Origin of the sequence: Mesorhizobium sp. M0047 (assembly GCF_040323315.1) — a bacterium.
In the GTDB taxonomy this organism is placed as follows: Bacteria; Pseudomonadota; Alphaproteobacteria; order Rhizobiales; family Rhizobiaceae; genus Mesorhizobium.
The window spans coordinates 108,906-165,022 of the sequence record NZ_JAMYUW010000013.1 but is presented as its reverse complement, the minus strand read 5'-3'; the positions used below and the strand labels follow the sequence as shown (position 1 = coordinate 165,022).

Below are 56,117 nucleotides of genomic sequence, written 5' to 3'. Positions count from 1 at the left end.
GATGCGGCTGCGACATTCAGGCTGTCGAAACCTTCCGACATGGTGATCCGCACGGTGTGCAAGCGCGCGAGCAGGCTTTCCGGCAAGCCTTCGCCCTCAGTGCCAAGATAGAGCGCCAGGCGTTCGCTCCGTTGCGCATCGCGGATGTCGGTCTGTCCGCGCGGCGTCAGTGCGAATTGTTCGAAGTTCTGCCTGGCGAGCATTGCCGTGAAGCCGGCGGCGTCGGTGAACGATGCGAAAGGGATCTTGAGCGCGGCGCCGACCGAAACGCGGATCGCCTTGCGGTAGAGCGGATTGCAGCATGTCTCATCCAGCAGTATGGCGTCGGCACCAAACGCGGCGGCGTTGCGGAAGATCGAACCTATATTGTCATGATTGGCGATGCCGACGAGCACCACGACAAGCGCCCCGGCCGGCAGGGCATCCACAAGGGCCTCGGCAGACTGGGGCGTCCCCTTGCGGCCTATGGCCAGGATGCCCCGATGCATGTGAAATCCGGCGATTGCGTCCATCACCGTGCCGGTGGCGACATAGACCGGAAGGTCGGCCGGCGCCTTGCGCAGGATGTCGCCGAGGCCGGCCAGCCGGTTCTCCAGAACCAGAACCGATTCGGCGCCAAAACGTCCGGCCGAGAGCAGCAGGTCCAGCACCACCTTGCCTTCGGCGACGAAGCGGCCCTGCCGGCCGGCGAGATCGCGCTCGCGGATGTCGAGATAGGCAGCGACCCGCGGATCTTGCGGGTCGTCGATGCGAATGGGATCCATGCGTTCCTCGCGACCATCGAATCGGCCGGAAATCCAGACCGATTTCGCTACGCTAGCCTTTGGTTTGGAAAGCACAATTCGAGACGGTCAGCCAGCTCCATGCGCCCGGATGGGCGCAGGTTGCTCTGAAATCGCCGACGAGGTCAGCGGCTACAGCACGGTCAGGTTCCCGCACGGCGCAAACGGTGCGCCATCTGGGACAAGTCATCCTTGCCGCTGCCGAAAATGCCGTCCAGCATGACAAGCAGTTCGCGCACGGCGTCGGATTTGCAGGAATAATAAATCATCTGGCGGTCACGGCGGGTGTCGACGAGGTCGAGCGCGCGCAACTTGGCCAGGTGCTGGGATAGTGCCGATTGACTGAGCATCACCTTCTCGGCGATGGCGCCGACCGACATTTCACCGTCGGCAAGATAGCTCATGATCAACAGCCGCTTCTCATTGCCCATCAGCATGAGAAATTCGGCCGCAGATTCCGCGTTGACGATTAGCTTTGTCGAGACCATTGATGCCCCATGCTTCTTGTTCATCCCGACGCCATGGGGGCGATGGCGTCTGATTCCATAAACTCACTTGTGAACCGGCGCTGGCGATTCAGCGTCACCAACAAAAGGTAGAGCATTTCAGTTAAATCTCAAGTGTTGCTTTTAATCAAGCAAAATTAGGGCCAGTCCCGGTATCGGCCGAGGCCCGGCCAACCTTGGCCATTTCGACCAGAACGTGTCGTAGTTCGCGCGCTGCGGCCAATGGTTGTGGGAAGAAGACCCGGCAAACATGATCGCCCGACATCAGATCCATACCATCGGCATCGAAACCGGTGATGGTCCAGCCGTTGCCGGATGCTGTCGCGAAATGCCGGGCATACACGGCGATCGCGTCAAGATGGTCGGCGTTCATGTGATCGATCGCGGATTGCTCGCTCGCCGCCAGTTCCTCGACGATCGGCCCGCTGGTGAGCAGATCCGACTGGTCGAGATGATAGGCCTTGCCGAAACCTCCGTTGAGGCTGGCGCGTTGCGGCTCGAGGCGAAAGATCGAAAAGTCGCCAAGACCGGCATAAAGTTTCGCCTTGGGATTGCGGTTGAGATTACGGCGCTCAGCGCGGGCGTGTTGGCTTGATCCGTGCTCGAGCCGTGCCGCCTTGCAGACCAGTGTCAGGCGCGGGTGCGCCAGCGGGTCGCCCTTGCCGGGTTCGCCAAGCAAAAGGGAGCAGCGCGGATCGGCAAGCATGGCGCCGGTGTGCGCCGAGAGCATCGACACTAGGATCAGCGGCGCGCCATCGATGTCGGTGGCCACACCGACCCGACTGGCCAGCGGCGAGCCGGTTTGCGGTTCGATCACCGCCAGCGCGCCAAAGCGGGCGTTGCGCAGAAGCGTCTTCGCCAACCGGATCGCTTCGGCGTCCGTCTCGCAGATCACGCCCTTCTTCGGCTCGTCCATGGCATCACCGCAATAAGTGGATTCTCTTTCTCCAATTATCTGTCGAACAAACCGGATTTGACAAGGTCGTCGATCTCGTTTTTCGAAAACCCGAAACGTGCCAGCACCGTCGACGGGGCGAGATCGCTGTCGGCAGGCTTGGTCGCCGGTGTCGGCTGTGAGCCGGAAAAACGCGGCGCCGGGGCAGGGCGCTCAAGTGTGCCCGCGATCACAAAGGCGTTGCGCGCCCGATTGTGTGGGTGCTGCTTGGCCTCGTGCAGCGACAGGACAGGGGCAACGCAGGCGTCGGTTTGGGCAAACAGCAGGTCCCAGTCGTCGCGCGATTTCTGCCGTACCCGATCGGCGATGGCCGCGCGCATCGGCGGCCACAGTGTCTTGTCGTACTGACCGGACACAAAGTGGTCGTCGAGAGGCAGCAGTCTGGCGAATTCGGCGAAGAATTGCGGCTCGAGGCAACCGACAGCGATATGGCGTCCGTCTGATGTCTCATAGGTGTCGTAGAAGGGTGCGCCGGAATCGAGCAGGTTCGCGCCGCGATTTTCGCTCCACAACCCGGCCGCGGTGAAAGCGTGCAAGGGCGCCGCCAGCATCGAGGCGCCTTCGACCATCGCGGCGTCGACGACCTCGCCCCTGCCCGTGCGCGAGCGTTGGAACAGGGAAGCCAGCAAACCGGAAACCAGCATCATGGCACCACCGCCATAGTCGGCGACCAGGTTGAGCGGCGGGACGGGGCGGCTGTCGGCGTGGCCGATCGCGTGCAGCACGCCGCAATAGGCGAGATAGGTGATGTCGTGGCCGGCGCGGCCGGCGAGCGGGCCGTCCTGGCCGAAGCCGGTCATGCGGCCGTAAATCAGCCCCGGGTTGCGCGCCAGCATCGCTTCCGGGCCGAGGCCAAGCCGTTCCATGACACCGGGGCGAAATCCTTCGAGCACCACGTCCGCCTTTTCGGCAAGACGTAGCATCAGATCGGCGCCATCCCGGCGCTTCAGGTCGAGACGCAGTCGCGGCCATGGCGATCGATGTTGTACTCATCCGGGAGCGACAGGGGCGGTTGGCTGATCCCCGCCCGTTCGATGCGCAGCACTTCGGCGCCCATCTCCGACAGCATCAGGCCAGCCAGCGGCACGGGCCCCAGCCCGGCCATCTCGATCACCTTCAGCCCGACAAGCGGGCCGGTCTTGCCGGCAGCGGACGGGCCGGTGCTCATGTCCGTCTATTTCGGCGCCATGCGGATGGCGCCGTCGAGACGGATGGTCTCGCCGTTCAGCATCTGGTTTTCGATGATGTGCAGGGCGAGGGCGGCATATTCGGATGGTTCGCCCAGGCGCGACGGAAAGGGCACGGCGGCGCCCAGCGAATCCTGCACCTCTTGCGGCATGCCGGCCATCATCGGCGTCTTGAAGATGCCGGGCGCGATGGTGCAGACGCGGATGCCGGAACGGGCAAGATCGCGCGCCACCGGCAGCGTCATGCCGACGACGCCGCCCTTGGAGGCTGCATAGGCTGCCTGGCCGATCTGGCCATCATAGGCAGCGACAGAGGCGGTGTTGACGATGACGCCGCGCTCGCCGCCTTGCAGCGACTCGAGCTTTGACGCGCGCTCGGCGACGAGGCGGATCATGTTGAACGTGCCGATCAGATTGACCTCGATCACCTTGCGATACTGATCGAGGGGATGGGGACCATCCTTGCCGATCGTCTTCACGCCGATGGCGATGCCGGCGCAATTGACCAGGATCCGCGGCTCGCCAAGTCGATCGGCGACGTCGACGAATGCGGCGGTCCCACTGTCGGCGCTGCTGACATCGCACTGCACGGCAATGCCACCGATCTCGGCCGCGACCATCGTAGCGCGGTCGATACCGACGTCGAAGATGGCGACGCGGGCGCCCTTGGCAGCCAGCGCGCGCGCCGTTGCCTCGCCAAGGCCGGAGCCGCCACCGGTAACGATCGCGATCTGGCCGTTCGGGTCCATGGCGTCATCCTTTTTATCTCAGGAACAGTGGGACGGATCAGGCGCCAGATCGATGGGTAAGGTCAAGCCATCGCCGCGAGCGCGGCAATCCTGGCCTGATCGGCGTGGCAGACCTCGCCCGAGAGCCTGGCGACCGCGCCCGGCACGATCTCGTGCGACAGCAACCGGTCAAGATCGACAGGGCGCGGCATCGAAATCTGGCCTCGCGGGATCCGTTTGAAGCCGAGCGGCCCATAGTAGGGCTCGTCCCCTACCAGCATGACCGCGGGCGCACCGGTCTTCGCGGCGGCCTCCAGCGCGATCGCCACCAGCCGGCGGCCGATGCCGAGATTCTTGAAGGCCGGCCGCACAGCAAGCGGCCCGAGCATCAGCGCGCGACCGGCGCCGGCGGCGATGCGGGTCATGCGCACCGAGGCGACGACAATGTCGCCGTCGACGGCGACAAAGGACAACGAGCGTTCGTGCCCTCCGGCTTCGCGGATCTTGTAGGCGGCCAGCACAAAGCGGCCGGGCCCGAAGGCTTCGTCGTTGATGGCTTCGATCTGGGGGTTGTGCGCCGGGGTTTCCGGCAGGTATTTCACGTCGGCAAGGCTCATGGTCTTTGCGATCCGGTAGAATGAGGAAAGGTTTGCTGCAAACGGCAGCATGCGCCAGTCAGCGCTTCATCAAGCGCGGGCGCCCTTTCGTCGTCGGTCAAACCGGATTAAAGCAAAGTCGAACATGCGGATTGTCCGCTAGCACCAATTTCCCGCCGCTGCAATCGGCCGTTTCTGTCCGCAGTTTCGGCCAAGTGACGGTCTGTTCAGCACCTGACATCTTAGACGGGGCAACCCTGTGCCTACATGCAATGGCGAGAGACAAGGAGATTTGCATGGGATTGCTGGTCGAAGGCAAGTGGCAGGATCGTCGGTATACGACGGACAACGGCGGCAGGTTCGTGCGGACGCAATCGCAATGGCGCGACTGGATCACCGTTGACGGGGCGCCGGCCGAAGGCCGAACGCGCGGCTTCAAGGCCGAGCCCGGCCGCTATCATCTCTATGTCTCGCTTGCCTGTCCGTGGGCGCACCGGACGTTGATTTTTCGCGCATTGAAGAAGCTGCAAGACGTAATATCGGTGTCGGTGGTGCATCATTTCATGGGCGCCAATGGATGGACGTTCCTGGCACAGGACGGCGCCACTGGCGACACGCTTTACGGCCTCGACTTCCTGCACCAGATCTATACCAAGGCCGATCCCGTCTATTCAGGCCGGGTGACGGTGCCGGTGTTGTGGGACAAGAGGGAGCAGACCATCGTCTCCAACGAATCTTCCGAAATCATCCGGATGCTGAATTCAGCCTTCGACGAATGGGGTGATGCCGGCCTCGATTTCTATCCGCACGCGCTGCGCGGCGAAATCGACAAGGTCAATGCACTGGTCTATCCCGCAGTCAACAACGGGGTCTATCGCGCCGGCTTCGCCACCACACAGGCAGCCTATGAGGAAGCATTCGGAGAGCTGTTCTCTGCGCTCGATGCGCTGGAAGACCGGCTGTCGAAGCAACGCTATCTCGTCGGCGATCGCCTCACGGAAGCTGATTGGCGGCTATTCACCACGCTGGTGCGCTTCGACCCGGTCTATGTCGGCCATTTCAAATGCAATCTGCGTCGCATAGCCGACTACCCAAGCCTGTCGAATTATCTGCGCGATCTTTACCAGGTCCCTGGTGTCGCCGAGACCGTGAACCTGCACCACATCAAGGCGCACTATTACGGCAGCCACGAAACGATCAATCCGACGCGGATCGTGCCGGTCGGGCCGAAACTGGATTATGGTGCACGGCATGACCGGGCGCGGTTCAGCAAGGCGGCGGCCTGATCTACCAGTGGGGCGAGGGCTGCTCGCCGCCAAAAACCTCGGCGATCCGGCGCAGCGTTGCAGGTGTCGTTCCTTGCGGCAGGCGATCGAGCGGGAAGAAGCCGGCTTCGGCGATCTCGTGGTCCGGAAGTTTGGGTGCCGTCTGGCTGAAGCGTTCGATGACGTAGAAGCCGACATGGTCGCGCCGGCTGGCGTGGCGGTTGAAATGCATCGATTTGAACACCGGCGGGGCGGTCAGCGCGATGTTGCCCTCCTCGGCCAGTTCACGTGCAAGCGCCTCGGCAAGCGTCTCGCCTACTTCGACACCGCCGCCGGGAAGCTGCCAGCCCGGAACATACGTGTGGCGAATGAGGAAGACGGAATTGGACGCGGTGTCGTGGATCAGGCCGCGCACCCCAAGCGTCATCGGGCGCCGCAGCACGAAATAGAGATGGAACAGCCTGGCCCTCAGACCCGCCCAGCCAGTCTGGCGAAAGGCCTTCTCGGGATCACTCCTCATCACCAGCCAAACCGCAGGTGGAAAGCGGGGCGCGCCTCGCATATGAAGGAGAAATGTTCAGGCTCGCGCATATTTCCGATGTCCATCTGGGGCCGCTCCCCGATGTATCCTATCGTGATCTCGCGTCCAAGCGCGTGCTTGGCTATGTCAACTGGCAGCGCAACCGCCGCCGCCACATGCATGACGCCGTCATCGACACGATCGTCGCCGACATCAAGGCGAACACGCCTGACCACCTCGCCGTCACTGGCGACCTGGTCAATCTGGCGCTCGACGGCGAAATCGAGATGGCCAGGCATTGGCTGGAGACGCTGGGGCCGCCGCCTGACGTTTCGGTCGTTCCGGGTAACCACGACGCCTATGTACCGGGCGCCTTCGACAAGGTCTGCCGATCCTGGGCGGCGTGGATGAGTGGCGACGGCATCAACACGCCCGTCGACCGCAACGCGTTTCCCTATCTGCGGGTGCGCGGCGACGTCGCGCTGATCGGCGTCTCGACGGCGCGCGCCACAGCACCCTTCATGGCCAACGGCTTCTTCATGGAAGGCCAGGCGGAGCGGCTCCGCAAGCTGCTGGATGCCACGGGCCGACAGGGGCTGTTTCGCGCCATCATGATCCACCATCCGCCGGTGCGTGGCGCGGTCCCGCAGCACAAGCGGCTGTTCGGCATCGCCCGCTTTCACAAGATCATTCGGCGCCATGGCGCCGAACTTGTCCTGCACGGCCATTCGCATCTGCCGTCGCTGTTCTTCATCGGCGGTCGAGGCGTCAGGATCCCGGCGGTCGGCGTTGCTGCCGCAGGCCAGGCACCGGGCGGCAAGCCCCCGGCGGCGCAGTACAATCTGTTCGACATCGACGGCGAAAAGGGCAATTGGCGGATCCGGCTGACGCGGCGCGGCCTGACCGGGCCGTCCATACCACCATCCGATCTGCAGACGCTTGAGCTTGGGGCGGAGCCCGGAGCCGTTATGGCCGCAAGCTGACAATCATGCTGACGAGACGGTCCCACAACAAGACGACCGACACCACCAGGCCGACCAGGGCACCGGCGGCGATCAGGCCAAGCCCGGACAGAAAGGTCGACCAGCCGTTGCCGCTCGTCGCTGCGCGCAGCGGCGGTTCGGCTTCCGCTACATCGGCCCGTTTCATGCCGGCGACAGCCGGCTCGACCCCGCCTTCCATCATCCTCTGACGCTCGACGATGCGCTCGGCGACATAGCGCGTCACGGAATCGGCAACCGCTTTCATCTCGGTCGATTCGGCAAGCACCATCCGGCCGATGCGGGTGTCCTTGAGGAAGCGATAGGTGCGGCGGTCGCGTCCCATGGCAACATGGCTGACGGCGTCGATCCACAGGCGCGGCTGCAGGCCGGACGACACGACAAAGTCGAAACTGTCCATGTCGGCCGGAACATCGGCAAAAACCGGCGCCAGCTCGGCTGCAAGCAGGTCAAGGCGCATGCGATGCGCCTCGCGCATATCGACGACGACGTCATCGCGGTCGGCGAAGGCATTTTTCACGTCGCGGATGGCATCGGATAGTTTATTCGACTGATCGATGGTCTTCTCGCCTGCTTCCTTCATCGGCGTTTGCCTCGCGGGTTTGGTTAACACGGGGTTAACACAGCCGCCGGCAAAATGCACTGGCGAGATGGACGGCATTGAGGCGCGGACGAAGCCTATCGTGCGCGAAAAAGATCAGCTGGCCGCTGCGGCGAATTTCTGGCGACGCGACGCGGCGTGGCGGTTGGTGTTGCGGCGAATAATCTCGGCGACGAGGTCGGGGGCTTCCTCGGCCAGCATATGGCCGGCCTCCAGCACATGGTGCACATGAAAATGCGCCGGCAGATCATCCGCCTGGGCAAAGGGCAGCACCGCGTCGTCCGTTCCCCAAGCTACCATCACCGGCATCTTCAGCCCGCCGAGGCGATCATGCGGGATAACGCCTTGCCGATCGTCCTTGGTCATGGCAGATGCGATCTCGATGAGTTTTTCCAGCTGGCCGGCTCGCCTACGCATTTCCCAGAGAGTGTCGACGATGTGATCGAGCGGCCGGGCTGATGGTCCCGACATGGCGACGAGGCAGGCCCGGATCTCGGACCGATCCGCTGCACCGGCATAGCGACGCAACAGTGGTCCGTTGATCTCCGGGCCAATGCCGCCCGGCGCCAGAAGCGTCAGCGAGGCGACTTTTTCGGGCTCGGCCTGCGCCATCAGCGCTGCCACCGCACCGCCCATCGAGTGGCCCACGAGATGAAAGCGCCTCAGGCGACGTTGCGAGAGATCGGCGAGTACGGCTCTTGCAGCCACCTTGGCTGGACCAGCCGAGGGAAAATCAAGCGACAGCCCATGCCCCGGCAGATCATAGGCCAGCGTGCGGGTGGCAGGCATCAGGGAGGAAATCACCTCGCGCCAGACATCGTGGCAACCGCCGAAACCATGCAGCAGGACAATGGCCTTCGAGCCCGCACCCTGTTCGGCGACAAAAAGCGATGCGGTCATGAATGCTGATTTTTTTGCTGTTGCCAGGATGCGGACCACCAATTGTGACTGGATTGCTCCTAGTCAACACGAAGCCAGTAAAATTTTCGCGATTTGTACGGTCGCGGACAGACTTCGGCGACCAACCGGCAGCGGCGATTGGAGCACGGGAAATCCACTATTAGGACGTGGCGCGCCCGGCCTGCGGTGTCGATTGGTGTCAGCTTGGGTTGCCAAGCCCGGCAGCCCGCAGCGCCTGGACCAGCCGGTCGGTCAGGTCAGCCGGATATTTCCGCTCGACGAAGGTCGCGCGCGGATCGGCGGCAAATTTTGGGAACTCGGTGGTCAGTTGATTCAGCAGAGTGCTCACCAGATGGTCCTGTCCGGCGGCCTTGGCGCCGATCAGCCGCGCCGCCAGATAGTGCGATTTCGTTGCCGTCGTTCTCAATGCCATGCTGGCCGCGATGGCTTTGTTCATGTCGCCGAGCATGAACTCGCCAACGAACACCCCGTAGTCCCACCATGTCGAGTGCCCGCTGAAGGTCTCTGCCGCATGGTCAAGGATCGGCGTCCCCTCCGCGTATCGGCCGGCGAAGATCAGTCCGTAGCCGTAAGCGGCGGCCATGCCGAGATCATATGGATTGAGTTCATAGGCCTTGCGCATCCAGCGGATCGCTTCGTCCGTATTGCCGAGGCGCGAACTGACATAGCCGTAGGAGCGATGCGCATAGGGGCTGGTCGGTCCCATCTGCACGCCGCGATGGGCAAACTCCACCGCCTTCTCGATCGTCGCATTGGGCGGATAGGCATAGTGATCGGAGACCGCCTCGAGATGAAGGGAGGCCAGTTCCGAATAGACGAGGGACGATTTCGTGCCGCCATTGGCCAGCTTCTCGAGGCAGCGATAGGCAGTCTCATGCGTCCTGGCGTTCTGGTCGAGATAATATTTGTCGTTGAGCAGCAGACATTGCGTCAGGCCATTTGGCGTACTGGTCTGCTCGATATAGTTGTAGATCGTGCCCGAGGCGGGAAGCGCTGAACTGAGCATGTCTGCGATACGGTCTTCGATCGCCGCAGGAGCGCTGTCGGCAGCGGTCAGATTGCGCGAAAGAAGCACTCGTCCGGACGCCACGCTTTGCAGTTCGATTGTGATGTCGCCGGTGCCAGCACCGGGCAGGATATCGAATATGAAGCTTGTGGCATCGTCGTCCGAATCGGCGATGGCATCGCGCCCGATGAAGTCGATCGTATCGAAGCCGCTCAGGCCCGCACGCAGCGATGCGGCGACACGGTTGGCGTACGCGCCTTCAGCCTTGAGGCCGATATAGACCTGCGGCAGGGCATCAGCCATTGCCGACGCGATGCTTCCGGTTGTGCCGGCGGTCTCGATCGTTGCCGACATGTCGCCGCCTGCCAGCAAGGCACTGCTGCCCTGACGAAGGATCAGTATGCCCAGCATGGCGATGACCAGGACGATCGCCATCCAGAAGAAGCGGAGATGGCGTACCACCAAGGGCGTTGGTGATGGCGTCTCGGAAGCCAGCAATGCCGCATCCGGCACGCTGGCGTCGTCGGGCCGGTCGGCGGATGCAGCGCCGTCCTGCTTCAGATCCGGCAGCCTTATGGCGTTCAATTCATAGGCAGGAACATAGCCGCCGCGCGGAATGGCGATGCGGACAGGCTCGGCAACGCCCTCATTGGCAAAATAGTGCTGCAGAAGCTCGCGCAGTCTACCTGCCTGCACCCGCACGACGGCATCGGTGGACGGATCGAAATCGCCATCCTTGCCGAAAACATCCATGGCGATGGAGAAGCCTTTGAGCCTGTCGGCTTCTCCGGCTTGTTCACGTTCGACAAGATAACGAAGCAGCTTGCGCGCACGTTCGGATCGTCCGAACGTTTGGCTGGCAAGCAGTCGCTCAAGTGTCTCGCGCACTGCGGGGGCGGCAGGCGTGGCATGCTGCAAGTGTCGATCCTCTCGAAGTCGGCACAGGTTGAGGCGCGATCATATAGGTCCCGCACCGCCACACAAGTATACAACCATTATGTGATCACGTACCCCACCGGATAATTGTTCGGTGGTTAATGTCCCGAAAGATCGGAACCGATCACCAGCTTGCGGCGGTCCCGATCTGCTCTGGTCGTGCGTCAGCCGGCTTTTTTGCCAATGATGCGGTTGGCGGCGGACATCACCGCTTCCAGCGAGGCGGCGACGATGTTGGTGTTGATGCCAGCGCCGAACAGCTTACCGTCAGGATATTCCATCTCGACATAGGAAATGGCCGACGCGTTCGAACCGCGCTGCAACGAGTGCTCGGAATAGTCGAGCACCGACATCTCGACGCCGAGATGGCGCGACAGCGCATCGACGAAGCCGTCGATCGGACCTGTGCCGGTGCCCGATATCGTCACTTCCTTGCCATTGTCGAGGATGACAGCCTCGACAACGCGCCGGCCCTTGATTTCGGTGCTGGGATAGGTGTGGTGATCGAGGAATTTCAACCGCGCGCCGGGTTGATCGACATAGGTCTCGAGAAAGCGCTCGTAGATGCGCCTTACCGGCACTTCCTTGCCCTCGGCATCGGTGATCGCCTGGATTTCCTGGCTGAATTCGATCTGCAGATTGCGCGGCAGGTTGAGGCCGTAATCGGCCTGCAGCACATAGGCGATGCCGCCCTTGCCGGACTGCGAGTTGATGCGGATGATGGCTTCATAGCTGCGTCCGACATCGGCCGGATCGATCGGCAGATAGGGCACTTCCCACAGGCTCGTGTTGGCCTTCTTCAACGCCTTCATGCCCTTGTTGATGGCATCCTGGTGCGACCCGGAAAAGGCGGTGTAGACGAGTTCCCCGACATAGGGATGGCGCTCGGGGATCTTCAACTGGTTCGAATATTCGTAGACATCCTTCATCCGGTTGATGTCGGAACAGTCGATCCCGGGATCGACGCCTTGCGTGTACATGTTGAGCGCCAGCGTGACGATGTCGACATTGCCGGTGCGCTCGCCATTGCCGAACAGCGTCCCCTCGACGCGGTCGGCGCCGGCCATCAGGCCGAGTTCGGTGGTGGCGATGCCGGTGCCGCGGTCATTGTGCGGATGCAGCGAGACCAGCAGGTTCTCCCGGTTGTCGAGGTTGCGGCACATCCATTCGATGCGGTCGGCATAGATGTTGGGTGTCGACATCTCGACCGTCGACGGCAGGTTGACGATCAGCTTGTTGTCCGGCGTCGGCCTGACGATCTCGGTGACGGCGTTGCAGATCTCCAGCGCCACTTCGAGTTCGGTGCCGGTAAAACTCTCCGGCGAATATTCGAAGCGAAAGCCGCCGCCGGCCTTAGCCGCCATATCGGTGATCATCTTGGCCGCATCGGTGGCGATGCGCTTGATGCCGCCAACATCCTTTTCGAAGACGACGCGGCGCTGCAATTCGCTGGTCGAATTGTAGAAATGGACGATCGGGTTGGAAGCACCCTTGAGCGCCTCGAAGGTGCGGGTGATCAGTTCGGGCCGGCACTGCACCAGCACCTGCAGCGAGACGTCGGCGGGTACGTTGCCTTGCTCGATGCACCAGCGGGCGAAGTCGAAATCGGTCTGCGAGGCCGACGGGAAACCGATCTCGATCTCCTTGAAGCCCATGTCGAGCAGCAGGCCGAACATGCGCGCCTTGCGCTCGTGGCCCATGGGGTCGATCAGCGCCTGGTTGCCGTCGCGCAGGTCGACCGAGCACCAGATCGGCGCCTTGTCGATGACCTTCGAGGGCCAGGTGCGGTCGGTGAGGCCGACGGTCGGATAGGGCTGGTATTTGCGGGCCGCGTCAGGCATGCCCCTCGTCTGGATGCTTCCTTCCACACCCTTGCCAGCTACCGCGGCGTCGGAGCGGACCTCTTCTCGTGCGTTCATCGTCGTTTCTCCCGGCGGCTCATGGATCCACCCTCAGGTGGATTGATGGCGAGCGGCGCCTTTACCAGAATTTCGTTCGCTTGATGTGATTGCCAAGGAGCATGCGCTTGCGCGGCGGTTCGACCGCCGGGCGCTCCTTCAGCGAACCCGGCGATCGCCGATAAGGCCAAGAAGAAGCAGGGTCGAAGCCAGCGCGCGCACGGCCTCGCCGGAAAAACCGGTCGGACGGGAAGCGTTGATGGCGCGCGTGTTCATGGCTGATCTCATATAGGAGCGGCTTGTGGGAGGCAAGTGGGGCCGCATGGGGGTAGGCTCCGAACTCAAGTTGACAAAAGACCTGACGACAGCCAGTTCGGCGGTGTCGGCAGCTTTTGTGCCGGTAGCAGGATAGGAATTTTTTCTTGATTTCGTGACCTCAGCTATGGTACATATTTGCGTATGGTGCTGATTTGCGCCAGTGACCCGCCGCGCAGGCGGGTTTTTCGTTTCCGTCAGCCTACGCGCCGGCGAAGGCGCCGAAGGAACCCGTTAACCCGAGTTCGTTGCCCTGGCATGGCGGGGGGAATCTCTAACGCACGTGCTCTTCCCCAGGCGCGGCAAATGCGCCAGACTTGGGCGTCGACGGGGTTGCGATGTCCTGTCGCTGGGAGGGGTCATCCATGAATTTCGTGTTCTTCTCGCCGCATTTTCCCGCCAATGGCGCGGATTTCTGCGACCGTTTGAAGAAGGCTGGAGCAAGGGTGCTGGGCATCGGCGACGCACCCTATGAGGCACTCGACGCCAAGCTGAAGGCGGCGCTTTCGGAATATTACCGTGTCGCCGACATGGAAGACTACGATCCGGTGTTCCGGGCGATGGGCCATTTCATCCACAAATGGGGCCGCATCGACCGTTTCGAATCGCTCAACGAGCACTGGCTGGAGCTGGAAGCCAACATCCGCACCGACTTCAACATCTATGGCACCAAGCTCGATTTCGTGAAGAATCTGAAGCGCAAGAGCCGCATGCGTGCCTTCTTCCGCAAGAGCGGTGTCGACACGATAGCGCAGCGCAAATGCTCCGACCGCGCTGGGGCCATGACCTTCATCCGCCGCGTCGGCTATCCGGTGGTGGTCAAGCCGGACAGCGGCTCGGGCGCCTCGAACACCTTCAAGATCTCCAACGCCAGGGAGCTCGACCAGTTCTTCAGGGTCAAGCCCGAGGACGTGACGTTCGTCATGGAGCAGTTCATCGAGGGGCTGGTGGTGACCTTCGACGGGCTGGTCAATCGCGACGGCGAGGTGGTGCTGGCGGCGAGCCATCGTTACGACCAGAGCGTCATGGAGGTGGTCAACAAGGATCGCCACATGAGCTACGTTTGCTTTCCCAGGATCAGCCCGGCAGTCGAGGAGGCCGGCCGCAAGATCCTGAAAGCGTTCGACGTGCGCGAGCGCTTCTTCCACATCGAGTTGTTCGAGACCAAGGACGACCGGGTCATCGCGCTGGAGGTCAACATGCGCCCGCCCGGCGCCTGGATGACCGATGCCATCAACTACACCTTCGACATCGACGTCTATGCGGCATGGGCCGAGATGGTGGTCAGGGATGCCGCCGGCGGGCCCTATGAGGGCAAGTATTTCACCGCCTACGCCAGCCGCAAGCGACGCCTCAGCTATTTGCACAGCCATGAGGACGTGTTAGCCGCCCATGGCGACAAGATCGTCCACCATCAGGCCATCGAAGAGGTTTTCAGCCGCGCCATGGGAAATTACGCCTACCAGATGCGCTCGAAGGACGAAGCGGCGCTGCGCAAGGCGGTCGCCTACATCCACGCGGAAAAGGTGTGAGGCGATGGACATCTCCTATCACAAGAGTTTCTCGGACAAGCTCGGCCGCGACATGGAATACAAGCGCTACGGCCACGCCGGCCGGCCGGTGGTGGTGTTCCCGACCTCGCAGGGGCGCTTCTATCAGTTCGAGGATTCCGGCGGGGTGGCAGCACTGGCCGAGTTCATCGACACCGGCCGCATCCAGCTGTTCACGGTAGATGGGGTCGATTCGGAATCCTTCTTCGATAATCATGCGGACGCCGCGCATCGTATCGCTCGCCACGAGGCCTATTTTCGCTATATACGCGAGGAGGCGCTGCCGGAATTCCTGTCGACTGCCGAGCAAGCCAATGGCGGGCGCAAGCTGAAGCCGTTGTTCTCGGGCTGCTCGATGGGCGGCTACCACTCGTCGAACTTCGTCTTCCGCTTTCCCGAGCTTGCCAGTGGCGTCATCGCGCTGTCGGGCGTCTATTCGGCCCGCGACTTTTTCGACAACGTGCTTGAAGGCGACATCTTCTACAATTCGCCGCTCGACTATCTGCCCGGCATCGTCGACCCCAAGCTGCTTGCCCGCCTGAAGACGCTGCGGCTGATCTTCTGCTGCGGGCAGGGTGCCTGGGAAGAGCGGATGCTGGTCGAAACACGCAAGCTGGAACAGATCCTGCGCGACAAGTCCATTCCTGCCTGGGTCGATTATTGGGGCGGCGATGTCAGCCACGATTGGCCATGGTGGCACAAGCAACTGGTCTATTTCTTCGGCCGCTGGCTGGATGAAGACCTGATGCACAGGCTGGATTGAGGTGCGTTGCTCGGCCTGACTCTGGACCCACCTCGCTGCGCAGTCGGATGAGCACATCCGACCTGGCCGTGGCCGGTTCCGGATGCTTTGGCCAGGTTGCAGCGGCGGCAAGCGGCTCCTAGACGTTCCAGAAAAATATGACTCCTATAATCATGTTTTGGTGGAAATACCGGAGCGGCTGTGGCATGGCGGTTGCGGCGAGGCGCCGCGGTGTCTTGTCCCTATCGTTTCGAAGGACTTGGGTGATGGACCAACTGAGCGCGCAGACCCGTATCAGCGATGAGGCAACCAGGTCGGCGATAGAGCGGCTGCGTGCCGAGCACGGCGAATTCGAGATCGAAACCGGCGTTGCCCATCGGTGGGAGCTTCGCCTGCATTACGGCTCGTTGAGCGCCACGCTCGAGGATGACGGCATGCTGATCCGTGTCGCGGCGACAGACGAAACCTGCCTGTCCTACATGAAGATGACGGTTGCCGGCCATGTCGCCGAACATCTTGGCACGGCCAGCAGACTGCGCTGGCAAGGCGACGGCGTAGACGCCGGCAAGCCGGTCTTCTTCCGTGAGATCACGGTGTTGGCGTCGACGCGGATCTCGGCGCATATGCAGCGCCTGCGCTTCGCCGGCAAGGATCTCGTCCGGTTTACCCATGGCGGCCTGCACATGCGGCTGCTGCTGCCGCCGCATGGGCGGCGGCCGGTCTGGCCGACGATGGGTGCCGACGGGCTGCTTGTCTGGCCCTCGGGCGACGATGCCCTGACCGTACGGGTCTACACGATCCGGGCGGTGGATGCGGCAAACGGCTGGCTCGATGTCGATTTCGTGCTGCACCCTGGCCAGGACACGCCCGCCGCCACTTTTGCGCAAAACGCACAGGCGGGGGACGTCATCGGCATGATCGGACCCGGCGGCGGCGATGCCCCAGTAGCGCAGACGATGCTTCTTCTCGGCGACGACACCGCACTGCCCGCCATCGGCAGGATCCTCGAGCATCTGGCGCCGTCAACCCGCGCCGAAGCACTGGTCGAAGTCGATGGCCCGGATGACCGGATCGCGCTGGCGCAAGGCGACAATATCGACATCACCTGGCTTTACCGGCATGGCCGCGAGGCCGGCACCGCGGGCCTGTTGCCGGCCGCCTTGCTGGAGCGTAGTCACATGGCGCTTGCCGACGGCCTTTATGTCTGGGCCGGATGCGAATTCGGCGATTTCCGGGAGATACGCAAGATCGTGCGCAAGCAATGGAGCCTGTCGCGCGACCAGCACCTGGTCACGGCCTACTGGCGCCGGGACGTTCGCGGCGTGGGCGACGACGAATAACCGTCGATCTCCTGTCGACGTTCGCTATCGTGCGAAACGGCGGTTAGTCATGGCGGGCCAGAAACGCTTCGGTGACAGCCATGCAATCCTGCCTTTCCTCGACATGCGGCATGTGGCTTGAGAGTGGGAAGACATGGCCTTCGACCGTGGGAATATGGTCGAGGAAGGGCTGGACACAGGCTGGCGTGGCTTCATCGAAATGGCCGCGAAAGGCCAGTGTCGGCGCTTCGATCAGCGGCAGGCGATCGATAACAGTCCAGTCGCGCATGGTGCCGACAACGTGGAATTCATTGGGGCCGTTCATCGTGCGGTAGACGGTGGGATCGGCATCGATGGCGGCAAAGGTGCGCGCCACCCCCGCCGGCCAAGGCACGACGCGGCAGACGTGCCGGTCGTAGAATGCGCGGGTCGCCGCGAGGTAGTCGGGATGGTCCGTCGTCCCGTCCGCTTCGTGGCGATCGAGCGCCTGTCGCACCGTTGCCGGCAGCTCCGCACGCAGTTGCCTCGCGCCTTCGACCCACAGCTTCATCGAGGCGAGCGAGTTGGCGAGCACCAGTGCCTTGAGGCCCGCAGGCCGGCGCACCGCATGCTCGGCACCGAGCATGCCGCCCCAGGATTGCCCGAGCAGGGCGTAACGCTGCTGGATGCCGAGATGGGCAAGCAGCGCATCCAGTTCGCCAAGGAAGAATTCGACCGTCCAGAAGTCGCCGCCCTTGTGCGGCAGATGGGTGGATCGTCCGTTGCCGATCTGGTCGTAGTGGACCACCGCGCGGCCGAAGCCGGCAATGTCCTTGAAGCTGTCGACATAGTCGTGGGTGCAACCGGGACCACCATGAGCAACGACCAGCGGCAGCCTGCCCGACGCCAGGTCTCCCGTCACGCGGTACCAGGTCCTGTATGGCCCGTAGGCGCTGAACCCTTCCGATATTGCAAGCTTGTCCATCGTGTCCTCTGCCTGGCTGGCTCGGCGGCGGCCGCTCATCAGCGGTCTCCGGCGGGTGCTCGTGGCAAAGGGTATAGAGGCGGACCGGCAAGCGACCAGCTAGCAATAACGTTAGTTTTGATGCTGCCGGCGGGATAGGTCCTGGCCCTGGCTGATCGGCCCGAGCAACCGGTAGTGTGCCGCCAGGGCGATGGCGTGGAAGCGGTTGCGGGCGCCGAGTTTGCGGCTGGCGGCGTTGAGATGCAGCGTCGCGGTCGGCACGCTGCGGCAGATTTCATTGGCGATCTGCTTGGCCGTCAATCCGCAAGCCGCGAGGCTCAGACACTGGCGTTCCCGTGATGTCAGGTGGAAATACTGGCTTGTCCTGGTGCGCTGATCGAACCCGGCATAGACGCAATCGTGGAACAGGTGACCGAGGTCGCCTATGCCGGGCAGCATCCCTTGTGCCTCGGCTTCGAAATTCGGCTCCGGATCAAGGCGGATGGCGGTGAAGGTGGCGAGATCGCCGCCGTCGAAGCGGATCGGTACCGTCACGCCGCATGTCATCTTGGTGTCCAAGAGATAGCCTATCACCGGGTCATGCTTGCGCTGCAGGATGCGTCGCATGACCGGGCTCTGCGACCCTTTGTGCGACCACAGAAATGGTCGCGACACCGCGAGTGCAGCCTCCTGCACCGGATCGAGTTGATAGTAGCCACCCTTGCACCACAGGTCCTGCATGTCGGGCGGCACGTTGGCGAGGGCCATGAGCGAAGGCGTGATCAACTCGCCGTCATGGCTGACCGGGACCGGCGTGTAGTCGTAGATCAGCGAGGTGAAACCGGCGGGCGCAAGCACGCGCATCGCCGCCGCCATGGCGGCGTCGATTCCCATGCCTGTGTGAAATTCGCTCTCGAAATCGCCGGATACGCCTTGCATGAGCAAAAGCTTACCCGCTAGCCAATGTTTGTCAAACGGGCATGTTCGAAAAATGCTCAACAAATGAGCACAGCACGATCACGGCTTGTTGCTCGCGACGCATCTGGACGGCCAAAACTATCTTAATTCACAGCTATCCCGGCGGGTTTCGTGCGCCATACGCTGTGTACAATGGATCGCGGTCCGGCGTGTGCCACCTGGCGCACATCGTGGTTTGCAATCACCCACTTCCCCAGAGGAGCAAGACGATGCGGTCCCGGAATGTTTTTAGCGCAATGATGGCCGGTGTCGGCCTGGCTGGCCTGATGCTGATGGCACCCGTGACAGGCGCGGCCGCGCAAGAAGGCAAGGCTGGCGGGACGCTGAAGCTTCTCGCCAACGCCGCTGCCGGCACGATCGATCCGCACATCAACTACACGCTGCAATATTTCCAGATCAACTATGTCCTCTATGATGGGCTGGTGACCTTCCGCAAGACCGGCGACAAGACCGGGTTCGAGGTGGTGGCGGACCTGGCCGAGAGCTTGCCCAAGCCGGAAGACGGCGGCAAGAAATATGTCTTCAAGCTGCGCAAGGGCATCAAGTTCGCCGACGGATCGGACCTGACGACGGCCGATGTCGTGGCGTCGTTCCAGCGCATGTTCAAGATCAGCGGCCCGACGACGGGCACGCTCTACAATGGCATTGTCGGCGCCGACACATGCCTCAAGACGCCGGCGACCTGCACGCTCGAGGGCGGGGTCGTCGCCGATGAGGCGGCGAGCACCGTCACCTTCAATCTGGTGGCGCCCGATCCGGACTTCCTGCAGAAGATCTCGATCCCGCACGCCGCGATCCTGCCCGCCGAGGCGCCCCTCAAGGATTCGGGGACCGCGCCCATTCCGGGCACCGGGCCCTACATGATCGCCAGCTACGATCCCAACAGCCTGCTCAAGATGGTGCGCAATCCGCATTTCAAGGAATGGAGCAAGGAGGCGCAGCCTGCCGGCTATCCCGACGAGATAGACTATGGCTTCGGTCTCACCGACGAGGCGGCGGTCACCGCCGTGGAAAACGGCCAGGCTGATTGGATGTTCGATCCACCGCCGGCGGACCGGTTGGCGGAACTGGGCACGAAATATGCCAAGCAGGTTTCCGTGCATCCTCTGACGGCGATGTGGTATGCGCCGATGAACACCAATCTCGCGCCGTTCAACGACATCCGCGTGCGGCAGGCGGTCAACTACGCCATCGACCGGGCGGCCATCGTCAAGCTGTTCGGCGGCAGCAATCTGGCGCAGCCTTCCTGCCAGATCCTGCCGCCGGATTTCCCGTCCTACGCGCCTTATTGCCCGTTCACGGCCAATCCCGGCGAAAAGTGGTCGGCGCCTGACCTGGAGAAAGCCAAAGCGCTGGTCGCCGCCTCCGGAACAGCCGGCCAGGAGGTGACGATCATCACCGAGGACACCGAAGTGTCGAAGTCGATCGGCGTGTACCTGCAGGATGTGCTGAACGGGCTGGGCTACAAGACCTCGATCAAGCCGATCTCGCAGAACATCCAGTTCACCTACATCCAGAACACCAACAACAAAGTGCAGATTTCCATCTCGCAGTGGTTCCAGGACTATCCCGCGCCTTCGGACTTCCTGCAGGTGCTGTTCAGCTGCGCCTCGTTCACACCTGGCTCGGACGCCTCGGTCAACATTTCCGGCTTCTGCGACAAGTCGATCGACAAGAAGATGGGCGAGGCTCAGACCGCCACGATCGCCGATCCTGCCAAGGGCGCGCAACTGTGGACCGCCGTCGACAAAGCAGTCACCGACGCCGCGCCCGTGGCCGTGCTGTTCACGCCGAAGCGTGTCGACCTGATCTCGCCGCGGCTGAAGAATTTTGTCTTCAGCCCGCAATTCTACTGGATCATGAGCCAGTCGTGGGTCGAGTGATCAGGGGTTGAGTGAACAGGCCCAATTCGATCCGCGGCGGAACGATGCGCAATCCTCCGCCGCGGTTGCTTTTCCCGCCGATCTGAAATTCATACCCATCATGGACAATTCGATTGGCGGGCAAGTGCTGGTTCGGATCCGCCGGGGCGCCGAGGGGCCATGGCGGACGGCGTGGCGCAAGCTCGGGGCCGACCGGGCTGCCATCATGGCGTTCGGCGTCCTGGTGCTGATCGCTGCCGCTTCGCTGGCAGCCCCTCTCTATGCCCGCTATGTGGCGCAGACCGATCCTTTCGCCACCAACCTCAATGGCGAGATCGTCATAGACGGCCAGACCAGGCAGGTGCTGGAGCCTTCGACCGAAGGCCTTGGCCTGGGGTTCACGCCGCTTGGCCCGACCTGGGATTTCGGACCCTATATGCTGGGCGCCGACAATCAGGGCCGCGACGTTGCCGCACGCCTGCTTTACGGCGGTCGCAATTCGTTGCTGATCGCTGGCGCCGCGGCGTTGATATGCCTTGGCCTGGCGACATTGCTCGGCGTCATCTCCGGCTTTTTCGGCGGTCTGGTCGACATCTTGCTGTCGCGCATTCTCGATGTGCTGTGGGCGTTTCCGATCTTCCTGCTGGCGATTTCGCTGTCGATCGTCCTGATCACCCAAAGCATCACCATTGGCCCGATCGAAATCAGCTCCGGCAGTCTCTGGCTGCCGATCTTCATCATCGGCATCGTCTACGTACCTTACGTCGCCAGGCCCATTCGCGGTCATGTCCTGTCGTTGATGCAGGCCGAGTTCGTCACGGCCGCGATCGGCATTGGTGCGTCGCCTTGGCGTATCCTGCTCTATGATATCCTCCCCAATGTGATCACCCGGGTCATCGTCTTCGTGCCGCTCATCCTGGCGCTGAACATGATGACCGAATCCTCGCTGTCCTTCCTGTCCATCGGCGTGCAGCCTCCCGATGCGAGTTGGGGCACCATCATCCAGGACGGGCAGGGGCTTCTCTATTCACGCCCGATCGTCGCCCTGGCGCCGGGGTTGGCGATCGTCATCACGGTGCTGGCACTGAACATATTGGGCGACGGCGTGCGCGACGCGCTCGACCCGAAGTCGTCGATCAGGGTCGTCTGATGCTGACGGCGCTCATTTCCAGGCTCGGCCAGATGGTGCTGGTGATGTTCGGCATCAGCGTCGTCGCCTTCTTGATCTTTTTCGCCACCCCCGGCGCTGACCCGTCGGCGCGCATCGCCGGGCGCAATGCATCACAGGAAACGCTGGCCCAGGTGCGGCACGATTTCGGCCTCGACCGGCCGCTGCCTGTGCAATACGCGCTGATGATGAAGCGGCTCTTCATCAGCCGCGACCTCACCTCCTTCGTCAATCGCGGCCAGAAGGTCGTTCCAACGGTGCTCGAGGCGATCCCGATCACTCTGTCGCTGGTGCTTGGCGCTGCCGTCTTCTGGCTTCTCGGCGGGCTGATCGTCGGCGTTGTCGCCGGCGCGACGCGCGGTACGTGGCTCGACCGGACGCTGATGATCCTCAGCCTGATCGGCGTGTCGATACCGGTCTTCTGGCTCGGCGAAGTCGCCAATCTGGTCACGCAGAGCCGCTGGCATGACAGCTGGCTGTTCTCATGGGTGCCGCCGCTCGGCTATATCCCTTTCACCGAGGATCCCTGGGGCTGGTTCAAGGCACTTGTCATTCCCTGGTTCACGCTCGCCACGCTCTATATCGGACTTTACGGCCGCGTGCTGCGGGCCTCGATCATCGAGACCATGCAGGAGGATTTCATCCGCACCGCGCGCGCCAAGGGCATCGGCGAGCGGCGGGTGCTGCTGCATCACGGCCTAAGAACCTCGCTCGTCGCCTTCGTCACCATGTTCGGGCTGGATTTTGGCGCCTTGGTCGGCGGCGGCGCCTTGCTGACGGAGGTGGTGTTCGGCCTGCAAGGGGTCGGCAAGCTCACCTACGGCGCCTTGCAGACGCTCGATCTGCCGATGATCCTGGCGACGGTCATCTACGCCTCGTTCTTCGTCGTGATGGCGAATTTCATCGTCGACGTTGCCTTTGTCTTCATCGATCCGAGGGTTAGAGATGCCCATTGACAAGATGCCCCCCGACAGGCCGCTGCTGGTCGTTGAGAATCTGTGCGTCTCGTTCCGCACCGAGGGCGGTGTGGTGCCTGCCGTCAGCGGCGTCTCGTTCTCGCTCGCGCAGCGCGAGATCCTCGGCGTCGTCGGTGAAAGCGGTTCGGGCAAGAGCCAGACCTTGCTCGCCATTCTGGGCTTGATCAGCAGTCCCAACGCCGTCGTCACCGGGTCGGTGCGTTTTCTCGGCCAGGAGTTGCTGGGTCTAAAGCGCCGAGCCCTCGATGCCATTCGCGGCCGGCAGATCGGGATGATCTTCCAGGATCCGATGACGGCGCTGACGCCAGTACATACGATCGGCGACCAGATCATCGAGCAGATCCGCGCGCATGAGCGGCTGTCGCGCGCTACTGCGCGCAAGAGGGCGGTGGACTTGCTCGACGCGGTTGGATTGCCGAGCCCCGACAACGCGGTCGACCGCTATCCTCACCAGTTGTCCGGCGGCATGCGCCAGCGCGCCGTTATCGCCATGGCGCTGTCGTGCAATCCGGCACTGCTGATCGCCGATGAGCCGACAACGGCGCTTGACGTGACGGTGCAGGCGCAAATCCTGGAGCTGATCGGTCGATTGCGTAATGAGTTCGGATCCGCCGTCATCCTGGTCACCCATGACCTCGGCGTGGTCGCCGAAGTCGCCGACCGCGTGCTGGTGATGTATGCCGGGCGCGTTGTCGAGGAGGGCAGCAAGGGGCAGCTCTTCCGCGAGCCGCTTCACCCCTACGCGTGGGGGCTTTTCGGCTCGATCCCGCCGATGCAAGGTCCGCGTCCCGCACGACTGACGGCCATTCCCGGCAGCCCGCCGAAACTGAGCCAGATGCCGCAGGGCTGCGCTTTCGGGCCGCGGTGCACATTCCGCCATGAAGCCTGTGCCACCCAGCCTGCGCTTGCTGGAGCAGGCGGGCACCGGTCGGCTTGCTTTCTTCCGCGGGACGGCCGCCAGGATCTGCGGCCGACGCCGGCTGGCAGAGCCGTGCCGGCATGAGCGAAACCAGGCCGAAACCGCTGGTGCGGACCAGCGATCTGTCGAAACACTATCCGGTCGGGCGCTCGCCCTTTCAACGGCGGGTCGTCCATGCGGTGAAGCAGATCTCGCTCGATATCTTCCCGGGCGAGACGCTTGGCATCGTCGGCGAATCCGGCTGCGGAAAATCGACGCTGGGGCGCTGCCTCGTCCGGCTCACGGAAATCACCTCCGGGTCACTGGAATTCGAAGGCCGCGATATCACCAAAGCCTCGCAACGGCAGCTTCGGCCGATACGCCGCCAGATGCAGATGGTGTTTCAGGATCCCGCCGCTTCGCTCAACCCGCGCCGCCGCGTCGGCGACCTGCTGGCGGACCCGTTCCGCGTGCATGAAAGACTGTCGCGATCGGAAATGGCGGATCGCGTCGAGGAATTGCTGGTCCGCGTCGAACTGCTTCCCGAGCATGCCCAGCGCTTTCCGCATGAATTCTCCGGCGGACAGCGCCAGCGGATCGGCATCGCCCGCGCGCTGGCGCTGCGGCCGCGGCTGATCGTTGCCGACGAACCGGTGTCGGCGTTGGACGTGTCGATCCAGGCGCAGATCATCAACCTGCTTTGCGACCTGCGCGACGAGTTCAATCTGACCTATGTGTTCATCGCCCACGATCTCTCGGTGGTCAGGCAGTTCTCATCGCGGGTGGCGGTGATGTATATGGGTTCGATCGTCGAAACGGGCCCTGTCGACGCTGTCTTTTCAATGCCACGGCATCACTACACGATAGCGCTTCGCTCGGCAGTGCCGGTACCCGACGTCGACAACCGGCCAGGCCAGCGGATCATGCTCAAGGGCGATCTGCCGAGCCCGCTCGACCCGCCGTCAGGCTGCCGCTTCCACACGCGTTGCGTGGCGGCGACTTCGGTCTGCCGCCACGAGCGTCCGGTACTTTCGCTCGTCGACAAGAATCACTTCGTCGCCTGCCACCATCCGAGGGCGGGCTAATCTAGGCTCTCGTCAGAAGCGGTAGCGCAGGCTGGCGAACAGTGAGCGGCCTTCGTCGCGGTAGCAATAGCCGGCCGAGCAGATGGTCTTCTGGCTGTCGAACAGGTTCTTGGCGTTGACCTGCAGCTTGACGCCTTCCAACTTCGGATTGCGATAGCCGAAATCATAGGAGAGCGAGGCGTCGACGAAGGCGCGGGCGCTGTTCTTGAACGTGTTGGTGTCGTCGCCATAGCTCGAGCCGGCGACGCGCACGCCCGTGCCCAGCCCCAGCCCTTCCAGCGTGCCATTCTCGAACTGATAGTGGCCCCACAGCGACAGGATGTGGTTCGGCGTCGCTGATAGCTCCTTGCCATCGGTTCCTTCGGCGCCCTGCTCGATCCTGACGCGAAGATACGTATAGGAAGCGATGAAGCTGAAGCCGTTGTCGAGCGAGGCATTGGCTTCCAGTTCAACGCCACGCGAGTTCAGGTCGAGCTGGCGCTGCTTGTTGATGCCGGTCGAGGCGTCGAAGACGACGCCGTCCTTCTGGTCGATGTCGAACAGCGCGGCGCTGACGGTCGCATTGTAGTTCGGGATATCGTATTTGACGCCGATCTCCTTCTGCGTGGCAATCGTCGGGCGGGCGACGCGGCCGACAGGGCTGGTAACGTCGTCATAGACGAAGCCGATGTTGGGCGAGAACGAGGTCGAATAATTGACATAGGGCGTGATGCCCCATTCGGTCTGGTAGGACAGGCCGAGACGGCCGGAAAAGGCGCTGTCCTTCTGCTTCGACGTGCTGTAGTCGGCCGCTGTGGAGGTCGTGTCTACCCAGTCGTAGCGGCCGCTGGTGAACAGGGTGAAGTCATTCCACTCCATCTGGTCGTGCAGATAGACGCCGAGCTGGTTCATCTGCTGTCCGCCGGAGTGGGGAACCGGCATCGCCTTGATATCGTCGACCGAGACATAGGACAGACCGCTGCCGGCATCGTAGTCCGACCAGGCATAGTCGACGCCGCCGACGGCGGTGTGCCTGACCGCGCCGGTGTCGAACTCGAACTGCGCCATGTTGTCGACGACGAAGTTCTTCATGGTCTCGGTGTAGTGGCCCCAGTAGCGCTTCAGGTCGGCGCCGTCCGGATAGTGGCCGCTGTACTCGATGTCGCTGTCGACGGCGTTGTAGCGCAGGTTCTGGCGCACCGTCAGCACATCGCTGAAACGGTGCTCGAACTCGTAGCCGATGCGGCCCTGGGTCTGGTCGAAATCGTTCCAGGCCGGATCGCCCTCATAGACGTCGGACAGCACGCCATAGCCTGAATTGTAGAAGGCGGCCGTGCCACCGGCGACCGATTTCGAATATTCGCCAAGAATGGTGAGCTTGGTGTCCTCGTCCGGCTTGAAAGTGACGGCCGGCGCCAGATAGATCTTGTCGTCGGGATAGCCCGACAATTCGGTATCGCTTTTGCGGCCGAGGCTGGTGAAGCGATAGAGGATTGTGCCGTCTTCGTTCACGGGCCCGGAGGCGTCAAGGGCTGCCTGAAACCGGTTGTGCTCGCCGGCGAGCAGTTCGATCTCTCGATAGGGCTCATCCTTGGGGCGCTTGGTGACGACGTTGACGATGCCGCCGGGACCGCTGACGCCGTAGAGCGACGATGCCGGGCCTTTCAGGATGGTGACGCCCTCGATGCCGTAGGGCTCGGTCTTGAACCAGGCCGAGGGGCCGTTGTACTGGCGCAGCCCATCGCGGAACATACCGTTGTAGAAGGCCTGGAAGCCGCGCAGGAAAAACGCGTCGTAGCGGGTGTCGAAACCGAAGCTGTTGGGATTGGCGCTGGCGGTGTAGCCGAGCGTTTCGTTCAGCGTGCGCGGCTTCTGGTCCTCGATCTGCTTCTGCGTCACCACCGAAATGGCCTGCGGAATCCTGGCGAGCGGTGTGTCGGTCTTGGTGCCGATGCGGTCCTTCTTAGCGACATAGCCATCCTGCTTCAGGATTTCATTACTCTGCGCGGTGACCTCGATGTTGCCGAGCATGGTGGACGTTTCGCTGTCCTGCGCATGTGCAGCGCCGGACTGGCCGAGCATTGCCGCGCTGCCCAGCAATGAGATCCACAGGCGCCATGTCGTCAGCCTTGTTCGCATCAACTCGTCTCCACCGTCTCATGCTTGATTGCGTCCCCGCGTTCTCAAATATGAGTATAGGAGTCAAGTATTTTTCTCCGCAGCGGCCCAGGCTGACATGGGCTGTTGCAGGGCGGCACCGCTGACGGATGCGACCGATCGGTTTTGAGTTTCTGGGGCGGCGGCTTTACCGTCTGTCCTGGTCAGCCGGTCTTGGCGTCGGCCAGCCCGAAGCCGCCGACAGGATGGGTTTCGACCTGGAATTCAAAGCCGGCGATGAACGGCCGGGCCTTGGCGATCGTCGCCTGGACTTCCGGAAGCTGCAGCGATGCCTTGTGACTTTCGGCGTCGATCCACACTTCGGTGACCCAGATAGCATCGGCATCCGCGGGGTCGCGGGCGATGATGTAGTTGAGGCAACCCGGCAGGGCGCCGGTGCTGGCGCGCAGGAGGTCGATGACCGCGTCACGCTGGCCGCGCGCCGCCCGCATCTTGCCGATCAGTCCGTACATTCCGTTGTCTCCGTTTGAGGTTGTCGACAAGAACATGCAGATAGCCAGTATGCCGATAGCCGCTCAAGGCATCAACTGGCCGCCATTCACCTCGATCACCTGGCCGGTGATGTAGCCGCTCAAAAGATCGGAAGAGAGGAACAGATAGGCGCCGACGCAATCCTCAGCCGTGCCGGCACGCCCCTGCGGAATGGTGGCGATCATGCCTTTCATCTGGTCGTCGGTCGAATAGCGCTCGTGGAACGGCGTCAGAATGGTGCCGGGCGCCACCGCGTTGACGCGGATGCCGAAGCCGATCAGCTCCTTGGCCATGCCGCGCGTCACATTGGAGACGAATGCCTTGGCCGAGCCGTAAAGTCCGGCGCCGCCGCCCGCTCCATTGCGCGCGGCGATCGACGAGGTGTTGACGATGAAGCCGCCCTGTTTCTTCAGCCACGGGATCGCCCTGCGCGAGGCGGTCAATACCGAACGCGCATTGAGGTCCATCACCGCGTCGTAATGCGCTTCGGTCTGCTCTGCGTAGGGCACGCGGCCAAGCATGCCGCCGGCATTGTTGACCAGCCCGTCGAGGCGGCCGAAATACTGCGCGCTCTCCTCGACGACGTGTTCGACATCGGCGGCAACGGAGAAATCGCCCTGGACGAGAAACACCTCGCCGCCCTTGTCGGCGATCGTCAACCCGAGCCTTTCGGCGGCGTCGCGGCTCGAATTGTAGTGCAGCGCCACCTTGCATTTCTGCGCTGCATAAGCCAGCGCGAGCGCCGCGCCGATGCCGGTCGACGCACCGGTGACCAGCACCGCCTTGCCGGCGAGATCGGGTATGCTGAGTGTGGTGGCTGGCACGGTTCTTCCTCCGGGATGTCTGCCTGCCCTTCGTAGGCCCTTGCCACCCCGGTGTTCAAGCCTCACGGGCGCAGATAGGCGTAACCCTGGCCTTGCAATTCGGCGAGTTTGACGACGCCACCCTTGTCGGCGGCATGGAACCCGGCGAGCAGGTCGGCGAGCGAAATATCCATGCCTTGCATGGTGTTGGCGCAGGCATGGGGTTCCAGCCCCTGTTGCACCAGGCCGGCGAAGCGCCCGGAGATCGCGGCCGATATGCCTTTCGACTTGAAGGCTGCCAAGGCAGGGCCATGCACGACCAGCACGATGTCGACATTGCCGCCGGTGCCATCATAGTGGTTCTTGATGTTGCCGAGCACGAAATTGACCTTGTCGGTGTCGCTCAAGTGGTAGGCGACCTTCTGCCTTGTGGGCTCGGTGGTGGCTGCCTGCACCGCCCGCAGACCAAGAACCGTTCCAGTTCCGGCAAGAATCGCGCGGAACATATCGCGCCGGCGCATGGCATCCTCCCCCGCTTGGCGGCTCACCGCGAATTGCGCGACTCCAGCCGCAATACTAGCATAAATTGACGTTGCGTCCTGTCGATGCGGAGGAGAGATCACATGGCGTTCAGGACAGGAGAATGGAAGACAGTCGCCGGCGCCGGGTTTGGCGCGGCGCTGCTTGGCGTGCTTGCCGGATCGGCCTCCGCTGACGATGCGCTCAAGCTCACCGAACTCAGTCCCAACCACACTGATGCCTGTTTCGGCCGCGTCTATGATACGGCGCATCTAAAGGCGCACCCGAAGCAGAAGGTGGCGCGGATCTTCTTCTACTACGGCCATGATCCGGTCAGCCGGCCGAATGAAGAGCCGACCGTGAATTCCGACACATCCTACAATGCCTTCATCGCCACCACCGTGCGCGGCGCCAAGGCGCCGGAATGGGCCGGCGGCTGGTGCAATCATGTGTCGGAGGACGGCAAGACAGACCCCATCCATTGCGGTATGGAGTGCGACCGGACGCTTGCATCGCTGAAGGTCGACGACAAGGGCCGGCTGCTCCTCTCGGATCTGCAGCCCGACATCTATCTCGATGCCGATTCGGAAGAGGAGTTGGGCGCAGCGGAATATGACAGGCAGGCGCTGGGTTCTGAGGACGACAATTTCCGCCTCGACCCAATGCCGGCCGCGACCTGCAAGGCGGAGTTCGCACGCATCGATCCAGTCGACCCCGCGCTTGGGCCGCCTCTGCGCGAACGGCTGAAGCCGGACCAGGCGTTCTGCTATGGGCGCGACTACGATGCAGCGCATCTCGGCTCGCATCCCGATCAACTGACGCAGTCGATCCGGGTTTTCCGCGGCCCGGTAGAACTGGCGTCCTTCGCCTCGGGCAGTGACGCCGCCAACTGGCCAGACGGTGCCGACATTGCCGTTACCGTCACCACGCGGCAGAAATCGGCGGAGGTGACGCAGACCTATTCCTGCCAGGGCGAGGCCGACCAGTGGCGCTGTGCGGCAAGTTCGAAGATGAGCGACTTCTCCTGCGACATCGCGCAGAAGGAGATTTTCCTCAAGCGCGGCGCCGACGGCACCATGATGCTGGCCAATCCCAACAGCGCACTCGCGATCGTCGATCTGTGCTCGAAGGCCGCCGACGGCAAGACCAAGTCGGACGACAAGGTCTATAGGCTGCAGCCGATGCCGCAATCGGCCTGCGCGCCTTGAGTTCGGACTTGTCTACGTCGTCATGAAGGGATATATCTTTGCTATATCTCATTCGAGGATAGCATGATGGACAAGGCAAAAGTGTTCTGGTCGGGCCGGTCACAAGCTGTGCGTCTGCCCAAGGAGTTCCGTTTCGAAACAGATGAGGTTTCGATTCGCCGTCACGGGCAAACCGTCATCCTGGAACCGCTTGCGCAGGATTGGGCGTGGCTCGACCAAGTGATCGGACCGCTTGATAATGATTTCGCCGAGGCAGCGCTGGAACGTCAGGACGGCCAGGATCGACCCGCCTTGGATGACGTCTTCAAGTGATCTACCTGCTCGACACCAATGCCATTATCGCGGTTATCAAGGGCGATGAGGGTCTGCTGACATTACTCAAACAGCGCACGCCGCAGGACTTTGCCCTCTCGGCGATAGTGGTGCACGAATTGTACTATGGTGCTGAAAAGAGCCAGCGAAGGCCCGAAAATTTGGCACGCATAGAAGCTCTGCAGTTCCCCGTCCTCGAATTTGACCGGGAAGACGCGAGACATGCCGGCGAGATTCGGGCAACGCTTGCGACGTTGGGAACTCCGATCGGTCCCTACGATGCGTTGATCGGCGGGCAGGCGCGCGCTCGAAACCTCACACTGATGACCCGCAATGTCCGGGAATTCGAGCGTATCAAAGATCTCTCAATCGAGACCTGGTGAACCGCCTCACGCGAACGGCACCGCCGTCGTGCCCTTGGGCAGCTTGGCTTCGTCGTCGGGCTCGACGTGGATGGTGACCCGCACGGAGGGGATTTCGGCCTTCAGGGCGTCCTCGATGCGGTCGCAGATGACATGGCTGGCGCCGACCGACATGTCGGCATCGACGACCAGATGGAATTCGATGAAGGTGGCGCGGCCGGCGATGCGGGTCTTGAGGTCATGCACCTCGATCGCACCCTTGCAATTGGCCGAGATGACGTCGCGGATGCGCATGTGCTCTTGCGTGTCTACGGCGCGATCCATCAGGCCGTTCATCGACGAGCCAATGACATGCCAGCCCTGCCACAGGATGTTCAGCGCCACGAGGACGGCAAGTGCTGGATCGAGAATCTGCCAGCCGGTCAGGACCGCACCGACCAGGCCGCCGAAGACACCGATCGAGGTGACCACGTCGGTCATGATATGGTTGCCGTCGGCGACCAGCGCCGGTGACTTCTCCGCCCTGCCGGCGCGGATCAGCGTCCACGCCCAGAAGGCATTGATAACGGTAGCGACGCCGTTGACGGAAAGACCTTCCCAGGGCTGTTCGAGCGGTGCCGGGGTCTGCCAGGAGCGCCAGACCTCGTTGAGGATCAAAAGTGCGGCGAGAACGATCAGCACGCCTTCCAGCACCGCCGAGAAATACTCCGCCTTGTGGTGGCCGAAGGGATGGTCCTGGTCGGCCGGCCTGTAGCTGACCTGGATCGCCCAGAAAGCGGCGATCGACGCAATGACGTTGACGATCGATTCCAGCGCGTCCGAATAGAGCGCGACCGAGCCGGTGACGTACCAGGCGACGAGCTTCAAGCCGAGCACGATTGCCGCAATGATGATCGACCAGAACGCAAGGTTGGCGACCTTGCGCTTCGCGGCCGCCTTGGCCGCGATCGCCATTGTGTCCTCGGTTTCGGCCATGATTGTCAGGCGGCCTTTTCCTTGGCCTTGCGCGGCAGGTGGGCGACTATGTTCTCGATGATGCGCATCCCGGCATTGTGGCCGAGCGTCATGATCGATTCCGGGTGGAACTGCACCGCCGCGATCGGTTCCTTGCGGTGTTCGAAGGCCATGATGACGCCATCTTCGGTTTCCGCCGTGACGATGAAATCGTCGGGCAGCCGCACCGGGTCGGCAAAGATCGAGTGATAGCGGCCGACGGTGACTTCCTTGGGCAGGCCGGAGAAGATGATGCCGGGCTTGGAGACGCGGATGCGCGACGGCTTGCCGTGCATCGGTATGTGCAGTTGCCGCAGTTCGCCGCCATAGGCCTCGGCCAGGGCTTGCAGGCCGAGGCAGACGCCGAAGATCGGCAGGTCGCGGGTGCGGGCTCGTCTGATGGTTGCGGCGCAATCGAAGTCCTTCGGCGTGCCCGGTCCTGGCGACAGCACGACGAGGTCGGGCTTCAGCCGGTCGAACACTTCCTCCGGCACCGGCGTGCGCACGGTCGAGACATTGGCTCCGGTCTGGCGGAAATAATTGGCCAGCGTGTGGACGAACGAGTCCTCGTGGTCGACAAGCAGGATGTTGACGCCGTCGCCAACGCGCGCGGTCGTGCGCTCGGTGCTGGCGGAATTGCCTGTCTTGGCGTCGCGAATGGCGGAGAGCATGGCGGATGCCTTCAGTTCGGTTTCGGCCTCTTCTTCCTCGGGAACGCTGTCGAAGAGTAATGTGGCGCCGGCGCGCACTTCGGCAATGCCGTCCTTGATGCGGATGGTGCGAAGCGTGAGGCCGGTGTTCATGTCGCCGTTGAAATTGACCATGCCGATCGCGCCACCATACCAGGCGCGCGGGCTCTTTTCGTTCTGTTCGATGAAGCGCATGGCCCACAGTTTCGGCGCGCCGGTGACGGTGACCGCCCAGGCATGCGACAGAAACGCGTCGAAGGCATCCATGCCTTCGCGCAGCCGACCTTCGATGTGATCGACGGTGTGGATCAGGCGCGAATACATCTCGATCTGGCGGCGGCCGATAACGCGCACCGAACCCGGCTCGCAGACCCGCGACTTGTCGTTGCGGTCGACGTCCGAGCACATGGTCAGTTCGGATTCGTCCTTCTTGGAGTTCAGCAGTTTCAGGATCTGCTCGGAGTCGGAGATGGCATCGTCGCCGCGCTTGATGGTGCCCGAGATCGGGCAGGTCTCGACACGGCGGCCGTTGACGCGCACGAACATTTCGGGCGAGGCGCCGATCAGATATTCGCCTTCGCCCAGATTGATGAAGAAGGAATAGGGCGAGGGGTTGATCGACTTCAGTTTGCGCGAAATCTCGGATGGCTGCGTCTCGCAGCGCTCGTAGAACATCTGTCCGGGGACGACCTCGAACAGGTCGCCGCGCTTGAAACTGTCCATCGCCTTGCGCACCAGATTGGCGTATTCGCCGGGCTCATGGTCGCCGCGCGGCGGGATGCGGTCGGGGCTCTTGAACGGCTCGGCGATTTCGTCGCGCGGCAATCCTTCCGTCGAAAACCCGTCGCCGGCATAGTCGTAGCGGTCGGTCCAGGCCTTAGCCGAATAATGGTCGACGACCAGGATCTCATCGGGCAGGAACAGCACCAGGTCGCGTTGATTTTGCTTGCGCTCGAGCTTGTAGTCGACCGGGTCGAACTGGAAGGCGAGGTCGTAGCCGAAAGCACCGTAGAGACCGAGATTGGCGTCTTCCTCGGTCTTGAACAAGGCAGTGATGGCGCGCAGGACGGTGAACACCGAAGGAACGCGGCTGCGCTCCTCCTCGGTGAAGACGCGGCCGGGCTTGGCGACGTCGAGGCGGATGAGCTTTTTCGATGTCTCGGTGATGGTGACGTCGGCGAGCCCACCCAGCGCGTTGCCGATGACCGGTAACAGCGCTTCGCCACGGCGGTTCAGCGCCTCAATGCGCATGGCGCGGCCGCGTGCCGAGATGACCAGCGGCGGATCGATGATGGCGGTGTCCCAGCGCGTGTAGCGACCGGGATATTCGTAGTTCGAGGAAAACACGGCGCCGCGGCGCGAATTCAGGCCGTCGACGTAAGCGTCGATCGCGCCCGCATAGGGCCGGTCGTGGCGCTCGCGGGTGATGGTCACGCCACCCGCGGTCACGAAACTTTCCGCCCCGTTATCCAGAACCTTCATCGTCATTGCCGTCTCCATCAGCTTATTTGGGGCAACGGACCCGGGAATGGCTTGGAAAAAACAAATGGCCGCCCGGACTTTCCGTTGCGGCCACCCTCTCTTTTCACGCGCACGTGTTCGAACAGGCCGCAGTCAGCAGGCCCACCACCAAATGGTCTTGGTCGAACGCATGTTCATGGCGAAATCCATAGCTGCGAAAGGGAGGTTACGCAACAGGTTTGAAAAGCCTGTCCGGTGGCCGCAGCTTCTGCATCTCATGGCACATCGCCAGAGCCGACAGCGCGGCCTAGATTGTTCATCCAACAGCAGGAACATGGGAAACACCGATGACCAAGCAAATCGAGCGCGCGCGCACGTTCCATTCCCTCCACCTCAAGGGAAACCCAATCGTCCTCTACAATGCATGGGATCCGGGCTCGGCCAAGATCGTCGAGAAAGCAGGCGCCAAGGCGATCGCCACCGGAAGCTGGCCGGTGGCGGCCGCGTTCGGATACGCCGATGGCGAGAAGATCCCGCTGGAGCTGGCACTCGACAACATCAGGCGCATCGTCGGGTCGGTCGACTTGCCGGTGACCATGGACCTTGAAGGCGGTTATGGCGTCGACCCGGACATCGTCGCCCGCACCGTGACGCTTGCCTTGCAGGCCGGTGCCGTCGGTTTCAATTTCGAGGATCAGATTGTCGGCGGCACTGGCCTGCATGATATGGCCGTGCAGGTGAAACGCATCGAAGCCGCGGCGGCTGCCGTCAAGGCCTCCGGCATCCCGGCCTTCCTCAACGCCCGAACCGACATCTTCCTCAAGGCCAAGCCGGATGCGCACGACAAGGCGCTGCTCGATCAGGCGATCGAACGGGCGCGGGCCTATGAAAAGGCCGGAGCGAGCGGCTTTTTCGCGCCGGGTCTTGGCGATGAGGGCCTCATCGAGGCACTCTGCAAGGCAATCGCGTTGCCGGTCAACATCATCGCGCTGGCGCATGTGCCGCAGCGTCAGCGGCTGGCCGAACTCGGCGTCGCCCGCATCAGTCACGGGCCGGTGCCCTACCGGCAGATGGCAGAATGGCTGGAGGCGAAGGCGCGGCAGGCCATTTCTGGCTAATAGTCCTGCATAGGGTAGCCAGTTGGGCAAGGGCGGAAGCCCGCGCCTCTGTCATCCACGGGCGAAGCGGACGCGCAGACCCCTGGAGCTGCTCCGCAGCCCAAGGGATCCATGCCGCGACCTTCGCCGTTGGGTACCACGGAGCAGAATTCTCAATCGATGCGGGCTTAGATGTAACGGCATGGCAACTGTGTTCATGCGAATGCTTTTTTGTCTCGGATGATAGCGTTGAGGACGACGAGGAGCTTCCTTGCGACGGCAATGATGGCCAGCTTCTTTGACCCTGATCGGGCTGCGATGGCGCTGTAGAAAGCTCGGAAGCGCTCACAGGCTCGGATGGCGCCCAGCGCTGCCATGTAAAGGGCACGACGCACGCGCGATCGGCCACCCTGGATCTGGCTCCTGCGATTGAGCTTGCCGCTCTTGTTGTCGAAAGGGGCAAGGCCGGCGAGTGCCGCGATTGACTTGGGTGAACGCAGGCCGAGCTCGGGCAGGTGCGCCAGCAGAGAGAATGCGGTGACCTTGGAGACGCCGGGTACGGAGATCATCAGCGCGTTGTCGCGGGCAGTATCCTCGGCTTGACGAATGGCCTCGGCGATCTGCCCCTCGATCCCCTTGATGCGTGTGTTGAAGTTGGCGATCAGCTCTTCGAGTTCGGCGATGACGATCTCGTCGAAGGCCTCGGTGCGAAGCTTCTTCAACTTTGCCCTGATATCGACCAGTTGGTCACGGTGGCGGGCAAGCGATTGAAGGTGTTCACCTTCTTCGCGCGGTGCCGGCTCGGCTTCGGGGTGATAGCGACGGCCGTAGCCGCTCAGCATCCTGGCGTCGAGACGATCGGTCTTGGCGCGCCGTCTCGTCGACTTCGCATAGTGGTGAGTGTGTGCCGGATTGTGCCGCGAGAAGGCGACGCCTGCCTTGGCCAGCGCATGGCGCAGCAGCCGGTCATGAACGCCCGTCGCCTCCATGACCACAAAATCTCGGCCGGGGTGAAGACCTGCCACATAGGCAGCGATCACATCGGCTTGGTTGTCGATGCGCTGGCAATGCCCGCTTGTCTCATCAAAAAAATCGAGCCACTGCTTTGAGATATCGCAGCCGACATAGTTCTGCATTATCATGTCCATGCCTCTTCCTGTGGTGCGGGGTCTGCAGCTAACAGCCCCGTGCAACTGTTCAGGTTGATGGTCACCGGTGGGAAGGGATCGAGCCATGCCACGGCCTGTCCTCGAAAGGACGACCAGGATCCTCTCGGTCTCCTTCCCACCTCAACCATAGCATGGCAACAACACACAGGATTCTAGGGTCTGCGCCGCGTCGCTTCGCTCCTTGCTCCGCCCTAGAATGACGAAGTTTTCTCAGTCCTCCAGCGTCCCTGATCGGGCATCGGCGCTCTTCCTGTCGCCGACCAGTTTCAGAAGATCTTCGCCGGCGCGGATGATGCGGCGCGAGCGGCGGGTCAGGATGACGCCGTCTTGCGGTGCGAAGACCTCCGTGCGGCCATCGGCTTCGCCTGGTGCATGGACGATGGTGGCGAGGCGCGCGCCTTTGGCGACACGGTCGCCGGGCTTCACGTCATAGAGCACGGCACCGGCTCGGGGCGCCGGCATCATGTCGATGTTCTCCAGCGGCGCGACGACCCCTTTGAACGAGCCAGGCGCGGGCAGCGTGGCATCGGCGATCACGCCGCGCGCCACCAGCAGCCGGTATAGCCCTTCGGCGTCGGAGGCGGCCAAGGAGCCGTCGACATCGAGGATGCCGCGATATTCGACCGTGGTGGCGACGCGGCGGTCGAGCTTGGCCACATCATCGGGAACGTTTTGGTAGGGCATGATCGAGGCGCCTTCGAAGGTGCCATCGGTGTCCTCGCTCCACAGCACGACCGCATCGACGCCCATGGCGGCCGCACAATCGGCCATTGCCGGCCACAGGCTGGTGTGGACGTAGAGATAGGCGAGGCCTTCGTCGTCGCAGTGCAGGTCGAGCACGATGTCATGGCCAAGCGACAGTTGCACCAGCCGGGTCTTCAGCCGCTGGTCGGCCGTGCCAAGTGCGGTGTCGTGCAAGAGGGCTATGTCTGGCGCGGCGAGCAGCGGAAAGCCGCGGTTGAAATTGGTGCGCGTGCCCAGATGGAAGCGGCCTTGATGCTCGCCGAAATGATACTGCGCCCGGCCGATCGGGTTGGCCCAGGGCACGATGGTGAGGTTGCCCTTGATGCGACCCTCGGCCTCCGCCTTGTTGAGCGTCGGCATCAGCGCGTCGATGGCGACGACGCCCGGCAATTCACCGGCATGGAGAGCTGCCTGCAGATAGGCCGAAGGGGCAGCCTTGTCCGCGCCCGCAAAGCGGAACAGCGGGAATTCGTAGGAAACGCCCTCGCTCTCGCCAGCGATGCGTTCGATCGATTTTTGCATGACTTCCTCCATCAAGAGCATGAGACATGCCTTTTTGAGGGTGCCGATGTCGATTGGTCCAGCCGGCCGCGCTATGGGCGCAAGAGGTAACTCTGCGGAGCCTCAGCGACGGTGACCGCCAGCAGGGCAAGTGTTGCGCCATGGCCGAAGGCGGTGAAGACGCGTGCGGCCACATCCAGCAATTCAGAAAAAGAAGGGCCTTATGGGTTGCCGCAGGCGCTCTCAAACCAGCGGCTTCAACTCCTGGGCAATGGTCGGCAGCAATTCCGAGACATTGGGATGGATGTGCACGGCGCGCGCGAGCGTGTCGACGGGCGCCTTGGCGTACATCAGGTCAAGCACGCAATGCACCGCCTCGTCGCCGCCGGGGCCGAGCACCGAGCAGCCGAGGATTTCCCTGGTGTCTGCATCGACCAGGATCTTCATGAAGCCTTGCGTCTCGCCCTTTTCAACAGCGCGACCGACGCGGGTCATCGGCCGCTGGCCGATCAGTGCGCGGCGGCCGGATTTCTTCACCGCGGCCTCGCTCATCCCGCAGCGGCCGAGCGGCGGGTCGATGTAGAGCGCATAAGCTTCGATGCGGTCGCTGACCTTGCGCGGATCGTTGTCGAGCAGGTTGGCGGCGACGATCTCGTAGTCGTTGTAGGAGGTGTGGGTGAAGGCACCCTTGCCGTTGCAGTCGCCCATCGCCCAGATACCGGGCACGCTGGTGCGCAGCTGGTCGTCGACAATGACGAAGCCGCGCCGGTCGACCTCGACGCCTGCTCTATCGAGGCCGAGGTCGTCGGTGTTGGGCGTCCTACCCAGAGCCAGCAGCACATGCGATCCGACCGCCGGCGGTTTGCCGGCCGAGAAGGTCACCGCGATGTCCTTGCCCTGCTTGGCGAAGCTGATGTCGTCGGCACCGACATGGACTGTAATGTCTTCGTTTTCGAGGATCGACAGGATGGCGGCCGAGACATCCTCGTCCTCGCGGCCGGTCAGGCGGGGGCTCTTCTCGATGACGGTGACTTCGCTGCCGAAGCGGCGGAACATCTGCGCGAATTCGAGCGAGACATAGCTGCCGCCGACGACGACGAGATGGCGCGGCAGCACGTCGAGATCCATCATCGACGAATTGGTCAGATAGTCGATGTCGTGAATGCCGGGCAAATCCGGCACCGAGGCGCGGCCGCCGGTGTTGAGGAAGATTTTTTCGGCGGTCAGAAGCTCGTTGCCGACGCGCACCGTGTTGGAGGATTCGAAACGCGCATGGCCACGGTAGAGCGTGCAGCCCTTCATTCCGCCTATCCAACTCTCCAGATTGCTGCGGGCGTCGATCGTCACCTTGTCCTTGCGCGCCTTGATCCTGGCATAGTCGACGCCGACGGGGCCGCCGAGCGTGACGCCATAGTCGGCCGCACGCCGCGCCAGCTGCGCGGCATAGGCACTGGCGACCATGGTCTTGGTCGGCATGCAGCCGGTGTTGACGCAGGTGCCGCCGACCAGCTTGCGCTCGATCAGCGCCACGCTCATGCCGGCTTCCGTCAGTTGGCCCGCCAATGGCGGCCCGGCCTGTCCGGCGCCGATGACGATAGCGTCGAACGTCTTGGCCGTCATGCCACCGCCGCCACGATCAGGAGGCCGCCGATGATCGCCACCGCATCCTCGATGAAGGCGGCGGGCGGATCCTTGCCGAAGGCGGCGGCGAGCCGGCCGCGCGCCTCGGCGCCGCCCAGCGTGCCGATGACCGCGCCGATGGCGCCGGCGATCAGGCCGCCGATGGTGGCGCCGCCTGTCGCGCCGATGACCGCGCCGGTGAAGGCACCCATGATGATGCGGGCGCCGAATTGCTGCGGTACCTTGCGGCTTGGCGTCGACGGCAATTGGTCGGTGACCATCTCGACGATGGCCAGGATGGTGAAAATGCCGACGGCCGCCCATTGGCTCATGAAGCTCGCCCAGGTGCCGGCAACCGGCAGCCAGCCGAGCCAGGCGCCCCAGGCGACGGCGGCTGGCGCGGTCATGGCGCGAAGACCGGCAATGACGCCGATCAGGAGTGCGAGAATATAGAGCATTGTTGATCCCCTCGATCTCTCCGGCAAGAGCAGGCTAGCATAGGTCCGGCATTTGGCCAGCGCATGACTTCGAAAATTGGAATGGTTTTTGCGCCCGGTGTTGCAGAGGCATTGGCACTTTCCTGTCCATTGCAATTGTGCTTTGGCAAAGACGTCAACTGGAGACACCGTCATGGCTGAAAGCGAGCGCGCAAAGATGGCGGCCGGCCAATGGTACACGTGCCTCGACGACGAACTCGAGGCGTTGCGGGCGACAACGCGCGACGCGGTGTTCGAGCACAATTGCCTGCCGCCGCGGCAGCGCGGCAATCTCGGGCCAAGCCTGAAGGCGTTGCTCGGCAAGGCCGGTGAGGGCGCCCGCATCGAGGCGCCGTTCCACTGCGCCTATGGCTTCAACATCTTTCTCGGCGACGGCGTCTTTCTCAATGCCGGCTGCACCATCCTCGACACGGCAAGCGTACGCATCGGCAGGGGAACGCTACTCGGCCCCCATGTGCAAATCTACTGCGCCGAGCATCACAAAGAGGCCAGTGGGCGGCAAGCGGGACTGGAGATCGCCAGGCCGGTCGAGATCGGTGCCAATGCCTGGATCGGTGGCGGTGCCATCATTCTTGGCGGCGTCAGCATCGGCGAGGGCGCCATCGTCGGCGCCGGTGCGGTGGTGACGCGCGACGTGCCCGACAATACCACCGTGGTCGGCAATCCGGCACGGGCGGTCAGGCGCAGCTGATGCTATGCCTTGGGAAACCGGATCGTCGCTTCAAATCCGTCTTGTCGGCCTGATGCGGGTGAATTCAGCGCCAGTGACGCATCGATCTGTTGCAGGATCCGGTTGACGATCGCCAGGCCGAGGCCCGATCCCTCGGCACCTGTTGCGCCGCGTTCGAACCGCCTGATCAGGCCAGCAGGCGCGGAAACCACCGGGCCTTGGCTGACCACGCTGAGTCGGGCGTCCTCGTCTATGTGCACGACCACCGCTCCGCCTTCGGTGCCATGCCGCAAGGCATTCTCGATGAGGTTGCGCAGGACGATGGCCAGTGCATCCGTGTCGATCGCGGCCATCGCCTTGCCTTTGTCAGGCGTTTCGAGGCGAAGGCGGCCCTTGTTTTCGCTGCGCTGTTCGAAGTCTTCCACCACCAGTGCAGCGACCGCGGCGAGGTCGGCGGGGTTGCCGGCAACGGCCACTCCGGCGTCAGCGCGCGCCAACTGCATCAGCTTTTCAGACAGGCTGGCAAGCTCGCCCAACGCCACCTTGATCTGACGCGGGCGTTTTCTTGCCGCCTCGTCCGGAGCTTCAGCAATCAGCCGCTCCGTCTGTGCCAGCGCGCCGGCAATCGGCGTGCGCAATTCATGCGCGGCGTTTGCTGTGAATTCCTTTTCTGCATCAAGCGCCATGTGCAGGCGCCGCATCAGGCTGTTGACCGACTTGGCGATAGCGGCGAGTTCTGAGGGCAAGTCCTCGGTTCGGATCGGAGCGAGATTGTCGCCATGACGGGCGCTGATCTCGCCGCGCAGTGTTTCGATAGGCCTCAGGAAACGCGCCAGGGTCAGCCATGCGAAAAGTGCGCTCAAGGGGATCAGGATGACCATTGGTATCAGGAAGCCGGTGGCGGCTTCGAGGGTTTCCTCGTTGCGTCGTGCATCCAGCTCGGCGACCTGGATGAGAACCGTGCCGCTGACCGTGGGCTCTGTATAGATGCGCCATCCCGATGCCTCCGAGAAACCCTGAACAAGCTCGGCCGTGAGCGGCTCTGCCGGAGCGTTGTAAGAATGAATGAGAACGTGACCGGTGGCGTCGCGCACCTGGAAAATGAGACGCCCGCCGTCATCGTCTGAGACGGCCTCCGCCAGCCTGCGGGGCGATTGCGACGCCTCGCGTCCGAAAAGATCGTCGATCACCAGCGGCAGCAGCCGGCGCGCCGCTTCCTGCATCGAGCTGTCCATGGCTTCGTTGATTTCACGATGCAGCGTGATGCTTCCCGTGCCCGCGGCGACCAGGCCGAAGGCGACCGTGACCAGGATCAGCGAGGCGACGAGGCGACCGGCAAGGCTGCTGAGCGGTCTCATGGGGATGCCAGGCGGTAGCCAAGCCCTCTTACCGTGGTGACGGCGTCGCGCCCGATCTTCTTGCGCAAGCGACTGACATAGACTTCGACAGTGTTGCTTTCGATCTCCGCGCCGAAGGCATAGAGCGCGTCCTCGATCTGGTTCTTGCCGACAGTCATGCCGGGCCGGCGCAAGAATTGCTCCAGCACCGCCCATTCGCGCGATGTCAGCATGGCCTCCGTGCCTTCGACGACGACGCGGCGGGCGGCCTGGTCGATCTCGACGGACCCGAAACGGATCAAGGGATTGGGGTTTCCCGCATAGCGGCGCCAGACGGCGGCGAGGCGCGCGGACAATTCGCCAAGATCAAACGGCTTGACCAGATAGTCGTCCGCTCCGGAGTTCAGCCCCTCTATACGATCGGAGAGCTGGTCGCGGGCGGTCAGGATGATGACTGGCGTGTCGTTGCTTTCGCGGCGCAGCAGCTTCAGGAATTGGAGTCCCTTGCCATCCGGCAGATGAAGATCGAGGAGAACAAGTTCATAGGAGACGACGCGAAGGTGATCGCCGGCTTCACCAAGCGACCTGCTCCAATCCACCGCGTGGCCGTCGGCGGCAACGTGATCGCGCACCGCTTCGCCCAGTACAGGGTCGTCCTCGATCAGCAGAACGCGCACTTCGCCTCCGTGTTCAGCAACCCGCCCGTCTATGCGGGATGAGGCTGACAGGAAGCTGAATGAAAGCCAACTGCGGCTTTTTGGGCGACGCCGGGCGTGTTCAGGCAGCTGTCAGGTTTCACGGTCAGGGTCCGTGACATCGGAATTGGCCGATGGAGAAAAGAAGATGAAGACCTTGACCTTGACCGCGCTGGTGATGGCTCTTGCCGGGCCGGCCTTTGCCGCCGACAAGTGTGATGTGCCGACCGACCAGTGGCAGCCGCGCGAGGCGCTGCAAAAGAAGCTTGAAAGCGAAGGCTGGAAGGTTCGCAGCATCAAGACGGAAAACGGCTGCTATGAAGCCAAGGCGCTCGACGCCAAGGGCAAGAAGCTGGAAGCCGTCTTCAATCCCAAGACGCTCGAGTCGGTCGGCGCCGATTCCGACGACGGCTGACCGCCATGAACGCCACCTTTTCGACACGAGAAGCCTCGGTCGATTCGACACGAGAAAACCTGATCAGGGTGTGGAGCCCCTATGTCCGCCTCTTTCACTGGTCCTTGGTCCTGTGCGTTGCGGTGGCTTGGCTTTCCTCCGGAGAGATCATGAAGGTGCATGAACTGGCCGGCTATGGCGCTGGGGTTCTGATTGCCTCAAGGCTGATCGCCGGGCTTGCGGGTTCGGGGTATACGCGCTTTCGTCAATTCGTGCGCGGACCGCAAACCGTCAGCCTGTATCTCGCCGACGTGGCAAAGGGCCGCGAGAGGCGTCATCTCGGCCATAATCCGGCTGGAGGCGCCATGGTGCTGGCACTTCTGGCTTGCGTAGCGGGAATTGCACTTACCGGCTGGATGCAGACCACCGACGCCTGGTGGGGCGTGGCCTGGGTGGAGGACACGCACAAGATCCTGGGCAATGGAATTCTCGTGCTGGTCGGACTTCATGTCGGCGGCGTGCTGCTGGCCAGCGTTCGTCATCATGAGAATCTGGTTCGCGCCATGCTCACCGGCCGCAAGCGTGCGCCTTCGCCGCAAGACGTTGCCTGAGTTAGAAACCGGCAAAATTCCGAGGGCGCCGCGCGATGCGGCGCCCTCGGCGTTCTGTCTCAGAAGGACAGCGCCATACGTTCGTCCCTCTGATCGGCCCGCCTGGAAAATTCGCGCCGGTATTGCGCCGGTGATGTCCTGAGCCGAGCGGCGAAATGCTGGCGCAGCGAGGTGGCGCTGCCGAAGCCGGCCTCGAACGCCACGATATCCATCGGTTTCTCCGTGGCTTCCAGCAGCCGCTGCGCCAGTTCGACCCGCTGGCCGGTCAGCCATTCGCCGAAACTGGTGCCGATCGATTTCTGGAAGCGGCGGGTGAAGGTGCGCCGGGTCAGGCCGGCGGCCTCGGCGACGCTGTCCAGACTATGCGCCTCGCCGAGCGTTGCACGAACCGCGTCGAGGGCTTGGGCGAAACGGTCGGCATCAGCGCTCCTCGCCACCGGATGCTCGATGAATTGCGCCTGCCCGCCCTGCCGATGCGGGGAAAGCACAATCTGGCGGGCCAGCCGCAGTGCCGCTTCCGCGCCATAGCGGCCACGCACGATGTGGAGACAGCAGTCGAGGCCGGCGGCGACGCCGGCCGACGTAACGACATCGCCATTGTCGACATAGAGCACCGTGGCGTCGACGGCGACATCGGGGTGGAGTGTTTGCAACTGTTCGCAATAGGCCCAGTGCGTGGCGGCACGGCGGCCCGACAATAGCCCGGCTGCGGCTATGGCAAAGGTTCCCAGGCACAGTCCGACAATCAAGGCGCCGCGCCGGTGTGCCTTGCGCAGCGCCTCCATCAGCAACGGCGCCGGCGGCTCGCCGAGACGATGCCAGCTTGGGATGATGACAATGTCGGCAGCGTCAAAACCTTCGAGCCCATGCGGGGCGGCGGCGGTCAAGCCGGCCTCGGTGTGGATTGGGCCGGCCTTGACCGCGCAGATGCGGAAGTCGAAGTGCGGTAGCCCAAGTGCCGTCCTGTCCTCGCCGAAGACCAGGCACGGCACGGAGAGATGGAAGGGGCTGATGCCGTCGAAGGCGAGGACGGCAACGATCGGGTCGGTCATGGATGCCTCCAGCGAGTGAGTGTATATTGTCCCAATTCTTTCGAATGATGTCAATCGGGACACTTTCGATGGCTTGGCAGCCTGCCTATTTTCGGACGATCGCATTCAAGCCGGAAAGGAAAACACAATGTCTGACCCAGCCAACACCACGCCACGCCGGGCGCTGATCGTCATCGATGTCCAGAACGACTATGACGGCGGCAATCTTGCCATCCAGCATCCGCCATTCCGCGACAGCGTGGTCAACGTCGCCCGGGCCATGGATGCCGCCGCAGCCGCCGGCATCAAGGTGGTAGTCGTCAAGCAGATGGCGCCGCAGACATCGCCGATCTTCGCCAAGGGCAGCCATGGCGGCGAACTTCATCCCGAAATCGCCAGGCGCAAGCGCGACCATTATGTCGAAAAGAACCTGCCCTCGGCCTTCACCGGAACCGACCTCGAGGACTGGCTGCGTGCCAACGCTATCGATACGATCACGGTGGTCGGCTACATGACGCATAATTGCGACCTGTCGACCATCATCCACGCCGTCCATATGGGCTTCGCCGTCGAGTTCCTGTCCGACGCCACCGGCTCTGTGCCTTACGCCAACAGCGCCGGCTACGCCTCGGCCGAAGAGATCCACCGCGTGGTCACGATCATCCTGCAGTCGCGCTTCGCCGCCGTGCTCAAGACCTCCGAATGGGTCGAGTGCCTGAAGACCGGCGCGCTGCCGGAGCGTGACACGATCGTCGGCTCCAACCAGCGGGCGCTGTCGCGCAACGCCGCATAAGCATCAGCGAAAAATGCAAAGGGCGCCGCATCGCTGCGGCGCCCTTTTTTGTCGAGACCAGGTCTCAGAACAGGCCTTCGATCTGGCCCATTTCGTTCAGGAAGATTTTCTCCGAGGACGGCGCCCTGGGTAGTCCTGGCATGGTCATGACCTCGCCGCAGATGATGACGACGAAGCCGGCACCTGCCGAGAGCCTGACCTCGCGCACCGGCACGGTGTGGCCGGTCGGCGCGCCGCGCAGGTTCGGGTCGGTCGAGAACGAATACTGAGTCTTGGCCATGCAGACCGGCAGGTGGCCATAGCCGGCGTCTTCCCAGGCTTTGAGCTGGTCGCGCACCGACTTGTCGGCAATCGCCTCCGAGCCGCGATAGATGCGCTGCACGATGGTGTTGATCTTCTCGAACAGCGGCATGGCATCGGGATAGAGCGGAGCGAACTGCGAAGCGCCGGACTCGGCCAGCGCCACCACCTTGTTGGCGAGGTCCTCGATGCCGGCTGAGCCATGGGCCCAGTGCTTGCACAGGATGGCTTCCTCACCCATCGAAGCGACATAAGCCTTCATCGCCTGGATCTCGGCATCGGTGTCGGAATAGAAATGGTTGATGGCGACCACCGCCGGCACGCCGAACTGCCTGATGTTCTCGATGTGGCGGCCGAGGTTGGCGCAGCCCTTCTTCACCGCTTCGACATTTTCCTTGCCGAGGTCTTCCTTCTTGACGCCGCCGTTCATCTTCATGGCGCGCACGGTGGCGACGATGACGGCCGCCGCCGGCTTGAGGCCAGCCTTGCGGCACTTGATGTCAAAGAACTTTTCCGCGCCAAGGTCAGCGCCGAAGCCGGCTTCGGTGACGACGTAGTCGGCAAGCTTCAGCGCCGTCGTGGTAGCGACGACCGAGTTGCAGCCATGCGCGATGTTGGCGAACGGGCCGCCATGCACGAAGGCCGGATTGTTCTCCAGCGTCTGCACCAGGTTCGGCTGCATGGCGTCCTTCAGCAGCACGGCCATGGCGCCGTCTGCCTTGAGGTCGCGCGCATAGACCGCCGACTTGTCGCGGCGGTAGCCGACGATGATGTCGCCGAGGCGCTTTTCAAGATCCTTCAGGTCGGTGGACAGGCACAGGATGGCCATGACTTCCGAGGCGACGGTGATGTCGAAGCCGGCCTCGCGCGGAAAACCGTTGGCGACGCCGCCGAGCGAGCAGATGATTTCGCGCAGCGCCCGGTCGTTCATGTCCATGACGCGGCGCCAGACGACGCGGCGGGTGTCGATACCGAGCTCATTGCCCCAGTAGATGTGGTTGTCGATGAGCGCCGAAAGCAAATTGTGCGCCGTGGTGATGGCGTGGAAGTCGCCGGTGAAGTGGAGGTTCATGTCCTCCATCGGCACGACCTGCGCGTAGCCGCCGCCGGCAGCGCCGCCCTTGACGCCGAAGTTCGGGCCGAGCGAGGCCTCGCGGATGCAGACGATCGCCTTCCTGCCGATGCGGTTCAGGCCGTCGCCGAGGCCGACCGTGGTCGTCGTCTTGCCTTCGCCGGCCGGCGTCGGGTTGATGGCGGTGACGAGGATCAGCTTGCCATCCTTGTTGCCCTTCACCGACTTGATGAACTCGGCGGAGATCTTCGCCTTGTCATGGCCATAGGGCAGCAGATGTTCTGTCGGGATGCCGATCTTCTGGCCGATCTCCTGGATCTGCTTTTTCCTGGCGCCGCGCGCGATCTCGATGTCGGACTTCACTTCGGCCATGACGGCTTTCCTCTGGATTGGACGGTGGAGGGGACGGGTTTGATGTCACTCGCAAGCAGGTTGGAACCGGGCGCGGGCATGTTCTAACCCTGTCGCTGCCGCGGCGTCAACTTGCATGCAACTATGTTTCCTCTAGAGAAAATTCCTCTGCGGACGGGCCGACCTGTCATCGGTTCTTCCTGGCTCCGTTGCCGCGCCGTATACAAGCCAGAGGACGCGTCGCGCCGCCGTCTCAAAACAGCCGCACAATGCACGGAATGCGACAGAGGCGACGGCGCAAATTCGCCATCGCGTGGTGCCCAACGGAACAGCGCTACTGAGTCAGCACGTTGCTGATTTCGACCATGTTGGAGCGCACCCTGAGCACGTAGAAGCCCATTGTCGTCAGGTGCGTCGGCAGGATCCAACCGTCCTCGCGGCCGTTGGCGATGATAAAGGGCTGGATGCGCAGCGCCGAGACGAACTGCGAGTCCATCGTGTCCCACAGGTTCTGCAGATGCTTTTCCTTGATGACGTCGTCGAAGTCGGCCTGGGCACCCTTCATCAGCCCGTAATAGCCATAGAGCTGGCCATAGGCGAACCAGAAACGGTCGTCGGCGCGGAAATCGAACCAGCCATTGTTGTGGTTTTCAGCGCGTTCCTTGAGGATCGCCGAGGTCGAGCCGATGTCGGACGAGATGCGGTCGATATATTGTTTCAAATTGTCGGCGCGGGCGTCGAACGTCGCCTGGCAGGTGGCAAGGCGAGCGTTGAAGGAACGCAGCATGCGGACGGCGTCGCGATAGTAGCTTGGTGTCGGCGTCTTGGGGCCGAACGGGTTCAGGCCGAAATACCAGGTCTCCTCGTCGAACTGCAGATTGCCGCGGGCGTTCTGCAGATCGCTGTCGATCTGTGAGGTGGTGCGCACACGGCCGAGATTGTCGGCGAGTTCGGTTGCGGTGCGCCGCACCGCCTGGTTGATGCCGCGCTGGAACGAGGCCTTGTTGTCCATCCACGGCGTGTTATCCCAGTCGATCCCGAACAGGCCGAGCTTGTAGAGGATCATCGAAGAGATCCAGGCATTCTGGTTGACGTTGAAATCGGTCAGGTCGGCCGCCACCTGGGCGATACCGGAGTTGCCGCAGGTCTTGGCCGTGTCGGTGCCGGAGCCCGCCGAGACCTGTTCGCCAGCGGAGACGTTGCGTTTCTCGAAAGTGTATGTGTCGGGGTAGTTCGGGTTGAAATTGTTCCACCATTGGGTGGCGTAGAAGAAATTGGCGTAGAGGCCGATCAGCACCAGCAAAGCCAGGCCGAGCGCCGCCTTGAGGATCCAGCCACGCTGCGTATACCAGCGCCCGGCCCACAGGAACGGCCACAGGATCGCGCCGATCACAAGCCCAATGCCGCGGCCGATCCACTGGAAAATCCGGGTGAAGAAGTTCACGATCGGATCGAGCATGGCAATGTTATCCCCTCAAAGCATGATGCCAAAAAATTGCAGACTTTTTGGATAACATCATGCGCCAAAACAGTAAGTTAGAACGACGTGACAGTTCATTTCGTTCTAGTCGGTCAGGCCATAGAGGCGTGTGCGAAACGCCACCTTGTCCTTCAAATATGTGGTTTTGAGAACGTCTACAACATGCGAGCGCCAGGCGTCGCTGTAGCCGTCATAGTCCCTGTAGAAGCCGTCCTTGTTGAAGATGTAGCGCGAGACGAAATCCGACGGCACGAAATCCGAGATCAGCCGGTTGGTCAGCCAGGCGTCGAGATGGTCTGATTTGGCGCGGATCACCAGGAAGCGCTGCTGCGGGGAGACATCCTCGATCTTGAGGTGGCCGAGCTGGGCGATCTCGCGCTTGGCGGCGTTGAGAAAGGGAAAGTTGCCGTCTTTGGTGATCAGGTCGGCATGGCTCTGGATCCAGGTCTGCAGCCACACCTTGTCGACGTCGGTCAGGTTGCGGTTCGGGTCGGCGTCGCGGATCAGAGCGCGCACCACCATCTCGGCGCGATGCTCGAGATAACCCGACGTCTCGACCCAGGAGGCACGCGGCAGCTCGATGCGGCCGGTGGTAGCGAGGAACTTGAACACCTTGTCGGCGTCGCTGATCGAGATATAGCTCACCTGCCACGGTCGCGAACGGCGGAAACCGGGAGCCGCCGGATCGCTGATCACAGTCGTCATATCTGGGTCGACGAACACATAGAGGCCGCCGAAATGGCTGGTCCAGTAGGCGTTGTGGCGGAAGATCACCTGATCGGGCACCAGCGCGTTCTCGCGGATGTCGCCGCAGATCTTCGCCAGTTCCACCATGCGGGTCAGCATGGCATTGTCGCGCCAGGCGTCTGGTTCCTGCTTCAGCCGGTCGACGAGCTTGCCGAGTTCGGCGGCCTTGCCTAGCACATCCTCGGCCGACAGCACCTTGAACTCGACCTGGTTGATCGACAGCAAATCCTCGATGTCGTTGACCTTGGGAATGGAATCCTCGATCTCGCCGTAGATCACGTCCTTGATGGTCAGTGCGTCGATGGCGCGCTGGTTCTTGGACATGAACTCGAACATCAGCTGCGAGGTGTTGGAGAAGGCCGTGTGCACCACCGGCAGGTCGATCTGCGACGGCGTCAGGATGATGAAGCGGCGGTTGACCTCGTTGGGATCGAGATAATCGTAGTCGCCGCATTCCTCGGCAACTTCGGGTGAGAAGCCGGTGCGGTCGATCTGAAAGGTTTTCAGCTTGGTGGGCTTCAAGCCGAATGCGGCGAGCGCCTTGTTGTAGCGCTGGATCAGGTGCGACTCGTCGACCGTCAGCAGCCGGCCATAAATCAGCTCGTTGTCGCGTAGAAGGTCGGGTTTCTTGGTCATCTTCCCTTCTCCCCGTTCACGGGGAGAAGGTGCCCGAAGAGCGGATGAGGGGCGCGGATCTTCCTTCTCCCCTTGTGGGAGAAGGTGGATCGGCGCGAAGCGCCGAGACGGTTGAGGGGTGTTGGCCGGAGCGCTGTTGGTGCCAAGCTGGAACACCCCTCATCCGTCGCCTTTGGCGACACCTTCTCCCACAAGGGGAGAAGGGAAGGACGGCTCAGCTCACGCATTCCAAAGCCCCTTCTTTTTCATCTCCTCCATCTCCCGTGCAGCCCGTTCGCGTAGCCGCGCGTCGCGCAGCAGTTTTTCCACCGCTGAGTCGTCGGACTTGTCGGAATAGCGGAACTCGCTGTCGGCGTAGCGGTTGATCTCCTGCATGACCATGTCCATCGAGAACGGCCCGCGCAGTTCCTCGATCATCGCTTTCTTCTCGTCGTAGCCCTTGTGCATGAAGACTTCCGGCTTCTCGAACCAGTCGTCGGGCAGCTCGATGTCCATGGCGCGCATCTTGATGGCGTCGGTGACGTTCTTGATGGCGCGGCCGGTGAAGCGCGGCTCGGCATCCTTGATCAGGTGCAGATAGGTGCCGATGTCGGCCATCGATTTCGGCGCGCCGTTCTCTTTCATGTAGCGCTCGTAGACCTTCATCAGCCCGTCTTCCCTCGGCTTCTCATGCTCCTCATAGGCTTCGGTCACGGCGCGCTGGACCTCCTGCGCGGCGTAGAGCTTGTGGTCGCCGAGCGGTATCTTGTGGTTCTTGCCGGCAAGCAGCACGAAGATGTCGATGTAGTCGTCGCGGCTCTGCGGCCCGTCGACCAGCCAGCGCGCGCCGGCGCGCTGGCGCAGCGCATCGTCGACGTTCTCGGGATAGTTGGAAAACATGCCGAACGAGCAATTGCCGCGCACCACGGTGGCGGCGCCCGCGAAGGCATCCATCAAGACGCCGGTGATCTCCTGCTGGCCGGCCGAGGCGCGGTCGTCGGAGCGGCGCGCCGCCACCTGGTCGATGTCGTCGATGGTGCCGAAGCCGATGACGCGCGGGTTCAAGACATTGTTGATGAACTGACGGCAGTTCTGGCCGGACTTGCCCTGATAGGACGAGATCTGGTCGACGCCGAAATTCTCATAGGCGAAGGGATAGCCGGCGACCTGGCAATAGCCGTTGACGAGGCCGGCGATCATCTGGATCAGCGTCGTCTTGCCGGTGCCGGGCGCGCCGTCGCCGATGAAGGTGAACAGGAAGCCGCCGAGCTCGACGAACGGGTTCATCTCGCGCTCGAAGTCGTAGGCCATCAGCATCTTGGCGAGCTTGATCGACTGGTATTTGGCGATGTGATTGCCGACGACCTCCTCCGGCTTCTTGAAGGTCATCACCAGCGGCTTGGAGCGCTTGCCCGGGGCAACGTCAAAGCCATCGAGGGTGAAGTCATCGACATCGATGCGGATATGGGCGTTCTCGAACGGGCCGATGCCGTCGAAGCGACCCTTGCGGGCCAAAAGCCCATCGATGGCGACGCCGGAAAAGGCCCGCGCCCTGGTCATCAAGTCGGCATCATCGGACGAGCCTGAGATCGCCTTGTCGAGCCCGGCCAGGATCGACTTCACCGCATCTTGCGGCGTGTCGAACAGGAAATCCGGCTCGGGGATATCGTTGGGTGCCTCGCCGTCGCTGTCGATCAACTGGAACAGATAGGAGGCGAGGCTGAAGGCGGAGACGTAGGCCGAGGCCGACAGAAGCTTCTTGAAGGTGGACGCCTCGTCGCCCTCGAGCGGGGCGCGGGTGTTCCTGGCCTGCAGGCTTTCGAGGTCCGAGCCTTCAGCAAAAACGTCCGATATTGCGAGCGCGATCGCCGTGCCGCGCCGGGCCCGAAACAGAAGCGTGTGCTGCGGGATGGTCAGCAACTGATCGTCGGGATGGACGGCGCCGACGGTCTTCGACAGCTCGACCTCGCGTGTGCGGCGCACCGAGCCGACCGAGACGGTCGAGACGAAGCGGCGATTGGTGCCGGCAAGTGCCGTGCCGGACTCACGTGACGGATCCTCCAGCACGACAATGCGGGTGATGAAGCTCTGCGCGGTGGCGCGGTGCTTCTCGATGGCGGCTTCCGGGATGGTGGTCAGGCCGGTATCCATGAAGGGTGCTCCGTGGTGTGACGGTCAGACGTCTGAGATGACCTGCCCGTTGGACAGGATGTGAACCTTGTAGCCGGCAAAAATCTTCTGCGCCTCGCCGACAGCGTAGAGTGCCTGGTAAGCTTCGTGCGGGATCAGCGCGTGGTTTTCGTAGCTCGACACGCCCTGGCGCGCGGCTTCCAGGTCGTCGGTGTTGATGAAGAATTCCTGCGTCGTCTTCTCGCTTGAAAACAGCCCCTTGCGACCGGGCTTCTCGGCCTTGGAATAGACCTCCTGGATGGTCCAGGTCAGCAGCCAGGCGTTTTCCGGCTTGCGCACCTTGGCGAGCACCTCGGTCACCGTCGAATTGTTGTCGGTAATGCCGGCCGAATAGAATGGACCGAGCACGACGCGGCGCAGCTGCTTGGGGTGCAGCGGCTCGAAATCCTTGTCGAGGTTGACCGCGATGGTCGCTGGCGACAGCGTATAGGCCGAATTCTTCTCGGTGAAATCGTCGAAACGATGGGCGAGCTCGGGATTGAGCAGGCCATCGACCGGCAGAGGGATGTCGATCGTCTCGTTCAGCTTGCCGTTTCTGTCGACAAGCTGTCGGACCATGTCTTCGGAAGAATCCTCGACCGTCACCATGTAGACCAGCGGCAGGTTGGCGCTGCCGTCGAACGTCGCCCAGTGGACGAGATAGTAGGGACGCCCCGTCTTCGGGTTGACCGAGACCTTGGCCGTTTGCGCCAGTGTGAACGAGCCGAACGTGTTTTCGCTTTTCACGTCCTCAAGGTAAAGCCGTTCGGCCATCGACTTCTGCAACGCCTCGGGGAACTCCTTGTGGCGCAGGATGAAGTCGGCCATCTCCTCGCGCAACTCGCCGGCCAGCGGAATGTTGGCGAGCCGTGCGTCCGCCTGGCGGCGGTCATTTTCCAGTTCGAGCAGGTTCTGGAACACCGGAAATCCGCTCTCGGCGCGCGAAATGCGGAAAGTGTCCATGAAGCCCAGCCGATTGCGCCAGCAGGAAAAAGACTTGTCGAGCCGGGCGATGTATTCGGCGACGATCTTGGCGACGATGCCATGCCGGTAGAGCGGCGAGCGATCGTCGCGCATGAACACTTCAAGGCCGCTGAGCGCGGCCGTGATGGCAGAGAAATACCGTGCCGCCGCTTCGTTTTCGGGGGTCATGCCTGTACGCTCGCGGGCCGTTCTGCCACTCCTAGGACTGCACGTAGTTTGCCGAGTTGTGCTTCTTCAACACCTCGTCGAAGCGGCGGGCAAAGGCATCGTCGGCCAGCTTCTTGCGGCGCTGGATGTCGGCGGTGGCGACCATGTTCTTCTCGTGCATCTCGAGCAGGTCGCCGATGTGCTTTTGCGAAGCAGCGCCGATGCCGGCCATGGTTTCCTCGGCGGTGTTGTCGACCTGGCTGCCCAGCGTGTTGATCTTGTGGGCGACGTCCTGCTGGGCGGCGGTCTTCAGCGAATCTTCGAGCGCCTTGTAGAGGACGATACGTTGCTCGGTATCGATGGTCAGCTTGTTGATCAGCGTCGACTGCGCGGCGATCTGGTTGTTGAGCGAATCGACAAAGGTCTGGAACATCGAGGTGTAGCGCTCGAGCGTCTGGCTCTCGGCCAGCAGTTCCTGTTCCTTGGCTTGCTTTTCATTGTATTCCGTCGCCAGCTTGGAGCGCTCGCCTTCGAGCTGCGTGCGCTCCTTCTGGCTGGTCGAGGCGGCGATCTTGTTTTCGATGTCGAGCAGCATCGGATTGAGTTCCTCGATGCGCTTTTGCACAGCTTCGAGGTTGGTCATGGTGGTCTTGCGCCGCTCGATGACCTGCGACAGGCTGGTCTCGGACGTCTTGTAGCGCTGGTCGAGAACCCCTTTCTGGGCCTTCAGGATGCCGACGATGGTGTCGGACTTGACCAGCAGTTCCTGCAGATTGCCCGCCAGCGACATGTTGCGGACGCGGTCGGTACGCATGCGCTGCTTGCTCTGGCTGGAAAAGACGCCGATGAATTTTTCCCAGCCGGTGTAGTTCTTCATGCTCTCGAACTCGGCGCCGAAGACGTTGGTGGCGTCCTCCAGCCCGATGATCAGGTCGGCGATGTTGCCTTCCATGACCTTCTGCTGCTTCAGCACATCCTCGATGCGGGCGTTCTCGATGTCGAAATTCGCGTCGCCGATCTTCTTGTCGGCGGTGGCGAGCGTATCAAGCACGGTGCCGGACTGCTCGATCTTGCTGCGCATGTCCTGCACGACCTGCTTGGTCTTGGCAATTTCGGCATCGAAATTCTGCAATGTCGCCATTGGGGCCTCCCGCTTCGGCATCACGTCGCTGGTCGCGAACAGCGGCGAATATATGTGGGGCATCCTGGGATTGAAAGACGCAAGACAAGACCCGCCCCGAAAACAAAATATTCGGTCACGGTCTTGAAAGGCAATGGAAGCGAGTTCATGGCGTGACTAGCCTGCCGGTCAGTCATAGTTCAACTGCCATTGAACTTCTATGCCGCAAAACGACGGCGCGCGGGATGCCTTTGTAGTTGGCAAATCAATGCAGCAATAGCGGCGGCGACATGCGAAACGAAAGCCGGCGTCACAGAGGCGCGTGTACAGCGGGTCAGGGCTTGGGGTCGGCTTTCAGATAGGCGATGACGTTGGCGATGTCGTCGTCATTGGCGAGGCCGGCAAACGCCATTTTGATTGCGGAAGATGCCGATCGGGCTGCGTCGGGCCTGGGCAAGGTCACCGGGCGTTCAGCCTTTGATAAAGCCGATGAAGTCGTCGGGCGCGGCGCGGCCCATCTCTTCCTCCCAGTGGCGACGGCAGAGCGAGACGTAAACGTCCTTGCCGATCGCCACCTGCTCGCCCTGACGCGCCACCTTGCCGTCAGGTCCGAGGCGCACGACCATCGTCGCCTTGCGGCCGCAGCGGCAGATGGTGCGCACTTCGCGCAAATCGTCGGCGATGGCCAGCAGCGCGCGAGAACCGGAGAACAGATTGCCCTGGAAATCGGTGCGCAAGCCGTAACACATGACCGGAATGTTCAACCGGTCGGCGATGCGGGCGAGCTGCCAGACCTGCTCCTCTTCGAGAAACTGCGCCTCATCGACAAAGACGCAATGCACCGATGTATGCGCGTGATGATCGGCGACGCGGGCGAACAGATCGTCACCGTCGCGGAACATCTCGGCTTCCGTCTCCAGGCCGATGCGCGACGAGATCAGGCCGGTATCGCCCTTGCGGTAGTGACCGGCGACGAACAGCATCGTGCCCATGCCGCGCTCGCGATAATTGTACGACGCCTGCAACAGCATCGTGGTCTTGCCGGCGTTCATCGTTGCATAGTGGAAGTAGAGCTTAGCCATGCCGCCCTTTACGGTCTGTTGATATTCAGGTGATGCCGGCCTGCAAATGGCGGTTCCTGCGCTTCCGGTGCTCACGTAGCCAAAAGTACGCTCCGCTCCGGTTCTCGGAGTCCACCATTTTCGTCTCGGCCTGACCTGAATCTAAACAGACCTTATGCCGACTTGGCCTGATACGGGGAGGGGCCACGGCAGGCTTTCCCCGAAAAAGCCGTCTCGCCCCTGAAAAAACTGTCTGGCCCCTGAAAAACTGTCTGGCAAGACAAAAGCGTCAGCCGTGTCGCTGATTGGCCAGTCTGCGCCGTTGATCGTGATTGCCTTAGTGCTTGAAACCGCACCAGAATGGTGTTTGGCTGACGAAACAAGGCGGGCAGAGAAACCGTAGCTATGCTTCGCCAAAGAATCACAATGGGAGACTACCTATGTCGCGTATGAACTCTTTCGTCGCCGGCCTCGGCCTGGCGGCTTTTTTGTCCACGAGCGCTGCCTTCGCCGGTGATCCGGCGAGCTGCAAGGCGGTGCGTCTTTCCGATGTCGGGTGGACCGACATCCAGGCGACGACCGGCATCGCTTCCGTACTGCTGACCGCACTCGGCTACGAGCCGCAGGTGATCCAGCTATCGGTTCCGGTGACCTATGCGTCGCTGAAAAACAAGGACCTCGACGTCTTCCTAGGTAACTGGATGCCGTCGATGACCAACGACATCAAGGACTACACCGCCGACGGCTCCGTCGAGACCATCAGCGAAAACCTCAGCGGCGCCGGCTATGGCATCGTCGTGCCGACCTATGTGGCGGACGCCGGCGTCAAGACGCTGACCGACCTCGGCAAGTTCAAGGACAAGTTCAACGGCAAGATCTACGGCATCGAGGCCGGCAATGATGGCAACCGCATCATCCTCGACATGATCAAGAACCCGAAGGACAATCTCGAAGGCTTCGAACTGGTCGAATCATCGGAAGCCGGCATGCTGACGCAGGCCGAGCAGTCGATGAAGAGCAATGAGTGGATCGCGTTCCTCGGCTGGACGCCGCATCCGGTGATGGGCGCCATGAAGATCACCTATCTCGATGGTATGGGCGACAGCGGCTTCGGCGCCGCCACCGTGCATACCAATGTGCGCAAGGGCTATACCACCGAGTGCCCGAATGCCGGCAAGTTCATCGCCAACCTGAAGTT

Annotated in this window: 53 protein-coding genes and 1 pseudogene (2 of these 54 cut by a window edge); 19 read left to right on the top strand and 35 right to left on the bottom strand. The window is 62.5% G+C overall.

The window, feature by feature from the left end:
* The 7 genes from NKJ89_RS15465 to NKJ89_RS15435 all read right to left on the bottom strand — a co-directional run.
* Window positions 1-764, bottom strand: partial view of a TrmH family RNA methyltransferase gene (locus NKJ89_RS15465; protein WP_352603595.1) — the 5' portion only. It extends 40 nt beyond the left edge of the window; the window shows 764 of its 804 coding nt (coding positions 1-764); the start codon lies at window positions 762-764; the stop codon falls past the left edge of the window.
* Window positions 765-925: 161 nt separating this feature from the next.
* The gene (locus tag NKJ89_RS15460) at window positions 926-1,270 is read right to left on the bottom strand and encodes an ArsR/SmtB family transcription factor (protein ID WP_023760638.1); all 345 of its coding nucleotides are present in this window, start codon (window positions 1,268-1,270) and stop codon (window positions 926-928) included.
* A gap of 145 nt (window positions 1,271-1,415) precedes the next feature.
* Entirely contained in the window at window positions 1,416-2,204 is a 789-nt protein-coding gene (locus NKJ89_RS15455; RefSeq protein ID WP_352603593.1) for a HugZ family pyridoxamine 5'-phosphate oxidase, read from the bottom strand.
* Between the two features lie 35 nt (window positions 2,205-2,239).
* Window positions 2,240-3,166, bottom strand: coding sequence for a CaiB/BaiF CoA transferase family protein (locus NKJ89_RS15450; RefSeq protein WP_352603591.1), 927 nt, complete (start codon window positions 3,164-3,166; stop codon window positions 2,240-2,242).
* A gap of 23 nt (window positions 3,167-3,189) precedes the next feature.
* Window positions 3,190-3,411 carry a CoA transferase gene (locus NKJ89_RS15445; protein ID WP_352603588.1) on the bottom strand — a complete coding sequence of 74 codons (222 nt, stop codon included), beginning with the start codon at window positions 3,409-3,411 and terminating at the stop codon, window positions 3,190-3,192.
* Between the two features lie 6 nt (window positions 3,412-3,417).
* Window positions 3,418-4,179 (bottom strand): 3-hydroxyacyl-CoA dehydrogenase, encoded by a 762-nt coding sequence (locus NKJ89_RS15440; protein WP_352603586.1) that lies wholly within the window; start codon window positions 4,177-4,179, stop codon window positions 3,418-3,420.
* Between the two features lie 62 nt (window positions 4,180-4,241).
* Window positions 4,242-4,775 carry a GNAT family N-acetyltransferase gene (locus NKJ89_RS15435; protein ID WP_352603584.1) on the bottom strand — a complete coding sequence of 178 codons (534 nt, stop codon included), beginning with the start codon at window positions 4,773-4,775 and terminating at the stop codon, window positions 4,242-4,244.
* A gap of 275 nt (window positions 4,776-5,050) precedes the next feature.
* Between NKJ89_RS15435 and NKJ89_RS15430 the strand changes: the two genes are divergently transcribed.
* Entirely contained in the window at window positions 5,051-6,040 is a 990-nt protein-coding gene (locus NKJ89_RS15430) for a glutathione S-transferase family protein (protein ID WP_352603582.1), read from the top strand.
* A gap of 1 nt (window position 6,041) precedes the next feature.
* Here NKJ89_RS15430 and NKJ89_RS15425 read toward each other — a convergent pair whose 3' ends face one another.
* Complete coding sequence (locus NKJ89_RS15425; protein ID WP_352603580.1) at window positions 6,042-6,539, bottom strand: NUDIX domain-containing protein; 498 nt, start codon at window positions 6,537-6,539, stop codon at window positions 6,042-6,044.
* Window positions 6,540-6,592: 53 nt separating this feature from the next.
* Here NKJ89_RS15425 and NKJ89_RS15420 point away from each other — a divergent pair, with 53 nt between their 5' ends.
* On the top strand, window positions 6,593-7,522 hold the full coding sequence (locus tag NKJ89_RS15420; protein ID WP_352603578.1) for a metallophosphoesterase family protein: 930 nt from the start codon (window positions 6,593-6,595) through the stop codon (window positions 7,520-7,522).
* Here the strand turns inward: NKJ89_RS15420 and NKJ89_RS15415 are convergent.
* The 4 genes from NKJ89_RS15415 to leuA form a co-directional block, all read right to left on the bottom strand.
* The gene (locus NKJ89_RS15415; protein ID WP_352603576.1) at window positions 7,506-8,123 is read right to left on the bottom strand and encodes a hypothetical protein; all 618 of its coding nucleotides are present in this window, start codon (window positions 8,121-8,123) and stop codon (window positions 7,506-7,508) included. The two genes, NKJ89_RS15420 and NKJ89_RS15415, sit on opposite strands and share 17 nt — an antisense overlap.
* Before the next feature lie 114 nt (window positions 8,124-8,237).
* Window positions 8,238-9,041 (bottom strand): alpha/beta fold hydrolase, encoded by an 804-nt coding sequence (locus NKJ89_RS15410; RefSeq protein WP_352603574.1) that lies wholly within the window; start codon window positions 9,039-9,041, stop codon window positions 8,238-8,240.
* A 199-nt stretch (window positions 9,042-9,240) separates the two neighbouring features.
* Window positions 9,241-10,986, bottom strand: a complete 1,746-nt coding sequence (locus tag NKJ89_RS15405; RefSeq protein WP_352603572.1) for a tetratricopeptide repeat protein — start codon at window positions 10,984-10,986, stop codon at window positions 9,241-9,243.
* A 182-nt stretch (window positions 10,987-11,168) separates the two neighbouring features.
* Window positions 11,169-12,923 (bottom strand): 2-isopropylmalate synthase, encoded by a 1,755-nt coding sequence (gene leuA / locus NKJ89_RS15400; RefSeq protein ID WP_502904132.1) that lies wholly within the window; start codon window positions 12,921-12,923, stop codon window positions 11,169-11,171.
* Window positions 12,924-13,582: 659 nt separating this feature from the next.
* Between leuA and NKJ89_RS15395 the strand changes: the two genes are divergently transcribed.
* From NKJ89_RS15395 to NKJ89_RS15385, 3 genes are all read left to right on the top strand, one after another.
* A complete protein-coding gene (locus tag NKJ89_RS15395; protein ID WP_023760652.1) occupies window positions 13,583-14,749 on the top strand; it encodes an ATP-grasp domain-containing protein in 1,167 nt (388 codons plus the stop codon).
* A 4-nt stretch (window positions 14,750-14,753) separates the two neighbouring features.
* Window positions 14,754-15,530 carry an esterase family protein gene (locus NKJ89_RS15390; protein ID WP_352603570.1) on the top strand — a complete coding sequence of 259 codons (777 nt, stop codon included), beginning with the start codon at window positions 14,754-14,756 and terminating at the stop codon, window positions 15,528-15,530.
* 245 nt (window positions 15,531-15,775) lie between these two features.
* Window positions 15,776-16,849, top strand: coding sequence for an SIP domain-containing protein (locus NKJ89_RS15385; RefSeq protein ID WP_352603568.1), 1,074 nt, complete (start codon window positions 15,776-15,778; stop codon window positions 16,847-16,849).
* Window positions 16,850-16,892: 43 nt separating this feature from the next.
* Here NKJ89_RS15385 and NKJ89_RS15380 read toward each other — a convergent pair whose 3' ends face one another.
* Both NKJ89_RS15380 and NKJ89_RS15375 read right to left on the bottom strand, forming a co-directional pair.
* Window positions 16,893-17,792, bottom strand: coding sequence for a proline iminopeptidase-family hydrolase (locus NKJ89_RS15380; protein ID WP_352603631.1), 900 nt, complete (start codon window positions 17,790-17,792; stop codon window positions 16,893-16,895).
* A 111-nt stretch (window positions 17,793-17,903) separates the two neighbouring features.
* Window positions 17,904-18,710, bottom strand: a complete 807-nt coding sequence (locus tag NKJ89_RS15375) for a helix-turn-helix transcriptional regulator (protein WP_023760656.1) — start codon at window positions 18,708-18,710, stop codon at window positions 17,904-17,906.
* A gap of 248 nt (window positions 18,711-18,958) precedes the next feature.
* Here NKJ89_RS15375 and NKJ89_RS15370 point away from each other — a divergent pair, with 248 nt between their 5' ends.
* The 5 genes from NKJ89_RS15370 to NKJ89_RS15350 all read left to right on the top strand — a co-directional run bounded on the left by NKJ89_RS15370 (window position 18,959) and on the right by NKJ89_RS15350 (window position 24,739).
* Window positions 18,959-20,632: an ABC transporter substrate-binding protein gene (locus NKJ89_RS15370; protein WP_352603566.1), complete on the top strand. Its 1,674-nt coding sequence runs from the start codon at window positions 18,959-18,961 to the stop codon at window positions 20,630-20,632.
* A gap of 100 nt (window positions 20,633-20,732) precedes the next feature.
* Window positions 20,733-21,761: an ABC transporter permease gene (locus NKJ89_RS15365; RefSeq protein WP_352603564.1), complete on the top strand. Its 1,029-nt coding sequence runs from the start codon at window positions 20,733-20,735 to the stop codon at window positions 21,759-21,761.
* On the top strand, window positions 21,761-22,735 hold the full coding sequence (locus NKJ89_RS15360) for an ABC transporter permease (protein ID WP_352603562.1): 975 nt from the start codon (window positions 21,761-21,763) through the stop codon (window positions 22,733-22,735). The genes NKJ89_RS15365 and NKJ89_RS15360 overlap by 1 nt, the downstream gene beginning before the upstream one ends.
* 4 nt (window positions 22,736-22,739) lie before the next feature.
* Window positions 22,740-23,759 carry an ABC transporter ATP-binding protein gene (locus NKJ89_RS15355; RefSeq protein WP_352603630.1) on the top strand — a complete coding sequence of 340 codons (1,020 nt, stop codon included), beginning with the start codon at window positions 22,740-22,742 and terminating at the stop codon, window positions 23,757-23,759.
* On the top strand, window positions 23,756-24,739 hold the full coding sequence (locus NKJ89_RS15350) for an ABC transporter ATP-binding protein (protein ID WP_352603560.1): 984 nt from the start codon (window positions 23,756-23,758) through the stop codon (window positions 24,737-24,739). Before NKJ89_RS15355 ends, NKJ89_RS15350 begins: the two co-directional genes overlap by 4 nt.
* Before the next feature lie 12 nt (window positions 24,740-24,751).
* Here NKJ89_RS15350 and NKJ89_RS15345 read toward each other — a convergent pair whose 3' ends face one another.
* From NKJ89_RS15345 to NKJ89_RS15330, 4 genes are all read right to left on the bottom strand, one after another.
* On the bottom strand, window positions 24,752-26,857 hold the full coding sequence (locus NKJ89_RS15345; RefSeq protein WP_352603558.1) for a TonB-dependent siderophore receptor: 2,106 nt from the start codon (window positions 26,855-26,857) through the stop codon (window positions 24,752-24,754).
* 182 nt (window positions 26,858-27,039) lie between these two features.
* Window positions 27,040-27,348, bottom strand: a complete 309-nt coding sequence (locus tag NKJ89_RS15340; protein WP_023760663.1) for a putative quinol monooxygenase — start codon at window positions 27,346-27,348, stop codon at window positions 27,040-27,042.
* A gap of 63 nt (window positions 27,349-27,411) precedes the next feature.
* Window positions 27,412-28,191, bottom strand: coding sequence for an SDR family NAD(P)-dependent oxidoreductase (locus tag NKJ89_RS15335; protein ID WP_352603556.1), 780 nt, complete (start codon window positions 28,189-28,191; stop codon window positions 27,412-27,414).
* A gap of 62 nt (window positions 28,192-28,253) precedes the next feature.
* The gene (locus NKJ89_RS15330; RefSeq protein WP_352603554.1) at window positions 28,254-28,691 is read right to left on the bottom strand and encodes a DsrE family protein; all 438 of its coding nucleotides are present in this window, start codon (window positions 28,689-28,691) and stop codon (window positions 28,254-28,256) included.
* Window positions 28,692-28,793: 102 nt separating this feature from the next.
* Here NKJ89_RS15330 and NKJ89_RS15325 point away from each other — a divergent pair, with 102 nt between their 5' ends.
* From NKJ89_RS15325 to NKJ89_RS15315, 3 genes are all read left to right on the top strand, one after another.
* Window positions 28,794-29,897: a hypothetical protein gene (locus tag NKJ89_RS15325; RefSeq protein WP_352603552.1), complete on the top strand. Its 1,104-nt coding sequence runs from the start codon at window positions 28,794-28,796 to the stop codon at window positions 29,895-29,897.
* A gap of 66 nt (window positions 29,898-29,963) precedes the next feature.
* The gene (locus tag NKJ89_RS15320; protein WP_023760667.1) at window positions 29,964-30,209 is read left to right on the top strand and encodes an antitoxin; all 246 of its coding nucleotides are present in this window, start codon (window positions 29,964-29,966) and stop codon (window positions 30,207-30,209) included.
* A complete protein-coding gene (locus NKJ89_RS15315; protein ID WP_352603550.1) occupies window positions 30,206-30,592 on the top strand; it encodes a type II toxin-antitoxin system VapC family toxin in 387 nt (128 codons plus the stop codon). The genes NKJ89_RS15320 and NKJ89_RS15315 overlap by 4 nt, the downstream gene beginning before the upstream one ends.
* 6 nt (window positions 30,593-30,598) lie before the next feature.
* Here NKJ89_RS15315 and NKJ89_RS15310 read toward each other — a convergent pair whose 3' ends face one another.
* Window positions 30,599-31,546, bottom strand: a complete 948-nt coding sequence (locus tag NKJ89_RS15310; RefSeq protein WP_023760669.1) for a cation diffusion facilitator family transporter — start codon at window positions 31,544-31,546, stop codon at window positions 30,599-30,601.
* Window positions 31,547-31,551: 5 nt separating this feature from the next.
* Complete coding sequence (locus NKJ89_RS15305) at window positions 31,552-33,741, bottom strand: anthranilate synthase (protein ID WP_352603548.1); 2,190 nt, start codon at window positions 33,739-33,741, stop codon at window positions 31,552-31,554.
* A gap of 320 nt (window positions 33,742-34,061) precedes the next feature.
* Here NKJ89_RS15305 and NKJ89_RS15300 point away from each other — a divergent pair, with 320 nt between their 5' ends.
* The gene (locus NKJ89_RS15300) at window positions 34,062-34,832 is read left to right on the top strand and encodes an isocitrate lyase/PEP mutase family protein (RefSeq protein WP_352603546.1); all 771 of its coding nucleotides are present in this window, start codon (window positions 34,062-34,064) and stop codon (window positions 34,830-34,832) included.
* Between the two features lie 194 nt (window positions 34,833-35,026).
* Here NKJ89_RS15300 and NKJ89_RS15295 read toward each other — a convergent pair whose 3' ends face one another.
* From NKJ89_RS15295 to NKJ89_RS15280, 4 genes are all read right to left on the bottom strand, one after another.
* Entirely contained in the window at window positions 35,027-35,959 is a 933-nt protein-coding gene (locus NKJ89_RS15295; RefSeq protein WP_352603544.1) for an IS110 family RNA-guided transposase, read from the bottom strand.
* A 231-nt stretch (window positions 35,960-36,190) separates the two neighbouring features.
* On the bottom strand, window positions 36,191-37,246 hold the full coding sequence (locus tag NKJ89_RS15290; RefSeq protein ID WP_352603542.1) for a M14 family metallopeptidase: 1,056 nt from the start codon (window positions 37,244-37,246) through the stop codon (window positions 36,191-36,193).
* A gap of 222 nt (window positions 37,247-37,468) precedes the next feature.
* Window positions 37,469-38,845: an FAD-containing oxidoreductase gene (locus tag NKJ89_RS15285; RefSeq protein WP_352603540.1), complete on the bottom strand. Its 1,377-nt coding sequence runs from the start codon at window positions 38,843-38,845 to the stop codon at window positions 37,469-37,471.
* On the bottom strand, window positions 38,842-39,303 hold the full coding sequence (locus NKJ89_RS15280) for a DUF4126 domain-containing protein (protein ID WP_352603538.1): 462 nt from the start codon (window positions 39,301-39,303) through the stop codon (window positions 38,842-38,844). Before NKJ89_RS15280 ends, NKJ89_RS15285 begins: the two co-directional genes overlap by 4 nt.
* A 172-nt stretch (window positions 39,304-39,475) precedes the next feature.
* Between NKJ89_RS15280 and NKJ89_RS15275 the strand changes: the two genes are divergently transcribed.
* The gene (locus NKJ89_RS15275; protein ID WP_352603536.1) at window positions 39,476-40,033 is read left to right on the top strand and encodes a sugar O-acetyltransferase; all 558 of its coding nucleotides are present in this window, start codon (window positions 39,476-39,478) and stop codon (window positions 40,031-40,033) included.
* Between the two features lie 2 nt (window positions 40,034-40,035).
* On the opposite strand, the gene NKJ89_RS15270 is transcribed toward NKJ89_RS15275, so the two are convergent.
* Window positions 40,036-41,370 carry an ATP-binding protein gene (locus tag NKJ89_RS15270; RefSeq protein ID WP_352603534.1) on the bottom strand — a complete coding sequence of 445 codons (1,335 nt, stop codon included), beginning with the start codon at window positions 41,368-41,370 and terminating at the stop codon, window positions 40,036-40,038.
* Window positions 41,367-42,026 (bottom strand): response regulator, encoded by a 660-nt coding sequence (locus tag NKJ89_RS15265; protein ID WP_352603532.1) that lies wholly within the window; start codon window positions 42,024-42,026, stop codon window positions 41,367-41,369. Before NKJ89_RS15265 ends, NKJ89_RS15270 begins: the two co-directional genes overlap by 4 nt.
* Before the next feature lie 166 nt (window positions 42,027-42,192).
* On the opposite strand from NKJ89_RS15265, the gene NKJ89_RS15260 reads away from it, so the two are divergent.
* Window positions 42,193-42,459, top strand: a complete 267-nt coding sequence (locus NKJ89_RS15260; protein ID WP_023760678.1) for a PepSY domain-containing protein — start codon at window positions 42,193-42,195, stop codon at window positions 42,457-42,459.
* Window positions 42,460-42,464: 5 nt separating this feature from the next.
* Window positions 42,465-43,049 (top strand): cytochrome b/b6 domain-containing protein, encoded by a 585-nt coding sequence (locus NKJ89_RS15255; protein WP_352603530.1) that lies wholly within the window; start codon window positions 42,465-42,467, stop codon window positions 43,047-43,049.
* Window positions 43,050-43,108: 59 nt separating this feature from the next.
* On the opposite strand, the gene NKJ89_RS15250 is transcribed toward NKJ89_RS15255, so the two are convergent.
* Window positions 43,109-44,101 carry a GlxA family transcriptional regulator gene (locus NKJ89_RS15250; RefSeq protein WP_352603528.1) on the bottom strand — a complete coding sequence of 331 codons (993 nt, stop codon included), beginning with the start codon at window positions 44,099-44,101 and terminating at the stop codon, window positions 43,109-43,111.
* Between the two features lie 127 nt (window positions 44,102-44,228).
* Here NKJ89_RS15250 and NKJ89_RS15245 point away from each other — a divergent pair, with 127 nt between their 5' ends.
* Entirely contained in the window at window positions 44,229-44,873 is a 645-nt protein-coding gene (locus NKJ89_RS15245) for a cysteine hydrolase family protein (protein WP_352603526.1), read from the top strand.
* 64 nt (window positions 44,874-44,937) lie between these two features.
* Here the strand turns inward: NKJ89_RS15245 and NKJ89_RS15240 are convergent, their stop codons facing one another.
* The 8 genes and pseudogenes from NKJ89_RS15240 to NKJ89_RS15205 all read right to left on the bottom strand — a co-directional run bounded on the left by NKJ89_RS15240 (window position 44,938) and on the right by NKJ89_RS15205 (window position 54,940).
* Window positions 44,938-46,617, bottom strand: coding sequence for a formate--tetrahydrofolate ligase (locus NKJ89_RS15240; protein ID WP_352603524.1), 1,680 nt, complete (start codon window positions 46,615-46,617; stop codon window positions 44,938-44,940).
* Between the two features lie 313 nt (window positions 46,618-46,930).
* The gene (locus tag NKJ89_RS15235; protein ID WP_023760683.1) at window positions 46,931-48,055 is read right to left on the bottom strand and encodes a DUF2333 family protein; all 1,125 of its coding nucleotides are present in this window, start codon (window positions 48,053-48,055) and stop codon (window positions 46,931-46,933) included.
* Between the two features lie 105 nt (window positions 48,056-48,160).
* On the bottom strand, window positions 48,161-49,459 hold the full coding sequence (locus tag NKJ89_RS15230) for a DUF6638 family protein (protein ID WP_352603521.1): 1,299 nt from the start codon (window positions 49,457-49,459) through the stop codon (window positions 48,161-48,163).
* A 219-nt stretch (window positions 49,460-49,678) separates the two neighbouring features.
* The gene (locus NKJ89_RS15225) at window positions 49,679-51,589 is read right to left on the bottom strand and encodes an AAA family ATPase (protein ID WP_352603519.1); all 1,911 of its coding nucleotides are present in this window, start codon (window positions 51,587-51,589) and stop codon (window positions 49,679-49,681) included.
* A 24-nt stretch (window positions 51,590-51,613) separates the two neighbouring features.
* Complete coding sequence (locus NKJ89_RS15220) at window positions 51,614-52,759, bottom strand: hypothetical protein (RefSeq protein ID WP_352603517.1); 1,146 nt, start codon at window positions 52,757-52,759, stop codon at window positions 51,614-51,616.
* 31 nt (window positions 52,760-52,790) lie between these two features.
* Entirely contained in the window at window positions 52,791-53,879 is a 1,089-nt protein-coding gene (locus NKJ89_RS15215; protein WP_023760687.1) for a hypothetical protein, read from the bottom strand.
* Between the two features lie 313 nt (window positions 53,880-54,192).
* Window positions 54,193-54,273 (bottom strand): annotated as a pseudogene (locus tag NKJ89_RS15210) (c-type cytochrome); the annotation flags it as partial.
* Between the two features lie 55 nt (window positions 54,274-54,328).
* Window positions 54,329-54,940: a thymidine kinase gene (locus NKJ89_RS15205; RefSeq protein ID WP_352603515.1), complete on the bottom strand. Its 612-nt coding sequence runs from the start codon at window positions 54,938-54,940 to the stop codon at window positions 54,329-54,331.
* 419 nt (window positions 54,941-55,359) lie between these two features.
* Between NKJ89_RS15205 and NKJ89_RS15200 the strand changes: the two genes are divergently transcribed.
* Window positions 55,360-56,117: the 5' portion of a choline ABC transporter substrate-binding protein gene (locus NKJ89_RS15200; RefSeq protein WP_023760690.1), read on the top strand. It continues 178 nt past the right edge of the window; only the first 758 of its 936 coding nucleotides appear in the window; it begins with the start codon at window positions 55,360-55,362; the stop codon falls past the right edge of the window.

Coding starts and splice junctions, on each gene's coding strand:
- leuA (WP_502904132.1), bottom strand. CDS start 12,923: ATGAACGCACGAGAAGAGGTCCGCTCCGACGCCGCGGTAGCTGGCAAG.
- NKJ89_RS15295 (WP_352603544.1), bottom strand. CDS start 35,959: ATGGACATGATAATGCAGAACTATGTCGGCTGCGATATCTCAAAGCAG.
- NKJ89_RS15460 (WP_023760638.1), bottom strand. CDS start 1,270: ATGGTCTCGACAAAGCTAATCGTCAACGCGGAATCTGCGGCCGAATTT.
- NKJ89_RS15250 (WP_352603528.1), bottom strand. CDS start 44,101: ATGACCGACCCGATCGTTGCCGTCCTCGCCTTCGACGGCATCAGCCCC.
- NKJ89_RS15330 (WP_352603554.1), bottom strand. CDS start 28,691: ATGCGCCGGCGCGATATGTTCCGCGCGATTCTTGCCGGAACTGGAACG.
- NKJ89_RS15440 (WP_352603586.1), bottom strand. CDS start 4,179: ATGGACCCGAACGGCCAGATCGCGATCGTTACCGGTGGCGGCTCCGGC.
- NKJ89_RS15255 (WP_352603530.1), top strand. CDS start 42,465: ATGAACGCCACCTTTTCGACACGAGAAGCCTCGGTCGATTCGACACGA.
- NKJ89_RS15285 (WP_352603540.1), bottom strand. CDS start 38,845: ATGACGGCCAAGACGTTCGACGCTATCGTCATCGGCGCCGGACAGGCC.
- NKJ89_RS15275 (WP_352603536.1), top strand. CDS start 39,476: ATGGCTGAAAGCGAGCGCGCAAAGATGGCGGCCGGCCAATGGTACACG.
- NKJ89_RS15220 (WP_352603517.1), bottom strand. CDS start 52,759: ATGACCCCCGAAAACGAAGCGGCGGCACGGTATTTCTCTGCCATCACG.
- NKJ89_RS15235 (WP_023760683.1), bottom strand. CDS start 48,055: ATGCTCGATCCGATCGTGAACTTCTTCACCCGGATTTTCCAGTGGATC.
- NKJ89_RS15355 (WP_352603630.1), top strand. CDS start 22,740: ATGCCCCCCGACAGGCCGCTGCTGGTCGTTGAGAATCTGTGCGTCTCG.
- NKJ89_RS15455 (WP_352603593.1), bottom strand. CDS start 2,204: ATGGACGAGCCGAAGAAGGGCGTGATCTGCGAGACGGACGCCGAAGCG.
- NKJ89_RS15245 (WP_352603526.1), top strand. CDS start 44,229: ATGTCTGACCCAGCCAACACCACGCCACGCCGGGCGCTGATCGTCATC.
- NKJ89_RS15280 (WP_352603538.1), bottom strand. CDS start 39,303: ATGCTCTATATTCTCGCACTCCTGATCGGCGTCATTGCCGGTCTTCGC.
- NKJ89_RS15225 (WP_352603519.1), bottom strand. CDS start 51,589: ATGGATACCGGCCTGACCACCATCCCGGAAGCCGCCATCGAGAAGCAC.
- NKJ89_RS15415 (WP_352603576.1), bottom strand. CDS start 8,123: ATGAAGGAAGCAGGCGAGAAGACCATCGATCAGTCGAATAAACTATCC.
- NKJ89_RS15320 (WP_023760667.1), top strand. CDS start 29,964: ATGGACAAGGCAAAAGTGTTCTGGTCGGGCCGGTCACAAGCTGTGCGT.
- NKJ89_RS15230 (WP_352603521.1), bottom strand. CDS start 49,459: ATGACCAAGAAACCCGACCTTCTACGCGACAACGAGCTGATTTATGGC.
- NKJ89_RS15340 (WP_023760663.1), bottom strand. CDS start 27,348: ATGTACGGACTGATCGGCAAGATGCGGGCGGCGCGCGGCCAGCGTGAC.
- NKJ89_RS15450 (WP_352603591.1), bottom strand. CDS start 3,166: ATGCTACGTCTTGCCGAAAAGGCGGACGTGGTGCTCGAAGGATTTCGC.
- NKJ89_RS15290 (WP_352603542.1), bottom strand. CDS start 37,246: ATGCAAAAATCGATCGAACGCATCGCTGGCGAGAGCGAGGGCGTTTCC.
- NKJ89_RS15375 (WP_023760656.1), bottom strand. CDS start 18,710: ATGCAAGGCGTATCCGGCGATTTCGAGAGCGAATTTCACACAGGCATG.
- NKJ89_RS15300 (WP_352603546.1), top strand. CDS start 34,062: ATGACCAAGCAAATCGAGCGCGCGCGCACGTTCCATTCCCTCCACCTC.
- NKJ89_RS15435 (WP_352603584.1), bottom strand. CDS start 4,775: ATGAGCCTTGCCGACGTGAAATACCTGCCGGAAACCCCGGCGCACAAC.
- NKJ89_RS15370 (WP_352603566.1), top strand. CDS start 18,959: ATGCGGTCCCGGAATGTTTTTAGCGCAATGATGGCCGGTGTCGGCCTG.
- NKJ89_RS15270 (WP_352603534.1), bottom strand. CDS start 41,370: ATGAGACCGCTCAGCAGCCTTGCCGGTCGCCTCGTCGCCTCGCTGATC.
- NKJ89_RS15310 (WP_023760669.1), bottom strand. CDS start 31,546: ATGGCCGAAACCGAGGACACAATGGCGATCGCGGCCAAGGCGGCCGCG.
- NKJ89_RS15365 (WP_352603564.1), top strand. CDS start 20,733: ATGGACAATTCGATTGGCGGGCAAGTGCTGGTTCGGATCCGCCGGGGC.
- NKJ89_RS15325 (WP_352603552.1), top strand. CDS start 28,794: ATGGCGTTCAGGACAGGAGAATGGAAGACAGTCGCCGGCGCCGGGTTT.
- NKJ89_RS15420 (WP_352603578.1), top strand. CDS start 6,593: ATGTTCAGGCTCGCGCATATTTCCGATGTCCATCTGGGGCCGCTCCCC.
- NKJ89_RS15350 (WP_352603560.1), top strand. CDS start 23,756: ATGAGCGAAACCAGGCCGAAACCGCTGGTGCGGACCAGCGATCTGTCG.
- NKJ89_RS15385 (WP_352603568.1), top strand. CDS start 15,776: ATGGACCAACTGAGCGCGCAGACCCGTATCAGCGATGAGGCAACCAGG.
- NKJ89_RS15390 (WP_352603570.1), top strand. CDS start 14,754: ATGGACATCTCCTATCACAAGAGTTTCTCGGACAAGCTCGGCCGCGAC.
- NKJ89_RS15240 (WP_352603524.1), bottom strand. CDS start 46,617: ATGGCCGAAGTGAAGTCCGACATCGAGATCGCGCGCGGCGCCAGGAAA.
- NKJ89_RS15395 (WP_023760652.1), top strand. CDS start 13,583: ATGAATTTCGTGTTCTTCTCGCCGCATTTTCCCGCCAATGGCGCGGAT.
- NKJ89_RS15430 (WP_352603582.1), top strand. CDS start 5,051: ATGGGATTGCTGGTCGAAGGCAAGTGGCAGGATCGTCGGTATACGACG.
- NKJ89_RS15425 (WP_352603580.1), bottom strand. CDS start 6,539: ATGAGGAGTGATCCCGAGAAGGCCTTTCGCCAGACTGGCTGGGCGGGT.
- NKJ89_RS15380 (WP_352603631.1), bottom strand. CDS start 17,792: ATGGACAAGCTTGCAATATCGGAAGGGTTCAGCGCCTACGGGCCATAC.
- NKJ89_RS15215 (WP_023760687.1), bottom strand. CDS start 53,879: ATGGCGACATTGCAGAATTTCGATGCCGAAATTGCCAAGACCAAGCAG.
- NKJ89_RS15260 (WP_023760678.1), top strand. CDS start 42,193: ATGAAGACCTTGACCTTGACCGCGCTGGTGATGGCTCTTGCCGGGCCG.
- NKJ89_RS15345 (WP_352603558.1), bottom strand. CDS start 26,857: ATGCGAACAAGGCTGACGACATGGCGCCTGTGGATCTCATTGCTGGGC.
- NKJ89_RS15410 (WP_352603574.1), bottom strand. CDS start 9,041: ATGACCGCATCGCTTTTTGTCGCCGAACAGGGTGCGGGCTCGAAGGCC.
- NKJ89_RS15205 (WP_352603515.1), bottom strand. CDS start 54,940: ATGGCTAAGCTCTACTTCCACTATGCAACGATGAACGCCGGCAAGACC.
- NKJ89_RS15360 (WP_352603562.1), top strand. CDS start 21,761: ATGCTGACGGCGCTCATTTCCAGGCTCGGCCAGATGGTGCTGGTGATG.
- NKJ89_RS15305 (WP_352603548.1), bottom strand. CDS start 33,741: ATGACGATGAAGGTTCTGGATAACGGGGCGGAAAGTTTCGTGACCGCG.
- NKJ89_RS15445 (WP_352603588.1), bottom strand. CDS start 3,411: ATGAGCACCGGCCCGTCCGCTGCCGGCAAGACCGGCCCGCTTGTCGGG.